This window comes from Bacillus sp. AFS018417 (assembly GCF_002560985.1).
GTDB classification, from domain to species: domain Bacteria; phylum Bacillota; class Bacilli; order Bacillales; family Bacillaceae_G; genus Bacillus_A; species Bacillus_A rhizoplanae.
Map to the genome: position 1 here is coordinate 1 of NZ_NTTM01000018.1, position 49908 is coordinate 49908.

The 49908-nt window shown below is 36.4% G+C and carries 45 protein-coding genes and 5 pseudogenes; 11 read left to right on the plus strand and 39 right to left on the minus strand.

The annotated features are described in order from the left end of the window. Positions 1-642 precede the first annotated feature (642 nt). From CN326_RS09400 to CN326_RS09420, 5 genes and pseudogenes are all read right to left on the minus strand, one after another. A pseudogene (locus tag CN326_RS09400) lies at positions 643-1184 on the minus strand (ABC transporter permease); the annotation flags it as partial. 21 nt (positions 1185-1205) lie between these two features. After that, complete coding sequence (locus tag CN326_RS09405; RefSeq protein ID WP_098308585.1) at positions 1206-2414, minus strand: cytochrome P450 family protein; 1209 nt, start codon at positions 2412-2414, stop codon at positions 1206-1208. Between the two features lie 122 nt (positions 2415-2536). Continuing rightward, positions 2537-3709, minus strand: a complete 1173-nt coding sequence (locus tag CN326_RS09410; protein WP_098308587.1) for a DUF418 domain-containing protein — start codon at positions 3707-3709, stop codon at positions 2537-2539. 782 nt (positions 3710-4491) lie between these two features. Then, positions 4492-4677: a DUF3970 family protein gene (locus CN326_RS09415; RefSeq protein WP_098308589.1), complete on the minus strand. Its 186-nt coding sequence runs from the start codon at positions 4675-4677 to the stop codon at positions 4492-4494. A gap of 72 nt (positions 4678-4749) precedes the next feature. Beyond that, positions 4750-5535, minus strand: coding sequence for a class I SAM-dependent methyltransferase (locus CN326_RS09420; RefSeq protein ID WP_098308591.1), 786 nt, complete (start codon positions 5533-5535; stop codon positions 4750-4752). A gap of 354 nt (positions 5536-5889) precedes the next feature. Between CN326_RS09420 and CN326_RS09425 the strand changes: the two genes are divergently transcribed. Further along, the gene (locus CN326_RS09425) at positions 5890-7092 is read left to right on the plus strand and encodes an MFS transporter (RefSeq protein WP_098308593.1); all 1203 of its coding nucleotides are present in this window, start codon (positions 5890-5892) and stop codon (positions 7090-7092) included. 32 nt (positions 7093-7124) lie between these two features. On the opposite strand, the gene pduL is transcribed toward CN326_RS09425, so the two are convergent. Next, positions 7125-7694, minus strand: a complete 570-nt coding sequence (gene pduL, locus CN326_RS09430; RefSeq protein WP_098308595.1) for a phosphate propanoyltransferase — start codon at positions 7692-7694, stop codon at positions 7125-7127. Between the two features lie 378 nt (positions 7695-8072). On the opposite strand from pduL, the gene CN326_RS09435 reads away from it, so the two are divergent. Together CN326_RS09435 and CN326_RS09440 are read left to right on the plus strand one after the other, a co-directional pair. Further along, positions 8073-9272, plus strand: coding sequence for an LL-diaminopimelate aminotransferase (locus CN326_RS09435; RefSeq protein ID WP_098308598.1), 1200 nt, complete (start codon positions 8073-8075; stop codon positions 9270-9272). Between the two features lie 145 nt (positions 9273-9417). Further along, positions 9418-9828, plus strand: coding sequence for a 3-hydroxyacyl-ACP dehydratase FabZ family protein (locus CN326_RS09440; RefSeq protein ID WP_098308600.1), 411 nt, complete (start codon positions 9418-9420; stop codon positions 9826-9828). Between the two features lie 204 nt (positions 9829-10032). On the opposite strand, the gene CN326_RS09445 is transcribed toward CN326_RS09440, so the two are convergent. The 3 genes from CN326_RS09445 to CN326_RS09455 are packed head-to-tail and all read right to left on the minus strand — an operon-like array spanning position 10033 to position 13933. Next, positions 10033-11238 (minus strand): Ger(x)C family spore germination protein, encoded by a 1206-nt coding sequence (locus CN326_RS09445; RefSeq protein WP_098308602.1) that lies wholly within the window; start codon positions 11236-11238, stop codon positions 10033-10035. Then, positions 11222-12325, minus strand: coding sequence for a spore germination protein (locus CN326_RS09450; protein ID WP_098308604.1), 1104 nt, complete (start codon positions 12323-12325; stop codon positions 11222-11224). Before CN326_RS09450 ends, CN326_RS09445 begins: the two co-directional genes overlap by 17 nt. 27 nt (positions 12326-12352) lie before the next feature. Continuing rightward, positions 12353-13933 (minus strand): spore germination protein, encoded by a 1581-nt coding sequence (locus CN326_RS09455; RefSeq protein WP_098308606.1) that lies wholly within the window; start codon positions 13931-13933, stop codon positions 12353-12355. A 639-nt stretch (positions 13934-14572) separates the two neighbouring features. On the opposite strand from CN326_RS09455, the gene CN326_RS09460 reads away from it, so the two are divergent. Next, positions 14573-14848, plus strand: coding sequence for a DUF2071 domain-containing protein (locus tag CN326_RS09460; protein WP_098308608.1), 276 nt, complete (start codon positions 14573-14575; stop codon positions 14846-14848). A gap of 124 nt (positions 14849-14972) precedes the next feature. On the opposite strand, the gene CN326_RS25040 is transcribed toward CN326_RS09460, so the two are convergent. The 3 genes from CN326_RS25040 to CN326_RS09475 all read right to left on the minus strand — a co-directional run bounded on the left by CN326_RS25040 (position 14973) and on the right by CN326_RS09475 (position 18768). Further along, a complete protein-coding gene (locus CN326_RS25040) occupies positions 14973-15101 on the minus strand; it encodes a hypothetical protein (RefSeq protein ID WP_255258115.1) in 129 nt (42 codons plus the stop codon). Between the two features lie 208 nt (positions 15102-15309). Then, entirely contained in the window at positions 15310-17658 is a 2349-nt protein-coding gene (helD, locus tag CN326_RS09470) for an RNA polymerase recycling motor HelD (protein WP_098308612.1), read from the minus strand. Between the two features lie 378 nt (positions 17659-18036). Then, the gene (locus tag CN326_RS09475) at positions 18037-18768 is read right to left on the minus strand and encodes a DUF6022 family protein (RefSeq protein WP_098308614.1); all 732 of its coding nucleotides are present in this window, start codon (positions 18766-18768) and stop codon (positions 18037-18039) included. A gap of 182 nt (positions 18769-18950) precedes the next feature. On the opposite strand from CN326_RS09475, the gene CN326_RS09480 reads away from it, so the two are divergent. Next, positions 18951-19418 carry a MarR family transcriptional regulator gene (locus tag CN326_RS09480; protein WP_176524569.1) on the plus strand — a complete coding sequence of 156 codons (468 nt, stop codon included), beginning with the start codon at positions 18951-18953 and terminating at the stop codon, positions 19416-19418. Positions 19419-19592: 174 nt separating this feature from the next. On the opposite strand, the gene CN326_RS09485 is transcribed toward CN326_RS09480, so the two are convergent. Further along, positions 19593-21677 (minus strand): hypothetical protein, encoded by a 2085-nt coding sequence (locus tag CN326_RS09485; protein WP_098308618.1) that lies wholly within the window; start codon positions 21675-21677, stop codon positions 19593-19595. A gap of 543 nt (positions 21678-22220) precedes the next feature. Between CN326_RS09485 and CN326_RS09490 the strand changes: the two genes are divergently transcribed. Next, the gene (locus tag CN326_RS09490) at positions 22221-22361 is read left to right on the plus strand and encodes a YrzI family small protein (protein ID WP_098308620.1); all 141 of its coding nucleotides are present in this window, start codon (positions 22221-22223) and stop codon (positions 22359-22361) included. A gap of 216 nt (positions 22362-22577) precedes the next feature. Beyond that, positions 22578-22754, plus strand: coding sequence for a tyrosine-protein phosphatase (locus tag CN326_RS25400; protein WP_141525014.1), 177 nt, complete (start codon positions 22578-22580; stop codon positions 22752-22754). 61 nt (positions 22755-22815) lie between these two features. On the opposite strand, the gene CN326_RS09495 is transcribed toward CN326_RS25400, so the two are convergent. Next, positions 22816-23898: an AI-2E family transporter gene (locus CN326_RS09495; RefSeq protein WP_098308622.1), complete on the minus strand. Its 1083-nt coding sequence runs from the start codon at positions 23896-23898 to the stop codon at positions 22816-22818. Between the two features lie 146 nt (positions 23899-24044). On the opposite strand from CN326_RS09495, the gene CN326_RS09500 reads away from it, so the two are divergent. Then, complete coding sequence (locus CN326_RS09500) at positions 24045-24854, plus strand: HNH endonuclease (protein WP_098308624.1); 810 nt, start codon at positions 24045-24047, stop codon at positions 24852-24854. Positions 24855-25102: 248 nt separating this feature from the next. On the opposite strand, the gene CN326_RS25045 is transcribed toward CN326_RS09500, so the two are convergent. Continuing rightward, a complete protein-coding gene (locus CN326_RS25045) occupies positions 25103-25195 on the minus strand; it encodes a putative holin-like toxin (protein ID WP_098308626.1) in 93 nt (30 codons plus the stop codon). A gap of 185 nt (positions 25196-25380) precedes the next feature. Here CN326_RS25045 and CN326_RS09510 point away from each other — a divergent pair, with 185 nt between their 5' ends. Then, positions 25381-26361: a phosphodiester glycosidase family protein gene (locus CN326_RS09510; RefSeq protein WP_098308628.1), complete on the plus strand. Its 981-nt coding sequence runs from the start codon at positions 25381-25383 to the stop codon at positions 26359-26361. A gap of 98 nt (positions 26362-26459) precedes the next feature. Here the strand turns inward: CN326_RS09510 and CN326_RS09515 are convergent, their stop codons facing one another. From CN326_RS09515 to CN326_RS09555, 9 genes and pseudogenes are all read right to left on the minus strand, one after another. After that, the gene (locus tag CN326_RS09515) at positions 26460-26933 is read right to left on the minus strand and encodes a tetratricopeptide repeat protein (protein WP_098308630.1); all 474 of its coding nucleotides are present in this window, start codon (positions 26931-26933) and stop codon (positions 26460-26462) included. Between the two features lie 76 nt (positions 26934-27009). After that, complete coding sequence (locus CN326_RS09520) at positions 27010-27717, minus strand: phosphopantothenoylcysteine decarboxylase domain-containing protein (RefSeq protein WP_176524572.1); 708 nt, start codon at positions 27715-27717, stop codon at positions 27010-27012. Between the two features lie 3 nt (positions 27718-27720). Then, a complete protein-coding gene (locus tag CN326_RS09525; RefSeq protein WP_098308633.1) occupies positions 27721-28545 on the minus strand; it encodes an AAC(3) family N-acetyltransferase in 825 nt (274 codons plus the stop codon). 190 nt (positions 28546-28735) lie between these two features. After that, positions 28736-28840 (minus strand): annotated as a pseudogene (locus tag CN326_RS09530) (multidrug resistance efflux transporter family protein); the annotation flags it as partial. A gap of 103 nt (positions 28841-28943) precedes the next feature. Beyond that, the gene (locus CN326_RS09535; RefSeq protein ID WP_098308667.1) at positions 28944-29384 is read right to left on the minus strand and encodes an exosporium protein C; all 441 of its coding nucleotides are present in this window, start codon (positions 29382-29384) and stop codon (positions 28944-28946) included. Positions 29385-29527: 143 nt separating this feature from the next. Continuing rightward, positions 29528-30028, minus strand: a complete 501-nt coding sequence (locus CN326_RS09540) for a GNAT family N-acetyltransferase (protein WP_098308635.1) — start codon at positions 30026-30028, stop codon at positions 29528-29530. Positions 30029-30123: 95 nt separating this feature from the next. After that, the gene (locus CN326_RS09545; protein ID WP_098308637.1) at positions 30124-30606 is read right to left on the minus strand and encodes a GNAT family N-acetyltransferase; all 483 of its coding nucleotides are present in this window, start codon (positions 30604-30606) and stop codon (positions 30124-30126) included. A gap of 131 nt (positions 30607-30737) precedes the next feature. Continuing rightward, positions 30738-31325 (minus strand): GNAT family N-acetyltransferase, encoded by a 588-nt coding sequence (locus CN326_RS09550; RefSeq protein ID WP_098308639.1) that lies wholly within the window; start codon positions 31323-31325, stop codon positions 30738-30740. A 14-nt stretch (positions 31326-31339) separates the two neighbouring features. Further along, positions 31340-32050, minus strand: coding sequence for a nucleotidyltransferase domain-containing protein (locus CN326_RS09555; RefSeq protein ID WP_098308669.1), 711 nt, complete (start codon positions 32048-32050; stop codon positions 31340-31342). A 676-nt stretch (positions 32051-32726) separates the two neighbouring features. On the opposite strand from CN326_RS09555, the gene CN326_RS09560 reads away from it, so the two are divergent. Both CN326_RS09560 and CN326_RS09565 read left to right on the plus strand, forming a co-directional pair. Further along, positions 32727-33482, plus strand: a complete 756-nt coding sequence (locus CN326_RS09560; protein ID WP_098308641.1) for a glycosyltransferase family 2 protein — start codon at positions 32727-32729, stop codon at positions 33480-33482. 191 nt (positions 33483-33673) lie between these two features. After that, a pseudogene (locus CN326_RS09565) lies at positions 33674-33965 on the plus strand (IS4 family transposase); the annotation flags it as partial. Between the two features lie 101 nt (positions 33966-34066). Here CN326_RS09565 and cuyA read toward each other — a convergent pair. The 15 genes and pseudogenes from cuyA to CN326_RS09635 form a co-directional block, all read right to left on the minus strand. Continuing rightward, positions 34067-35080 carry a D-cysteate sulfo-lyase gene (cuyA, locus tag CN326_RS09570; RefSeq protein WP_098308643.1) on the minus strand — a complete coding sequence of 338 codons (1014 nt, stop codon included), beginning with the start codon at positions 35078-35080 and terminating at the stop codon, positions 34067-34069. Positions 35081-35176: 96 nt separating this feature from the next. Next, positions 35177-35554 carry a RidA family protein gene (locus CN326_RS09575; RefSeq protein WP_098308671.1) on the minus strand — a complete coding sequence of 126 codons (378 nt, stop codon included), beginning with the start codon at positions 35552-35554 and terminating at the stop codon, positions 35177-35179. Between the two features lie 95 nt (positions 35555-35649). Beyond that, positions 35650-37131, minus strand: coding sequence for an amino acid permease (locus CN326_RS09580; protein WP_098308646.1), 1482 nt, complete (start codon positions 37129-37131; stop codon positions 35650-35652). A 230-nt stretch (positions 37132-37361) separates the two neighbouring features. Continuing rightward, on the minus strand, positions 37362-38807 hold the full coding sequence (locus CN326_RS09585; protein ID WP_098308648.1) for a sigma-54 interaction domain-containing protein: 1446 nt from the start codon (positions 38805-38807) through the stop codon (positions 37362-37364). A 63-nt stretch (positions 38808-38870) separates the two neighbouring features. After that, on the minus strand, positions 38871-40052 hold the full coding sequence (locus CN326_RS09590; RefSeq protein WP_098308651.1) for a MalY/PatB family protein: 1182 nt from the start codon (positions 40050-40052) through the stop codon (positions 38871-38873). Between the two features lie 234 nt (positions 40053-40286). After that, positions 40287-41717 carry an MBL fold metallo-hydrolase gene (locus CN326_RS09595; RefSeq protein WP_098308653.1) on the minus strand — a complete coding sequence of 477 codons (1431 nt, stop codon included), beginning with the start codon at positions 41715-41717 and terminating at the stop codon, positions 40287-40289. Between the two features lie 66 nt (positions 41718-41783). Beyond that, positions 41784-42983, minus strand: coding sequence for an FAD/NAD(P)-binding oxidoreductase (locus tag CN326_RS09600; RefSeq protein ID WP_098308655.1), 1200 nt, complete (start codon positions 42981-42983; stop codon positions 41784-41786). A 43-nt stretch (positions 42984-43026) separates the two neighbouring features. Beyond that, positions 43027-43809 carry a sulfite exporter TauE/SafE family protein gene (locus CN326_RS09605; RefSeq protein WP_098308657.1) on the minus strand — a complete coding sequence of 261 codons (783 nt, stop codon included), beginning with the start codon at positions 43807-43809 and terminating at the stop codon, positions 43027-43029. A gap of 282 nt (positions 43810-44091) precedes the next feature. Beyond that, entirely contained in the window at positions 44092-44316 is a 225-nt protein-coding gene (locus CN326_RS24580) for a hypothetical protein (RefSeq protein WP_176524574.1), read from the minus strand. Between the two features lie 104 nt (positions 44317-44420). Next, positions 44421-45008: a cysteine dioxygenase family protein gene (locus tag CN326_RS09615; protein WP_176524576.1), complete on the minus strand. Its 588-nt coding sequence runs from the start codon at positions 45006-45008 to the stop codon at positions 44421-44423. Positions 45009-45920: 912 nt separating this feature from the next. Continuing rightward, positions 45921-46262, minus strand: coding sequence for a thioredoxin family protein (locus tag CN326_RS09620; RefSeq protein ID WP_098308661.1), 342 nt, complete (start codon positions 46260-46262; stop codon positions 45921-45923). Positions 46263-46276: 14 nt separating this feature from the next. After that, positions 46277-47245, minus strand: a complete 969-nt coding sequence (gene trxB / locus CN326_RS09625; RefSeq protein ID WP_098308663.1) for a thioredoxin-disulfide reductase — start codon at positions 47243-47245, stop codon at positions 46277-46279. Between the two features lie 372 nt (positions 47246-47617). After that, a pseudogene (locus CN326_RS25050) lies at positions 47618-47886 on the minus strand (hypothetical protein); the annotation flags it as partial. A gap of 18 nt (positions 47887-47904) precedes the next feature. Continuing rightward, positions 47905-48126: pseudogene (locus CN326_RS25055) on the minus strand (TSUP family transporter); the annotation flags it as partial. A gap of 713 nt (positions 48127-48839) precedes the next feature. Then, positions 48840-49793, minus strand: coding sequence for a hypothetical protein (locus CN326_RS09635; RefSeq protein ID WP_255258116.1), 954 nt, complete (start codon positions 49791-49793; stop codon positions 48840-48842). Between the last annotated feature and the right edge of the window lie 115 nt (positions 49794-49908).

Sequence of the window (49908 nt, forward strand, 5' to 3'; positions counted from 1 at the left end):
TCATCTCATTTGCTATTTAATAAATGTTTATTTCGTATACGCTTTATAAACAAAACAATTGCTGTTTTATATTAAAAACTTCTTAGCGTGGGTTTTTTCCGAAATGCTGGCGGTACCCCATCGCCATCAACTTAAGAAATTGATTGTTCCCCAAAACGAAAAAAATGAGCCGAATTCTCATAAATAACTGTAAAAAGGTAAAATTCTCGTTATGGGGGTGTCTTAAAATCTTAGCTTGATGGGCATGGGGTAGCGTCAGGAAAATACGGATTTACAACGCTAAGCAAATTACAGCATAGAAAAAAATCGATTCCTTTTATGTTTAGGAACCGATTTTTTAATTTGGCTTATTAAGCTAACGCCCCCGTTAGCCAACCATGCAGCGAAAAATCGTCGTTGCACCACAGAGAATGAAAATATACTGAACTGTCTATACTGGTTCTTAATTCAATCAATCCAATCCATAGATCGATTAATTGTGGCTCTCTCCATTTTTTTAAACGATTGAGACGGGTCTTCTTAGGTATTGTCTTTTTTCAGAGTTACAGAAGTTTATTTTCATAGTAGTTTAAGTGGGAAAATTCACAATTTTCCCTCTCTGTAGCTGTACCTCTGCTAAATTTATATTTTCCATCACATTCTTCATACCCGCTTTTTATACGCCCTCATTGCAAAGATATAAGCCACTATCATAATCCCAATGCACCACGCAAGAGCAATCCATATATCATTACCCACTGGCTGACTTGACAACAACGCACGAATGGATTCCACTATCGAGGTTACCGGTTGGTTCTCTGCAAAGACGCGAACGACAGTCGGCATCGACTCGGTCGGCACAAACGCCGAGCTGATAAACGGCAGGAAGATAATCGGGTAGGAAAAGGCGCTTGCGCCATCCACCGATTTTGCGGAGAGTCCGGCAATCGCCGCGACCCAAGTTAATGCCAGCGTAAACAGCGCGAGTATGCCGACTACTGCAAGCCATGGCAGTAGCCCCGCCGACGAATGAAAACCCATAATTAATGCTACGAGAATAATGACGACAACCGATATGGCGTTGGATACCAGCGATGTCAGCCAAGCCCCCACAGTAAAGTGGAACGTGAAATCGGCATGGTGTGAAACCGCTCCAATATGCCCCGTTGCACATCGGTAAATAGGTGGAAAGCCGTGTAGGATACACAACAACATACCACCGAAGGTTAGAAAATCATTGGAATACTAGCTATGTAACGTACCACTCCATTATGGTTATAAATCAATTCATCTGGATCAATCGCCAATTTTAAATCTGGTAAGCGTCTAAGCAAAGTACCAAAGGCAACTTTTGCTTCCAATCTTGCAAGTGGCGCACCCAAACAGTGATGAATACCATTGCCGAAGGCAAGATGATCGTTTTCTCTTCTCGTAATATCGAATACTTCAGGATTGGAAAACTGTTTTGGATCAAGATTCGCAGTGCCAAGAGAGAATAGAACCATTTCACCTTTGCGGATGTTTTTCCCATGCATCGTTATATCTTCACTTGCAAAACGCCAGCTGATCATGAGCGGTCCAGCATAGCGAAGTAGCTCTTCGATAGCATTAGGTAGCAAAGAAGGATTACTACGCAACAAAGCTAATTGTTCTGGATGTTTCTGCAAAGCAACCATACCATTTCCAATCAAATTTGTTGTGGTCTCATGTCCAGCAGTAATGAGTAATTGGACGGTAGCGAGCAGTTCGGGTTCACTCAGTTTATCCTCTTGATCGTGTGCGTGTATCAGGGAGCTGATTACACCTTCCGTTGGATGTTTTCGTTTTTCTTCCAATGTTGCTCGGATGCATGAGTAATACTCTTTGATCCATGCATGATGGTCTTGATTAGGATCTGTCTTTATGCTCACCCACAAATCATAAATTTTCTCTTGATACAAAACAGGTATTCCTAACATCTCAGCAATAACCCGAAATGGAAGTGGAAAAGCAAAATCTGCAATAAGATCCATCTTCCCTTTTTTCTGTACTGCATCCAATAATTCATCTGTAATCTGTTGAATACGAGGTTCTAGATTCGCGATCATTTGAGGGGTAAAAGCTTTGGCTGTTAACCTGCGCAAACGAGTATGATCAGGTGGATCAGATTCCAGCATATTTGGGAAATTTATACTCCATTCCCACTTCTCAGATCGATCTTCTAAATCTGGTTGATCTTGTGTAGGCTGTAGCTTTCGCACATCTCGAATAAACCGAGGATCTTTGAGAATAGCTACTGTATCCTCATGGTGAATCGCAAGCCAGGCTGGTCCCATTCCATAATAATCATCTAGACGGATAAGCGGCTCTTGTTGTTCCGTTAGTTTTTTATAAAAGCCAACAACATCCTTCATATTTTCTGACGAACTAAAATCTTCTGTTGTAATCTTTTTCATTTGGTTTCCCTCTCTTTTTTGTTATTCATGCTTTAAAGCCCTTTGTCAAAAAGGTGTATTCGATGCATCGAATAGACTGAATATTGGCAACCGAAATATGACTCACCTCATGTTATGGGTAATCAGAATCGAGATATGTCCTGCTGCTTCCTTGTTTTTTCTCTTATTAGTAAGTTAGCTAGATGCTTGCGTGCTGTTTCCATCGGCCCCATGGTAAAGTAACCTAACCATAAAGTAGCAAAGAGTAACTGCAGCAAACAGATTAATATCCAAACAGAAATGACCGTAAACGAGTTGGGGTTTCCACCAAATCCCAAGCCCCAACCATAAAACAGAACTGAACACAAAATATTTTGTAATACATAGCAGCTCAAGGACATCTTACCTGCTCTTTCTAGAAAGCTCCATAATGAAAAGGAATGGAATTTTTCAACCAACAAGCTGATTGCCCCCATGTATCCAATCGATAGAACCGGAGCAAATACATACCTTACTGGAAAATCAAAATAACCTCCGGGAATAAACAGCAATAAGTTTAGAGGTAAACCAAGAGACAGTCCGATCTTCATCATCTTTTTGCGAATGTTCCGTCCATTATCATCGTTCGCAAAAGCTCCTTTCCTCATCAGCAGAACACCTGTTAAAAATAGAAAAATATTAAAGGGAATAACAAAGATTGCTTCTGTCCGCAAATCCCAAAAATGGTTAAGTCGATATTGAACCTGTTTCAACCAAGATCCACTTTGATAAAGCTTAGTGACTTCTTGAGGTACTGCAAATGACTCACTATTTACTTGATGTCCCAGTACACCTAAGCAAACAATTAATATAAAGAAGGCATGAATCACTGCAGCACTGATCATCGTTATTCGCATCGTTTTTTCTCCTACTTTGACGATAAGAGAGACAATAATCGCGGTCATTGCATAAGACATCAAAATGTCGTACTCCAGCACCAAGGTAAAGTGCAGAAATCCTTCGAGAAGTAGAATTAAGGAGATCCATATGTATATTCCTGGCCAAGGACGGTTCAACCGTTGCGATTGCTGGTATTTTAATTCCAACCCAACGCCAAACATGATGGCTAATAAGCCAAGCAATTTGCCATTAATTAAAGCTAAAAATAAAGTTCGTAAAAAGGCGTCACCTGATAACCACCACTTGTTATGAGTAAAGGTAAATATATAATTCAAATCCCCTAAATGTGCAAAAATCCAAATATTTGTTCCTAAGGTCCCTAAAATTGCTACTCCTCGTAAAATATCTAGACTTCGAATTCGTTTACTGCTTTTCATGTTTCACTCTCCGCTTTCTTAATTTTTTCATTATCAATCACACATTTACTTTATTTGTAAAAAATACCATATATACCATAATTTCATAAGAAGCAATTAAAGATTTTATTTGTATAACGTCTACATGTGAAGTTGGCATAACATGAGTTATCGGCAGTCAATGTAACTAGAAGCTTATAAAAAAGCCCTCCAGCTAAGCGGTCTGGAGGGGGTTTCTTGTTCACATAATCAAGCTTATAGGTGGTTCTTTGTAAGTTCAATCCGAGAAATCTCTAAACCACGTTTCTAGTTCTTCAGCATCATAATACCTATTACTATCCCGAACTGCTATTTTATTAATCAACACCCACCATTTTCCAGTTACAAGTTGATCCTCTCTGCCGATAACTATCATCAACAGGGTTACTAGGGGGGGCCAATTAGGGTCACGATTTAAGTGAATGTAGGTCCTGAATTGTCCTTATTGCCCGTATAAAAATCGTATATCTACTATTTAGTCTAATACTTTGTTTTAATAAAAATTTTCTTCATGAAAGAAAATTAGTCATCAGTCTAAATCTTTATTTTACTAAAGTAGAAAAATAGGAATAGGGAAATCTAATTAGACCAACGATGCTCCGTCTAAAACATTTTTATAACAGGTCAGTATTTACACTTGAACATGTTGCATTCATGCTCTCATGGGCTATTCATCAAGTTAATAAGCTATAAGTGTAGTTTTTCTCTTTCTCATGCGAAATAAAATAACCAATCCTAAATTGGCTTGGTTATTTTGTAGTCTATTATTTTATTTGTTCTTTTTGCTTATATGTTAAATACGCTAAAACACTCTTGCTATTTGTATACTTCGGATTATTTCCTTTCCGGGGTTCACGAGAATGTGTTTTTTCATATCCAGGTACCTCAGGCATATCTTTTAAAAATTGCATAACTTCAGCTTCTGTTCCTTCAATACGTACACGAATCATTATTGTTGCTCCTTACTATATATGTTTTACTCTACCAAGTATATCGACTACTACAAATCCCGCAAGTATGAATTATCTTTTTAAGGTAAATGATTTTCTAGCAACGAACAAAGTCATTTCTGTATAAAAAGACTGTATTTCATTCTTTTCTATTGTGATATGAAACCATTCTTGTATTTCTTTAGGAGCTTTTATCATATAGTGTGTTAATTCATCTCTTTCATTTTTAGGAACATTCATCATATCACACCACCATTCAAACTTAAATTCTTTATCAAAAGTGGTATATGATTGTACCTGTAAACCATTTCTTTCTAATAACGATATCCATTCTGTCTTTTTATAAGCACGTTGGTGACTTGGATCACGCTTTTTCTCTAAAAAGTTATAAAAAACATCGTATTCTTCAACTTCTGGAGCAACATTATCAATAAGAAGAAACAGACCATGTTTTTCTAATGTTCGATGTACTTCCGTAACGAATCGATCAATGTTGGTAAAATGATGTGCAGCAATGCGGCACGTAATGGTATCAAACGATTCATTTGGAAATGGTAATTTTTCTGCGTTCCCTTGTACAAATGAAACATTTGTATGTCCATTTGAATGAATAAATTGTTCTGCTTTCTCTAGCATGTTCTCCGTCAAATCAAATGCAACGACATCTTGAAATAAAGAAGCTAATGCATTTACAACGTGTCCTCCACCGGTCGCAATATCAAGAAGGCGACCATTCTTATTGTTTCTAACGTTTTCAATGAGAAATTGTAAATCCGTTCCCTTTGCATGAATTAGACTCGTTACATATTTCGTAGCATTTTGACCAAATTGGTTCACAACTAACTTTTCATTATTCATTTACATCAGCCCCTTTAATCCCCTTTTCCTTCATAAAGTTATATGAACAGTTTTAAAGTCCTGCAAAAACTAATTTTTATTTATCACATCTAGTCCTCCTATGTATACATTCATCATATTTATATACGCCTTTATCTCCTTATTTCCCTATTGATTTTATATATTAATAGTTAAATGAATCTATTTTAATCTGTCCATTTGTAACGGAAATAACTTATAAATCAAAAAAATTGAAATTCTTCTTTCAAACCCTTAATATATACCCTAACTCAAAATATACAGTTATAAGATGAAATGGAAAAAGGAGGTTTTATATACGAGTTTCACTACTATTAAAGACTGAGAGGTTATTCTATGTGGCGTAATAAAAACGTATGGATTGTTCTAACTGGTGAATTTATTGCTGGGGTAGGTTTATGGCTTGGAATTCTAGGTAACCTAGAATTCATGCAAAAGCATGTTCCATCTGATTTTATGAAATCCGTTATTATGTTTATTGGATTATTAGCCGGAGTCCTTGTTGGTCCCATGGCAGGAAGGTTTATTGACCAATATTCTAAGAAAAAAGTACTTCTATATGCAGGCTTTGGTCGTGTATTAAGTGTTATTTTTATGTTTTTCGCTATTCATTACGAGAGTATTTTATTTATGATTTTATTTATGATCGCCATTCAAATTTCTGCAGCCTTTTATTTCCCTGCACTACAATCTGTTATCCCACTTATTGTTCAGGAACATGAATTATTGCAAATGAATGGAATTCATATGAACATCGGAACAATCGCTCGTATTGTCGGTACCTCGCTGGGCGGAGTCCTTCTTGTTGTAATGAGTTTAAAATATATGTATGCTTTTTCAATGGCTGCTTACGCACTATTATTCTTTTTTACTTTTTTATTAAACTTTGAAGATACGAAAACAGATATAACGAATGAAAAGAAATCACAAAATACAAGTTTTATAGAAGTGTTTCACATTTTAAAAGAAGTCCCTATTGCATTTCGCGCTCTAATTTTAAGTATTATTCCGCTTTTATTTATCGGTGGCTTTAATTTAATGGTTATTAATATTAGTGAAATGCAGCATGATACAACAATTAAAGGATTTATTTATACAATTGAAGGTTTATCGTTTATGCTCGGTGCATTTGTAATTAAACGTTTATCAGAACACGTTTCATCATATAAGTTACTGTATATTTTTTCATTTTGTATTGCTTTCTCTCACTTATCTCTTTTTTTTAGTGATATAAAATGGATGACACTTGTATCTTTCGGTATGTTTGGATTTAGTGTTGGCTGCTTCTTTCCTGTTATGTCAACGATTTTCCAGACGAAAATTGATAAAAGTTACCATGGGCGTATATTTTCATTCCGTAATATGTTTGAGCGTGTAATGTTCCAAATTGTCTTACTCGGAACGGGTTTCTTCTTAGATACAATCGGATTGCAATATATGGTACTTATTTTCGGTGTCATTTCTCTACTTATTATTTTAGTTTCATTATCACAGCAAAAACAACCGAGTAAAAATACTTCTCAAACAACAAATATGTAGGAGCCATCTCATGTTAGAGATGGCTTTCATTATTATGAAAGTAGTTCACCAAAGTCACCTGTCTTAATATCACCACTGTTCGCTTCATCCGTATCAATATGCATATCTAATGCAAATGTATCTTTCACACGAACTAATACTTGATGAAAAATTAGCGCTCGATCTCCACCTACTTTAATACTCACATATTGCCCGTCTTTCACTCGAAAATGTTCCGCATCTTCTGATGTCATATGAACGTGCCGCTCAGCAACAATTACCCCTTTATCAATTTGAATTTTACCATTCGGGCCGATTACAGTAATACCAGGTGTTCCATCGATATTTCCTGATGAACGAATAGGAGCATTAATTCCAAGCTTCCGTGCATCTGTTTTTGAAATCTCCACTTGTGTAAATTTGCGAACTGGCCCAAGAATTCGTACTTTCGCAATTTCTGATTTCTCCGTTTTGATGGTAACTGTTTCTGCTGCGGCGAATTCTCCTGGCTGAGAAAGTTCTTTTGCTACTGTTAACTCATAGCCATTTCCAAAAATTTTTTCCAAGTCTTCCTTTGTCACATGAATATGCCGATTTGATACACCAATAGGAATTTGCTTCATGTTTATTTCTCCTTTTATAAATATACATTTTCTATTGTTTCCTGATTTGTGAAATTTAGTTATTAGGAGTAATAAATGTTATGAAAAAATTGTAATAGGTGTGTTTAATGATTTTTTTGAAGTAACCTTACTTTTTGAATTATATATCCAAATAAGGAATCTATATTCTAGTGTAAATTTTAGAGGGGGTTATATTATTTTTTTATTATTATTTATAAAAATAATACAGTGAATGAAATTTTGTTTTAATTGCTAGTTTTGTATTTTCGTAAAAAAATGTTAAAATGTAAATATGTGTGTTTTCAGAAAAGTAAAAGAATATGAATACTAAAAACAAAGTTTAATGAAAATAGTAGTATTTTTTAGGAGGGGTTATACATGAAGTACACGCTAGCAACAAGAATGAAAGCATTCCAATCCTCAATTTTTAGTGAATTAGCAGCCTATAAAAAAGAGAAAATTGCAGAAGGTCATGAAATTATTGATTTAAGTATCGGAAATCCAGATATGCCTCCGGCTGATATTGTACGAGAAGCACTAGTAAGTGCAACAAATGAAAAAAAGAATTATGGATATACATTGACAGGTACACAAGAATTTCACAATGCTGTGACAGAATATTATGAGATTAATCACCATGTCGCTTTAAATGCTGATAACGAAGTATTATTATTAATGGGATCACAAGACGGACTTGTTCATTTACCGATGGCTTTTGCTAATCCAGATGATATTATCCTTGTTCCAGATCCAGGTTATACGGCATATGCAACAGGACTTGCAATGGCAGGTGCAACTCCGTATTTTATGCCATTAAAAAAAGAAAATGCTTTTCTTCCTGATTTACATACGATTCCGAAAGAAGTTGCCGAAAAAGCAAAAATGATGATATTAAACTTTCCTGGTAATCCTGTACCGGCAATGGCAACAGAATCATTTTTTACTGATGTTATTGCTTTTGCAAAAGAATACAATATTATTGTCGTTCATGACTTTGCTTACTCTGAATTTTATTATGATGGACAAAAGCCTATTAGCTTCCTATCCGTTCCGGGTTCAAAAGATGTTGGTGTCGAAATCAACTCTCTATCTAAAAGTTATAGCTTAGCTGGTAGTCGTATTGGCTATATGATTGGAAATAAAGAGATTGTAGAAACACTTAAACAATTTAAATCAAACATCGATTACGGTGTCTTTCTTCCAATTCAAAAAGCCGCAACTGTTGCTTTACGAGAAGGTGCTTCATATTGCGCAGCAAACCGGACGATCTATCAAAAACGAAGAGATACATTTATTGATGGACTAGCTGAAGCAGGCTGGCATGTTGAAAAACCAGCTGGAAGTATGTTCATATGGGCAGAAATTCCAAAAGGTTGGATTTCTTTAGAATTTGCATACGCATTGATTGATCGTGCCAATGTCGTTGTCACACCTGGTCATGCATTTGGCCCGCATGGAGAAGGCTTTGTTCGCATTGCCCTTGTTCAAAATGAAGAAAAGTTAAAACAAGTAGTTAACAACATTAAAAATAGTGGTATTTTTTCTAGTGAGGGTGCAGCCGATTTAGTAAGAAATTAATTACCTTCCCCCTGCTCTCTTTTTCGAAGCAGGGGTTTATTTTTTATAAAAGGAATAAAGGAAATCATGCCATAGCTGATACAGTTACCCTCCTCTTATCTTGACTTAGAAACTACACTTATAATATATAATCAGGAGGTAACGTATGAACAAAGTTAACATTCAAAGTGTACTGCCGCACCGATATCCTTTTTTAATGGTTGATCATATCGTTGAAATGGAATCTGGCAAGTCGGTAAAAGGTTATAAAAATGTAAGTTGCAATGAATGGTTTATAACAGAATCACAAACGACAATGCCACACACGTTAATTATTGAAGCAATTGCACAACTCGGAGCATTTGTCAGCCTGGAAAATACTGTCGGGTTAGGATTTCTCTCATCACTAGAAGGAGTAGAATTTTTAGGATCCGCTCAGCCTGGTGATCGATTAGACCTATATTATGAAGTTATTCGAAATAAACGTGGATTTATTCTCGGAAAAGGTCATGCCGCTGTAAATGGAAAGACAATTGTCAACGTAGATAAATTGTTAGTGTATATGGAGTCTGTGTAACAATAGAGCTAAAATCCCAATTTATAAAAGTTAGAACAGTGATGTTTACATTCACTGTTCTTTTCTGTTTTTAAAAAGAGAAATAGTCTCCAAAAAGGTTGTTAATCCTAATGTTTACTAATGTTGATTTTAATTGATTTTTTGCAAAGCCTTACTTCTCTTAACATGAATAGATAAAAAACTATTGAGTAAGGAATCTCACTTTTAAGACCCTTCCGCGCCATAATCCTTAATAGTTAATTTTACGCTATATTTAATTGGAACCTCACTAAATGTTTTATCCCAATCTTTTTTAACCTTTTCCCACGTTTTAGGATACTCAATTTTTAATCTGTTTCCGAATCCAGCAACGTCGACCTGATATTCTTTTTGAATTTTTTTCAGTGTATGCTTCACTAGTCGATCTACTTCTTGCGTAGCGGCTTTTTCTGCCCTTTTTATAAACTGATTTTTAAAAGGTGTACCCGAAGCAACCCAGTTTTCAGATATCCGTCCCTCTGATTCCATGTTTACATCAAAAGAGATTTTGTTTCCTTTAACGTGAGGGGTAATCGTACTTTTCATAGATGCGACCTCATACATAATCAGCTGTCCTGTTTTTTTATCAACACCTTTCACCAAACCACCTTTCCCCTTTCCAGATATCCATGTTAAGCCTTCCAATTCCTTTTCACTCAAAAAGCCACGCAATTTTTTTGTTTTTCCTTTAATGATCGCAGCTCCCGAAAATTTCACTTCCCCATCTGACGAAACCACATTTTGCAACAGAAAACTGGATTCTGATTGCATCTTGCCTGGTAATTTAGCAAGCGGAACAGGAGGTAAAATCCTTGATGTTCTGTATTGATTATCTGCAATTCCAAATAAACGAAGCGCCGGAATTTCTCCTGGCTCATCTGTTTCTAGCGTCTTGCTGGCTCGCCCCTTGCTAATTAACATGAGGCAGCTCGGTCGAATCTCATTATCACGAAGATAAACATCAAGTAACTTTTTCAAACTAAACGTGCGTGCGAGATCAGCACTAATAACCATCACTTTCGTGTGGTGAAAAATTACAGGCCGATCTCTTCTTAATGAAACTTCACGAATCATTTGGTGGAGAGAATCTCCGGTTTCAGAAACATTCTTGTAAGATTTTTGTTGCGATGATCCAGCCTTCCCTCCTCCACTTGATGATTGCGGTTCAACGAATTGATAGGTCGATGTTATAATATTCTTCTTCGGATACCCCCCGCCTTGTTTTTGTAGTTTTTTCTCAACAGTCGACTCCTTTCCTTTATCAAATGCCAAACCTACCTCGAAACCCAACTCTTCAATTTCATGGCTGCTCCAGCACCCTGTAAGAGATAGAAGTAAAAGAACCAACGGTAAAATCAGGAGGAACCGTACATGATTAAGAATTTGTTTCATTCTTTCTCTTCCTCCATCTGAAGATTATGAGAAGAAGCAGTGGCAATGCACCGAATAAAAACAAAGCAGCATTACCAATCATATCCCCCAATTTAAATAGATCATTGGTATTTTTAGGAGTGATGGAAATGATGTAAACGATCGGAAGTAACCCATACATAAACGAATGAATATTCTTTTTAAAGAGTTGAGCCAGCCCCAAAGCAGCAGCATAATAGCAGATTGTATAGGTTGAAAAGATTTGCATAATCCATATTACAAGTAATAAAGATTCGAAACGTTCAAATATTAAGCCGGGAATTTCAAAACTTCGCATGAGATCAATCGTTGGCCATGTTCTCGTTATCACTCCATCGACGGATAATGCTCCGATAACCATCACAACTGTAATAACATAAAAAATTAAAGGAATGAGAGTTCCAACTAAAACAACCTTGCCAGCCTTGTTTGGCTCTTGCATGAACGCCAAAAGGAGCAACATAATTTCAAATCCTGAATATGCGAGAGTTGTTGTTTTTATCCCTTTTAGCACCGGCATAATTCCTAATCCTAATACCGGACGAAGATTATCTATCTCAAATATTCCAATACTCATAAAGGCAGTCAACAAAAAAAGGAAGACCGTAATTGGGAATATAATTTCAAACAGACGAGCCATTGGGTTTATGCCGCCTAACATCAAATAAAGACTCGTCCACATAAATGTCATGATAATAGCCCAGCCAGGAGTTCCTTCCAGTAAAAAAAAACTCGTTACTTCTTCTAGCACTCTGACTTCAAATGAAGAAAGGATAAAAAAGTAACCTATTATAAATAGACTCAATAACCCACCTACCCATTTTCCTACAATGTCTTGGCTGTATTGATAAAATGTTTTTTCGGGAAACTGCTGGCTTAATTTGACCATAATCAATCCTGCAATCATCGCAATTATCCCGCCTAAAATAACAGTTATCCAAACATCTGGTGTCTTCACTTTCTCCCCAGCTGTTCTAGGCAAGGTGAGAATGCCTGCTGCAAGTACATAATTAATAAGAATAACAGCTGCTTGTGACGTCTTAATTTGATCTTTAGGTTTAGTAATCATCACTGGTCACTTCCTTTTTAAAGTAAGCTATCCTTTTCGTATGGGGTCTTTCGGATTTAGCATCTTCGGACGACGTTTCATCATTTGAAATGGCATGCGAACCAAAAAGTCTTTCCAATCACTTAATCGATAAGGAACAGCCGGACTGACATAAGGTACGCCAAAACTCTTTAGTTTCACCATATGACTGCATAAGAAGAGGGAAAACAGAATGACCCCGTACAATCCAAACATGGCAGCGCAAAACATGGCTACAAAGCGAAGAATGCGCAGTGGAATCGCTGTACTATAAGGTGAGAGAGCAAATGAGGAAATGGCAGTTGCAGCTACTACGATTACCATCATGGGACTAACAATCCCTGCTTCTACCGAAGCCTGTCCAATGATTAGTCCGCCGACGATCCCCATCGCCGAGCCAATTGGTTTTGGTAAACGTAGTCCGGCTTCCCGTAAAATTTCGATAGCTACTTCCATAAGCAATGCTTCTATAATTGCAGGAAACGGCACACCTTCCCGTCCTCCTATGATGGAAACGGCTAGCTTGGTCGGAATCAATCCAGGGTGAAACGAGATAAAGGAAATATACAAGGCAGGTGTAAAAAGAGAAATGATTGCTGCTCCAAAGCGTAATAGGCGGATGAGCGTGCCAGGAATCCAACGTTCATAATAATCTTCGGGCGATTGCATCATCATACTAAATGTAACTGGAACGATCAAAGCAAAAGGTGTCCCGTCCAATAAAATCGCAACCCGACCTTCCATTAGTGCGGCGATAACGCGATCAGGACGCTCCGTACTCTGCGCTTGCGCAAAAGGACTGAAATAATTATCTTCGATGAGCTGCTCTACATAGCCTGATTCCAGTACATTATCAATATCAATTTTCTGAATTTTCCTCTTAACTTCTTCTACTAATGCCGAGTCAGCAATTTCTTTCATATAAACAACGGCTAGTTCTTTTTTTGCCCGCTTTCCTACTTGAAACTTTATTAATGATAGGCCTTCATTTTCACCATGACGTCGCAAAAGAGCGGTATTATCGCTTAAAATTTCTGTGAAACCTACTCGTGGACCTCTAACCGATACTTCTGATATCGGTTCTTCGATATTCCGCGTTCTCCCTTTTATTGTATCAAGAATTAATATACCTAATGATCCATCAATCAAAAGTGCCGTTGAACCTGTCAACACTTTTGACATTAAATCTTTTATATCATGAACTTCTTTTACTTCACTAATGGGAAGGATTTGTTCTTTAATAAACTCTTTCGAAACTGTACCTTTCATATAAGATGAATCCTGTTTGTATTCTTCATAAAAATCAAGCATCAATGATTTCATAATGTGTGTGTCGATGAGCTCTTTGTCCGACAGACCCTCCACAAAAATGATTGCCGCCTGAATACCTGTACGCCCAATGTTAAACTCCCGAAAGTGTACATCTGAGTTATAACTAATTTCTTTCTTTACAAGTTCCAAATCTGCGGTGAAATCGCCTGTAAAATGTTCTGTTGAGTCCTGAAAAGACCTAACTTCCTGCTTATCTTCATATGTATTGGTTGTTTTCTTCATTTGTTTGATCTTTGATTTCTGCTCACTCATTCCCATCACTCTTTCTCTTTGAAAACTTAATGTACATCCAGCAACCTAGTACCATGCTTTCTATAGTATTCAATCGTGTAAATTAAACAGTTCACAACTATAATCATTTCCTAAAAAAAGAAATTTATGTTATTACATATAATCAATTTTTCATTGGATAAAAGCTATTGCAATAGCGAAATCGAGTTCAAGATAGAAGAAACGTCTGTGGTTTTACGGAGATTGATAAACGCGTTCATTTAATCAATTGAGTTAAGCGTTTAAAAATATCTAATATTTGGAGTATCCGTTTGGATTAAAATCTTCGCAGGAGAATAGATTAGAAGAATAGATTAGAAGAATAGATTAGGAGAAGATATTGAAATTGGTATAAAGGTTGCTCTTATTTCTATTAATGGTGACAGAAATGAGGATGGTAACGCTCGCTTTAAGCACATCTAAAATCATATTCATCAAAATAAAAACTAGCGACACAGATAAAGTTCAACTAATTGGGCTTATGACAGCAGTTATTCTCATCTATCTTTTTTGTTTTCTTAGAATCTTATATCGGGATCTTACTTCTCGTTAATGTGGGGGTAAAAAATTGGGCCATTTCATTCTTAAAACTCAAACTAGGTATATATAAATAAAAGAGATCATTTTATGAATTTAATGAATGAAATCAATCACTGCCCTATTCTAGGTGAAACTTTACGGCCACATACTCCTTCTTCCTTACAAATTGACACCTTTAATGGATATGCTTGGTTAGGAATGGTTGTATTTGTTATGGAGGGAGTGTATGCTCGTAAATTTCCATATGTAGCATTGTTGTCTAAATTTCCAGAAATCAATGTATGTACATACGTTCAATACGATGATAAACCCGATGCTTTTTTACGTCTGTTGATATGGAAGGTTAGGCCTCATATACAATAGAGAGGACATGGTTCGATTTTCCATATCACTCCATACAAATTTATTTTTCAAAAAGAAGGACAAATTTTTCATTGCAAAAGTATTCACTACATCTGATATTTGCTCTTCAATATAACAATCCACTTCATTCCTCATCCTCTAACGAATGAATCCAACTAAAAATTTTTGAAATTACATACGGAATGAAAAATACGATAAAAGCTTGCCCGAAAACTTTCCACTCTGGAAGATAGGAAACAATCATTTTCCACATTTTAATCATCCTATATCAGCAGTTGACACCGCGACTTTTTACTCTAATCGGAATTTCTTACCTATTATTATGTCTTATGTGCGGAAATTTCATCCCCCAAAACACGCCATTTGTTATGAATGAAACACAATGTAACTGTTCCGCTGTCATAAAAAAATGTAAGCTAAACAGAGATCATGCTATAAATCATGACCTCTGTTTATGTGGTTTATTTATCCTGCGTATAAGTATTTGCCTCGACTGTTGATAAAAATGGGCTGATTTTATTTAAATAATAAATATATAACTCGTGCATAGCACGTGTACAAGCTGTATAGAAAAGTTTACGTTCACTTTTTCTTCTATATTGTTTATGTGAAGCATTATAAATAATAACCGCATCAAACTCTACACCTTTCGCTAAATAAGAAGGTACGATAAGTATCCCCGAACTAAACGAAGCTGTTTCTTTTTCAATAAGGTGAATTTGTATATATTGCTGCAGTATGTCATATGCTGCTTTACTTTCTTGAGCAGTTTTACAAATAACTGCTATCGTTTTGTGACCATTTTCTTTCAAATTTTTAATCCGACTTACAATTTTCTGATGCAGTTCCTCTTCGGTGTCTACTACTGTTATAACTGGTTTGCTTCCCTCACGTTGAAAAGGTTCAATAGAATCTCCCCCTGAAATAAGTTGCCGCGTAAATTCAATAATTTGTTTCGTCGAACGATAACTACGGGTAAGTTCAATGCGTTCACTTTTTTCTTCTCCATATAAAGCATATAGTTGCGAAAATCCATTTTCAGTCGCATGTGCATGTATTGTTTGATTAAAATCACCAAGTATCGTCATTTTACTATGTGGAAATAATTGCTTCAAAAAGGTAAATTGAAAATCTGAATAATCTTGAGCTTCATCAATAAATATATGCTCTACAGATGTACTTCTTTGTAAATCCTCCAGCTGATCTTTTATATATAAATAAGGTGTCGCATCCTCATATGCCATATAAAAGCGCTGTATACGTTCTGCCGTTTCTTCACATATTTCTTTCCAATTTGGTGGTAGGCTATTACTATCTGTAAATTGCTTTGCAAACAACGAATCTGTAAACAACTGTAAATAAATTGCAGGCGTATTAATGAATTGAAGTCTCTTCACACGTTTACGAAGTGGTTTAAAGCGGGCGTTCACAATCATTGCAGCTAACATTTGTTGTTCACGTTCAAAATCATCAAATGTATTATCACCATACTGTTTTTCTTGTTGAAGTTTCTTATGAACTTTAGCATACATTTCTTTATCTAACAGTTGTATTTCTTCTTCAACCCAAAGTTCTTTTCGTTCTAGCCGCTCTCTTTTCTTTAGTTCTTTTAATAACCACTCAGAAATTAACTTTATTCGATTCGGAATTCTCATAGAAACAGGAAAAGAATAAAATTTCTCTTTTATTGCTTCCTTCGACATTAATAAGTTTCCGCGAAATTTAACATCTTTAAAAATCATTCCATCTTGTCTCAAATACGTCACATAGTTATCTACAGCCTTCACGAAAAGTGCACTTGCTTTATATCGAATTCCTTGCATACGTACTGAGTATTCTCGTTCTTCTATCTCTGAAAGTACATATTCCATTTGTGTGAACGGATCTTCTACATCAAAACTCTTATCTATATGCTCCTCTAAATATTCTTGAAATGTTGTCTGTTTCATATTTTCTTCTCCTAATTCAGGAAGAACAGTCGAAATATAACTATTAAACATTGAATTAGGAGAAAAAAGAATAATTTGATCCGCATGTAATGTATTTCGATATCGATATAGTAAATAAGCCACACGCTGCAATGCAGCAGATGTTTTTCCGCTTCCTGCTGCTCCTTGCACAATAAGTAAACGACTCGTTTCGTTACGAATAATTAGATTTTGTTCTTTCTGAATCGTAGCAACGATACTTTTCATTTGTGTATTCGCATTCTTCCCTAACACTTCTTGTAATAATGCATCACCAATCGTTACTCCTGTATCAAACATACTCTCCATTTGACTGTTACGAATGATGAATTGTCTCTTTAAAGTGATTTCTCCTGTAATAATTTCATTTTGCACCTTATACACGGCCGCTCCCAACGAGTAATCATAATATAGACTGGATATAGGTGCTCTCCAATCATATACAAGAAATTGTTCTGTGCTTTCATCAAAAAAAGAATGCATCCCAAGATAAATCTGATCAGTACTTCTTTCACTTTCTTCTAAAAAATCAATTCTCCCAAAATACGGAGATTGCTCTAGTCGTTTTAGCATCTTAAGCTGCCTATCTGCATGATAATGACTGCGTTCTCTTTCAGATAACAACTCTACTTGTTGCTTTATACTCGCTGCAGTTTCAACAGCCTCTTCAGCATTATCGAAGTTAACTGTTACATCATTCCAAAAGTCTTTTCGAATATTGACTACCTCTTTTTTCCCGCTACTCACATATTGCTGAAGAACATCTATCTCCTCTTTAATTTTCTTTATTACTTCCTCTACTCGTTGCTGTTCTCTCTTCCATTCTTGCTCATACTGTTCCATATTGTCACTCCTTATCGAGAAAAATAATTTGACCAAAAGTTTGACAAACACAGTTGTTTTTTGATAAAATTATATTGGGTAATTATCGAAGTAAAACCAGTATTACCCTATGGTCATTTTTTCATTTTAACATATACATCTTTCTTAATTCAACGAAAATAGATAAAGTTATTAAACAATTGCGCTCTCTATGAGAGAACTAAATAAAACTCCAGACATTTTACACATTAAATAAATTACACCAAATAAAAAGTCGANNTCGACTTTTTATTTGGTGTATTCAACTACTTCTTATCCTTTGAGCTCTTTATGTTGCTTAAGAATAAAGTTGTTTAATTCTCATGGTATTACCCCTTAGAAAGTCGTTAACTACTGTGATTATCTTCCTGTCTTCTCTCTTCCGAAAACAGGACGTTTAAAGAATGCGATTAGACGTCCCTGATAGGGAACGACTGACGTTAGTTCCCAGTTATTGCGTCCCCAAAGAGAAAGAGCGTGATCAAACATTCCCTCGCTCATTTCGGGGTTATCGATTTCAAGATAATCCCCCAATCCGACCTCAACACTGTATTCCCAACCAGGGTCCTTTTGTTCGCCACTGTCAATTTTTTCGCTTAAAAATGTACCAGTAAATTCGTTATATTTGGTGATACGGGTGGAAGCGCGCGAAAATGCCTCGACAATCTCGCTTCTTTCCGTCTTCTCAAGTGCTATAATATCCGGTGAACGGGGTATACGAAACTGAGTATGATCGTGAAAGACACGGGTGACCAAGCTTCCCATCAGAGTACCGTCGGCTTTTTTGCAAACATGCCACATGCACCGTTCCCGTTCTTCCGGCGGCCCCCAATACTCTACGGAAGAAGCCAAATGGTCCGACTCCAAGACAAACCCTTCACGCTCAATTTCTTTGATCAAAGGTCCGAACAACTTACGTCCGAAGACACCGTAAGCAAATTCCCCTGACTTATCAAATGCATCCTGAAACTCCAATTGATTTTCCTGCAATACGGATTTCCAATTATTACGGGTATATTGGTTCATGTAATTTGCAAGCGTATGAATCGTAATCTCTTTTTCTTGCGTAAGAACTTCTTTCAGTGAATTCATAAAAAACACCTTTCAGTTTATTTTCCCACTCATATAAGACATTTCCGCGCCTAACGACTACAAATTATTTGCTTGCATTGAATTGGTATTGTTTTTATATAATATATTAAATAGGTTTCTTATCTCGTTTTATAAATATCTTATCTCGTGAGATAAAATATTATATGCGGAGGTTTATTAAAATGTCACTAGAAAATCTGTCGAGGGAACAATTATTTGAATTGTTTAATGAGGAATTACGAAACTTCAGCACGGAAACAATCATGTTCCATCAAAATATGGCTGAAAAACTGGGATTGAATTCAACGGATCACAAATGCCTGGATGTTATTTTACGGAACTATCCTATGACTGCCGGCAAGCTGGCCGAAATGACTGGATTTACGACGGGGACCGTTACTGGTGTAATTGACAGGCTTGAAAAAACTAATTATGTGTACAGAGATAAAGATTTGAACGACCGCAGACGTGTCATCATTCATGTAAATCTTGAAAAAGTGGAGAAAGAGATTCTTCCTCTCTTCACTTCTTTTAGCCAATCCATGAGAGAACTATTCAAAAAATATAATGACCAGGAGATTAAATTTCTTATTGATTTTGTAGTCCTCAGCCAAGCTATACTTCACGAAGAGTCAAAGAAATTGAGATAATATGGAAATTATTTAACTGGTAACCTTACAGATCAAGTAAGAGTAGGCATACCATGCCTTTGGAAAGACATGTGGGTAATCCAAAATAGCCAAAAACAGACTGTAGAGAAACTTTTCTCCACAGTCTGAAAAAATACCTTTTATGCCTTGTTCCCACTCATGCACATTTTACTTTCACTGAATTTCAATTACTCTGCTATTTCCGTTCTTTGCAATTTGCACTTTTGCATACAGCCCCTCCCCTTTTACAAGGGTAATAGGAACTTCACGTGTACTTCCTATCGTAACATACCCATAGTTCATATATCCTTTTATCCAGATACCTTTTTCTTTCGGGTAGTTATTAAGCTTTATTTTATCTATTCGATAACTCTCTCCCTGTCCTTTTTTCAATTTTATAAACATAGGTGTTTTTGTTTCTTTTTGTATTTCACGATTCAGCATCATTTCGTTTGCTTCCGCTTCTATTTTGAAAGAAAACCAGGCTTTTTTCACATTTCCTAATTCCTTAACTGGATTTTCTAATTCTAGTAACACGGTATTACCGTTATAATAGTTCCATTCTTGCTGTGTAACAGTACCTAATAAAATAAAAGTAGAAAGTATACCTACTAACCATATATATTTTTTCTTGTATGTTATGTTATATTTTACAATGTTCTCTTGTTTTTGCTGTTTTTTCGTTTGTAACAATACAACCCCTGCAAGAAATAACATCCAACTCAATCCATAGTTTCCAATATAATTTGTTTCATACATAATAAGATTCGTAAACAAATAAATAACGATACCAATCCGTTTAATTACAGAATCCTTTACATATAGCATGCCTAACACAAGAAGTAATGTATATCCACCATGTACGATTACAATAAACCAAGAATCTGCACCTTCGTATTTCTCTAACAAATAGAAAAATACATACATCATTCCAAACCCAACACTATTTCGTAATAAAAATTCATTTTTTCGTGCAATCGCAAAAATGAAAAATCCGATATGAATGAGTACGAGATAGCCCATACTTGTTGAAAAGTCCGCACCTCTCATACATTCACTAAGTATAATTCCTTCCAATAACCACCATAAACTATGTTGTTCTGCCTTATGTTTTGCGAACATCCAATACGCAAAAATACAACCAGCATACAACACTCCCCATATGTAATGATGATCTGTTACAAATGTTGTAATTCCCGCCATGATAGCGAAAACAAATAAAAAAACACGTAAAAATTTTGCTGTTATTTTTTTATATCCCCATATTCCAAGCACACTGAGCGTAGCGCTTACAATCATGATTACGCTGCTTTCTCTTAATGTTTCCCATAAAATAAAATAAAGACTTGCAAGGAAAAGAACACTTCCTATTGAGCTTACTAAAACATACAGCACATATTCTCCGATTTTTCGAGGATTTGTTTGTGTTTGATTCTTTTTTTCTTGCCAAGTAAAAAATTGTTGTGAAATTACGACAAACAAACCGACAAGTCCCATTAATATATAAGAGATATTCATAGTTAAATTTGTAAATAGATTGGTTATGTCTATCAATGCATATAATGACCACGCCGTTAAGATTGCACCAGCTGTTATTTTATATACATTTCCTTCTTTTATCTTTTTAAATATAATAAAGTACATGACCGTCATGAGGATTGCGCACACTACTTTGATCAAATAGTTAGGCTCTCCTCCTTCGTATAAATTTTCAAGGTACACCATCCATAATCCTAATAAACTAGTTGTGTAAAATAAATAACGCCCCGGCATTTTCAATTCAATTCGGTACCATATTAGCGAAGCGATAGTTATTATAATAGATTGCCATTTATCTGAAACAGCAAACCACGTTATTTCGTCTATCGTTGATAAAAAGAAAAGTAATGCTCCGCCTCCAAGCACATACCATTCTGCTTTTTTGTCGGTTACATAAAGATATAATGCTGGAAGTAACCAACTAACTGAGAGCCATACTTCTTCGTTTTCTACACCGTAAATATTTCGAAGCATCCAACATGACCACGCATAAGCGAGATATAAGGTTACACGCATGCCTCTTATAAACAACGTGTTCGCAAACATTAAATTTCTTATCGCGAAATACCACACTATTCCAATAACAGGTACCCCTATTACAGCTAAACTTTGATACAGCGTAGACCATGAGTAGCGCATAGTCATCGTTAAAATGATATAAGCACCAAGTAGCGACCATACTCCAAGTATTTTAAAAACGTCATCTTTCCAACCTTTCATCCCCATCCCTCCTTCTACAAGTGTATTCTTTTATACATATTTTTTACTTACAATTTATATTTTTCCAATTATTCACTTTTGTCTTAGGCAAGAAAAGGTTACTATTATTAAAATGTTAAAAGTAGTTGTTCCATCCCTCCTCACACTAATAGTTCGTTATACACCACAACATCTCCCTTAGAAATTGTGCAATTTCATTAAAATTCAAAACTTTTACCCTATTTTTACATTTTAAGGTTTACAAAAGTTACCTAATTGTATATACTTACTTAAGTAAGAAAAAATTTCCAAAGGAGGTCGAATGAAATGATGAAAATAAGTGTTTATGTTGCATCTGTCTCACAATCAAATATATATTCGACCACCCATATGGAGAATTGAAAATCGCCTTTATTATGATTTAAATAATTCTGCCACAGGAGGTCGAATGCCTTCCTGTGGCTTTTTCACGCCTTGCCGCAGGAGCACTTTGTCTTCCTGTGGCTTTTTTGTGCGATTTTCGCCTTCTTACAAATTTATACACTTGAGAGGAGTAAACAGTATATGACATTTCATGTATTCTTTTTAACGATTACGATTCAAAAAACCCGTCTATCTAAAGAAGAACTTGAACATGAACAATGTGTTCAAAAGATCATGGACGAAGTAAAAGATCGTCAAATTTCGTTTTATAACCACCTTTAATTTTTTAATAACAAATAACGATGAAAGGAGATGTTTGTAATGATTTTGTCAAAGCAGCGAATTATGGTTTGGATTGTGGAGATAGACTCTGCATAACAAATCATAATCTTGTGTGAGGATGTTAAATAAACGAAGATAAGTATTTAAAAGAATTTCATTATAGGTAACTGGAGATATATTCATGAAAGCTATGAAAAAAGTCAAAAAAATTATTAGATGGATGAATCTTTTCAAATCTCACCCGAACGTTTAAAACCAATGTTAGAGGTACGGTGTGAATATTTAGATGAGATTTACAATGAAATTATAGAAAAATACGGCACTATTAAAAATTATCTTTGTCAAGTTTGTAACATACAGAAAAATAGTTTGCAAAATCTACTACTGGAATAAAATCATACTATTGGTAATAAAACATGAAAAGACCAGCTACAATACGTAACTGGTCTTTTTTCTACTTCTTATTTTTTTTCAATTGAAATAGCCTTACTACATTTAAAACGACTGTTTTCGTCACAGCATATGTTGGTACAGCTAAAATCATCCCGATAATTCCTGCAAAATTTCCGACACCAAGAATCAACACGATAACCGTTAACGGATGAATGTTTAATTTTTCGCTCATGATTCGCGGTGATAGAATATTACTTTCAAATTGCTGAACAATCGTTACGATAACAATAACCCATAACGCTTGCATCGGTGATACAAATAGTCCAACAATAACCGCAGGTGCCGCCCCAATAAACGGACCTAAGTTTGGAATGATATTCGTAACTGCTGCCACAACTCCTAAAACAAAAGCATATGGCATTCCGATAATTAAATAACCGACAAATGTGAAAGCCCCAACAAATAAACAAACCATCGATTGACCTTGAATGTATGCAGCAAGGGTTTCATTCATTTCTTTTAAAACATGACGCCCTTCTTCATGATACGCCTCTGGTAAAAAACGAACTGCTGCTCCAGGAAATTTATGTCCATCTTTAAACATATAAAACAAAATAAATGGAACTGTGAAAATAATTAATGCAAGGTTTGTAATAATACCAAATAATACAGTCGCACTCGATGTAAGCGTATTTGGTATCTCTTTCAAATAATGAAGAGCATTCTTTTCTATCACATCTAGTGAAACATAATCTTGTGTTGTAATCCATTGAAATAACCTATGATGTGATAAATCTGTTATGTATTCTGTCGCCTCCTTAATATAAATCGGCATATTTGTTACTAAATCCATAAGCTGCTGAGAAAGAGTTGGAACCACAACACCAATCCCCACAGCTATTAATGCAATAATGAACACATACAGTAGCAAAATTGCTAAATTACGCGGCACCTTTTTGTTCTCTAAAAAAACAAGAACTGGATTAAACATAAAATAAAGAAATAAAGCAATTAAAATAGGGAAAAACAATGTGGAGATAAAAATGCCGATTGGCTGAAATAAAAACGAAATTTTTGTACAGATAAAAATTATCGTTACAACCATCAGCACTTCTAATGTCCAAAAATGAGCTTTCGATTTCAAAAAAAAGCCTCCTTTTAAATTTCTCCTCTCATTGTAACAAATCAAAACAAAATTTTACATGCTATTTCTTCGTTCTTTATTCCAAAACATAAATAAATACACTACAATAAAGACATATAAAAATTTACAACTAAAAGGTGATAGGTATGACGGTATGTAGTATATGTAGAGAAAAAGAAAAACAATGTATAGAACAATATGTTATTCCAGAAATGTTATGTGGATATTACTATATCGATACAGTGTGTGAAACATGTCATGAAAGAATAGTAACAAATGTAGATCGTCCATTAATTAGCCATAAATTAATACAGTATAAAATTGATCAACTTAAACATCAAATTGATTCCCCTCTTCTAGATATATATGATGAAGAATATACAAATGATGAAACTGATACCGACGAATTTCAATTTTCAAATTCCCTTATTATGAAACTATGTCAAAGACATGATATCTCACTTCATGATGAAATATGGAAAGAAGAACGAGTAAAAAAAGTTTCCGGTTCCATTCAACGCGAATTACTGCTTGATAATCGCAAATATAAAATGAGTTTATTGAAAATGGCTTATTTATTTGCTGTACATACAATAGATGGCTATTTTCATGATCCAGATGCAGTTGCCATTTCTAATATTTTATTCAATGTAGATTTTATAGAATTAAAAGATAGAAATATTGTACGAGATTTAAGCAAAAGTTCATTGTGGAACACATTAAATACCGATTGCCAAAATCATTATTTTATCTTATTAAGTGACAAAGATGGATTATTCTGTTTTATTCGCTTCTTTGATGTGTTCGATGTCGTTGTTCACCTTTCTCAAAAAACATATGACCTTCCGTCGCCAATTGTTGGTGTAAATGATACAATCAATCAAGAGTTTTACAAAAAGAGTTTAAAAGAATATATGAATGGATTATTTAAAACAACAAGCGGAATTCAATCTTAAAAAACAAGCGATATGATTACAAAAATAAGAACATACGGTCTCCTTTCTTACATAAACAGGATTATGCTATAATAATAATGAAAAGAGCGATACAATCACATAAATAAATCAAATTAGCATATGAATAGAAAAAGACTAGTGTGCGGCAACACACTAGTCCCATATAACTCATCAGAGTGGATTATTCATTATCCTATTTGTTTCTTATGAATTGAACAACCCACCTTCTATTGGCGTAGAGTGGGTTGTTATTTTTTGAGCTTGTCAATTAATAACACAACAAACGTCAACAATGCAATGAGAAAGAGACCACCTTGCAAAAGTAACGAAAGTTCGCTCAAATTATCACCTCCCTTCATTAGAGAAGTGATAATGGAACAACCACCCTGACCATGAGTTACCCTTTTATTTTATCATATTTTTCTAATTTTTACGACGAAAACCGGTAAGCTTTATACTTACCGGTTTTTTAATTGTGTTGAAAAATAACAAATGTGACATACTATGAAAAAAAGAAGGTATTCATATGCAAATACGGATAAAAAAGGGAATAAAACGAATAAGTCTCGTACTCCTCATTGTCCTGGCAGGAGGAGTGATTTGGTTGTACGGTACAAGCGCTGGCCATAAACTTCGCGAAATGATCGGAGGATCTATACTGTCATCACAACACCCGCAATTCGCAAGATTACTTTTGTCAAAAAATGAAATTCAGCAATTGAACACTGCTATTTATGCACCGTCCACCCAAAAATCAAAACTTCCCAATTTTTCGTTGTCGCGTAAAAAACACCCTTTATCTGTAACTGTTGAAACGCTCGAAGATCCACATTTCACAGCAAAAATAATGAAGGTTAACGATCCGACTACCATTCATTTAGTAAGTTCCAAATATCATAACCAGGGACAACCATTATCTGAGCTCATTGAACAAAATGGAGCTATTGGAGGTATCAACGCAGGTGGATTTAAAGATCCAGGAGGTGTTGGGCGCGGCGGAGAAGTCATAGGGATTGCAATTTCTGATGGCGTTATTCGTTCGGAGCCTGGATTTAGTCGAGATGCACGTAATGTTGTTTGTGGATTCACAAACAAAGGACAATTCATTACAGGAACATACTCCATTAATGAGTTAAAACATATGAACGTAACACAAGCTGTCACATTCGGACCGCAACTAGTTGTGGACGGAAAAGATATGGTGACGGATCAAGTTGAAGAAGCATACGGCTGGGCACCTCGAACAGGAATCGGACAAGATTCACAAGGGAATGTAATAATGATTGTAACAGACGGAAGATTTTATTGGAACAAGAATCATCGTGGTGCTTCTATGAGAGATATGGTATCCCTGTTCAAAAAATATGGATGTATAGATGCATTTGCCTTAGACGGTGGAGGTTCTTCAACGATGATTTATAAAGGAGAATTACAGCTTAAACCCGCAACTGAAACTTCCGTGGGAATGCGATATCTTCCAAATGCATTTGTAATCATTCCGAAATAAACAGCACTCTTAAAGGACGCTGTTTATTCAGTATTCTTAACTACCGACTGAATGTTGCACCTTTCGGCCGGTAGTTATTTACTTGTAATTCTACCATTTTATTTAAAGGTTTCATTTAACCGCTCTTTATAAAATGTAATTGCTTTTGCATATGTTTTTACATTTTCTGTTTTCACCACCACATCTAGCAGGAGTTTCATCGCCTCTTCGTGAGATTGTATATTATACTTTGCCATCGATAAAAACACTTTCATGGCATCATCATCTGGATAACGTTCTATTCCCGACTCTAATGTAGCAATCGCTTGATCATATTCCCCAATACACCGATATGTACTTCCTAAACCGATATATGCACCTCGCAAACTTTCTCCTTCTAGTCCTAGTTCAATAGCTCTCTCGTAATATGGAACTGCTTCCGTTTCCATTCCCATCGCATCATGCGTCCATGCACATTGATACAAAACTTCCGGATTTTGCGTAAAGTTTATTAAACTCAACAATATCTCTCTGGACTGAACAAACTTCTTCTCATTGCGCAGTTGGATTGCTTTTTTTAATAAATTTTCCATCCTCTCGTCCTCTCATTTCGATCAATATACGCTATAGCATTTTTTCATAACATATACATATGTTCCCACTTATCCATCAATAATGAATGAGTGCTTCTTCTTTTTCAGAATGCATCAGTGCAATTTTATGAATAAGACTTCTTGCTGTATCTGTTTTATCGTTACACACTTGCACTTCACCATCTTTGGAAATAATGTAGTGATTCGTTTCATAGGTATATAGCGCATCCGAAGCATTCGCAACCATGAAATCTGCTTGTGAACCTTTCATTCGAGCTTGTGCTCTATTTACTAATTCTTGTTGATTTACACCGCTTTCTAATTTAAATCCAGCTAATACAACATTTGGATCCCATTGTTTAATTTGTGCTAATACCTTTGGAGCTTTCTTAAAATGAATAACCGGCGGCATATCGCTTGATAACTTACCTATTTCATTCATTACATTTCCGTCTCGATCGACAATTTTATCAACAATCCAGTCTGAGCCAGCCGCTGCCATAATCACAATATCTATTTTTTCACTTGTAATTATTTGTTTCATTTTATCTTGTAAATCAACAATCCCTTCAAAAGAATAGGATGAAAGATTATCATTCACTTCAGGTTTTTCTGCAAAATAGCCGTGTAAATATATAACCGAAGCCCCTGCTTTCAAAGCTTCTTCTGCAAGAACTCTTCCCATTCTTCCTGTCGATAAATTCGTATGTCCTCGTACCTCATCCCACTTTTCTAAACAGCCGCCACTTGTAATTAGTACCTTTTTTCCCTTCATGTTCTCCATCCTTTACTTATATATTTTCTTCTTTTTCTTTTGCTCTAAAAACCACTCTGTTCCAAAATCGACGACTTTTCGTTGTCTCATTAATTTACATGATGCATTTCCAATCGTTCCATATGTAACCGCTCCTGTTTCATCAAATGCCTTTCCTAGCGGCTTAAAGTCATCAGAATCATATTCGAATTCCTCATACTCTTTCCATATACGAACTCCATTTTCAATAATCGGTGCCCCAATTTGTACTTTATCTCGATATTGCGCATGAACTTCAGATAAATGAAGTGATGTATTTGAATCATGATCCACCCCAATTAGCAATATATATCCATCTAAATCATACATTTTTTGCAAAGGTGACTGTTCTCCAAAACTAGGAGAAAGCTTGTGATTTTCGGTAATTTGTTCGGCATTCTTTCCCCACGCTGCAAAACTATGTAAAGGATGATTACTTCTCTTTGTATTTGGATAAGTACGAAAACATTCCACTACTTTCCCCATACTTCGCGTTGGCGTTGTCTCTGGATGAAACGGGGGTACATTGTCACGAATAATTTCCCACCAACTTTCTGGAACAGGTGGTCTTTGCCAATTTTTCGGATCAGATAAATCACTCGTTTGCGTTGGCATAATAATTGTTCCCTCTTCTGTAACAACTTCCATTAAAGCTTCTACTACAGCCAAAGCCCCTCCGCTTACCCAGCCAATTGAGCTAAGAGATGAATGTACAATAACTGTCATTCCTTCTGTAACACCTAACTTTCGCAAATCATTTGCAATTGTATGAATCGTATTTGGTATTTTTGTTCTTGCAATTATGTCGTTTATATTCATAAAAAATCCTCCATGCTATATAGGAAATATAATTTCTTGTATATCCCATTTCCATATTATCATATTTTTCTTAATATTTAACAAAAACTAAAAGAACACCTCAAAATACAAAGAGAGTATGAATGGTTGTTTTCATACATAACCTCTCTTTTATACAATATAAAAAAGATGACCATTTAAGATCATCTTCTCAAACTGTTATTTTTTCCTCTTTTTTCTCCATAAACGTCACATAACTATGTAAAATCAGCCCAACTATAACAAGGCTCATTCCAATCCAAGACATAGTCGACGGAAATGAGGACTGATAATAATAATTTTATTATAATCCTGCTTTCATTAGCAAAAGGAAGGGAGAAGCCCCCCTACACAATATCCCAATTTATATTCATTATATATTATTCATCACGATCATGGTCGTTTGCTATAGCTAAAGCACTAAAAGACAGTGGTCCGACAACAGCTGCTGTTGTATTATTAGTAATATTCTCAGCAGTTACACGATACATATGAGAACCAGGTTTTAGATTCTTGTCTATAGCTTGAAATGTTACGGTATAAAATTGTTCTGAGTCATTAGATTCTATCCCTTGTTGAGACACAAAGATTTCTTGATCATCACGAAAAATTCTAAACACAACTTGAGCGATACCAGTAATCCCTTTTATACCAACAGTGAAAATCAGTTCCACATGATTTTCGCGCACATGTTTTCGCGGAATATGAACACGTAGTTCTGCTAATTTAACTTTTTTTGGAGATTGTGGAATATTAAAAGCTTTTGTTTCATCTATCTTACGAAGCAGCTCTGTTGCTTGGTAATCAATAATTCGAACTATCCTAGTCACCTCCTCTACCTCTATTTTAAAATATGTGATAGAGATAGAGTTTGCTTGGATATCTATTATTCTTTCAATTTTTTAATATTATAAAAACATTAGCTAAGCCAATTGAATCTACTTCACTTTTTTATGTATATTTCTTATAAAAATAACACCATATATTCTTCATCCCGATATATTTCACCAATTTTCAATGCCTTTTTTTCTACACCATACGTTTCAAATCCAATTGAATGATATAATTTTTTAGCCCCAATATTGTCAGAAACAACCGATAAACCAATTTGTTCTATATTTAGAGTCTTTGCCTTTTTCACGATTTCGCGTATTAGATTACGTGCATACCCTCTTCCTCTGCTTTGAGAACTTACATACATCCCTACGATGTGTCCTTTATGGCGGAGTGCTGCTCTTGATTCTGTTAATAGTGTTACAATTCCCACTAGGTTATTCTCCTCATCAAAGGTCCCGAACGTATAGTTACCTTCTGCTCGTAAATTTTGTGCCGCTTGCTTGATTGGTTCTTTCTTTTGAATGGCTTCTTCATATGTAGTAACGTATGCCTCTGAGTTTTTCTGCAATGCTTCTAAACGTAAATTCCAATACTTTTCCGCATCAGTTTCAGTTAAGATTCTAATCATTATGCTATTTCCCTTCTTTTATGCAAAATTAGATATTTTCCTTTTATGTCATTAAAAATTTAAAGTTTACATAATATTATTATATGTATTTTGTATTATAACTCTAATCCATAGCTTTCTATAACAACTCCCATGTTTAACTTTCTTATCATGAATTTCTCTGGTTCTGTAATTTTCTCAAATCCATACTGCTCGTATAACGTATGAGCATCTTGTGTAACTAACATAAAGCGGGTGCCTTTCAGCTTTGGATGTTTTACAATTACCTCTATTAACCACTTGCTTAATCCTTTTCCTCTATATGCAGGTAAAATAAAGACATCTGCTAACCAAGAAAAGCGAACAAAATCTGTGATGACTCTTGCAAAACCTACTTGTTGATTCGTTTCGCTATCATATACACCATAACAAAGCGGCGAGTTTCTAATCGCTTCTACAACTAATTCTTTATGCATTCCTTTTGCCCAATAGGAATCATTACTGAGAAAACTATGAATTATATCAATCTGCAACAAATCTTTATTTGTTGAAATAAAATAACCATTATTTTTCTCTACATTTAAAGTAGTTCCCTTCATTTCAAGTTCCTCCTTATTCTACAAAGATAAAGGTAAATGTTTCTGAATAGAGTCTAGAAATTCTGGTGTATGTTTCAATGTAATAGAATACGAATATTGTTTAAAATGTAATGTTTCTGGCCATGTATTTATTACTTCAATAGATACTTTATTATTTTTGATAGTATATAACTGTTATCACTCCGTAGCATTTCCATAAACTCCTCTTTCAGCATACTAAAACGATAACGATCAACAAATTCTCCTCGTCTCAGTCGATCTTTTCTCATTAATCCTTCACATACAAATCCAGCTCTTTCATAACTTTTCATTGCTTTCGTATTGTCTGCATCTACTCGCAGCCAAATTTTTTCTAATTTGAATTGTTCAAAGCCAACTTGCAGCATTTGATATAATGCTGCTATCCCATATCCTTGTCCCCAATATCGCTTATCTCCAATCGCAATTCCTAGTTCTGCATTTTTATTTGCTTTATCAAAATTTTTTAAGTCTACCCAGCCAATATGCACACCTTCCTCAGAACAAATCGCTCTTTGTTCATACCCATTTGTTCGATTGATACACATTTCAATCCATCTTCTTGTATCTTCACATGTGAATGGTGGATATTGATCTGGAACTACTAAATATCTCGTTACCTCTTTATCTAATGACCATTGATAGCGGTCTTCTATATCATCTAATGTTAATTCCCTTAATTGAATATTTGGTAAATTCATTGTGTAATTGCTCCTCACTTTTCAACCTTCCCAATACAAAAACCATCAAAGAGCCTTCCTCCGTACATGTCTAAAATACCATTCACAAATACAATCACTTGCTCTTTCTCGCCTGTTTTATAAAATTGTTCAAACACTGCTACAAACTCTTCGGCAAACTGTTCATCATATTTCTTCAATGTCTTCATAAACCACTTCGATTGTCCCATCCAACAATTATTCATTCGTAAAATAAACTCATGAAGGAGAGTCGCAAGATGACTTACGATAAACAATTCATCTTCTCGTTTTGCTGCACCAATAAGGTCGTCTAACACATCTGTAATAAAATAACGTTTCTGCTGTATCATTTCTTTTGTCCAAGGTTTTGGCCCCTTTTCCAATAGGTACTGCGCTTCTTTTTTTATAGCTGGTATGATGCCCTTTGTATCTTTTAACACAATTCCTTCCACAACAAGCTGTGGCAAAGAAGGACGACCACGTTTACAATCACTCGCAAAAAAATCTTTATAAGATGTAAAGTTGTGCACAAACACCTCAATAGGCCACCCGTGAGCTATGAAAGATTCACGATATGCAGACGGAAGCTTGCCATCAAAAATAATAATATCTAGATCCGAAGTTTTCGTTCCCTCTCCCCTTGCAATGCTTCCTCCTAAAAGAGCCGCATCACATGTTGGAAATTGAGATGCTAGAACTTGTTTAGCTGCCTCCATTGGCCCCATTTTCATATATATCCCTCATATTTCGTTTTTATTTTTTGGCTCTCTCTGGCTTTTATCTAACACTTACGATATATTCGACGTCTATTTCTTTTTTCCTATTTTTTATAAAAAAATATGGTATGTGAAATTATAAAAAATATGTACCCAAAATGTTACTCCTCTTAATCATTGTTTAGGCAGTAAAATTCCTCTTGGTACAGCCAACCATTAATAAAAGAATGACAAATTTCCCACTGATTGCAACTAAATCTTCATTTTGAAATTATCACATTTGTATAGGTACATCTTAAGTTACCTCGGACAAACTCTTAATGATCCTATACAGCTTGCTGTCTACTAAAACTATATTTTATTAGACTACGGTGGCATGCACTTTTCCCTCTCTTTAACCGCTCAGTTTAGCTGAAGGTTTTCATTTTAGTTGTAGAAAGATTTATGATATGTTAGTATACCTATTTCTGAAATTTAATTTACATATTTTTTATGGTACGTGAAATTATATATGTTTGATTTATAAAATATGGATGAATTAACAATACAAGGTTTTTATTAGAGATTAAAAGACAATGTAAACTTTTTATTAATAGTTTACTTTCATTTTCGATAATACAACTCTATAAATGTTAATATATGTTATATATAGTAAAGATTCACTTTATAAAAAGGGGTGAGTATTATGACTGAAACAAACGAATCTTCCGGAGTCGATTTAAAAAAAGATGTGAAGTTTTCTATTATAATCCCTGCACACAATGAAGAAAAGTACATTAGAAAATGTTTGGATTCAATTGCAAAAGCATCAGAGGCATATAAAGATCAAACTGAAGTCATAGTTGTTTTAAATCGTTGCACAGATAAAACAGAGGAACTAGCAAAGTCGTATAACTGTATTACATTAAAAAATAACGATAAAAACTTATCCAAGATCCGAAATGCAGGGGCCGAAATAGCTAGCGGAGAAATAATCATCACTATAGATGCTGATAGCCAAATGACAGAGTCTATGTTGTCTAATACAGACAAATATTTAGCTTCAGGTAAATACATTGGCGGCGGAGTAACTGGAAAGTTTGAAAGAATATCTTTAGGAATATTCGTTTCCGCAATATTAATAATAATCCCCTTATTTTTTAAGTATGGAGCTATATCTGTAGGGATTTTTTGGTGCTATAGAAAAGACTTTATGGCAATCAACGGATTTAATGAAAACATGCTTATGGCAGAAGATGCAGATTTCGCTAAACGGTTAAAAGAATGGGGAAAACAAAATAATAAGAAATTCGGTACAATTAAAAATGGAATGATAACTTCATGCAGAAGATTTGATAAATATGGAGACTGGGCTTTACTTAAAAATCCAAAAATAATCCTAGCCTATCTAAAAGGAAATGATAAAAAATACGCAGATAAAACATATTATGATAACCAATAAAGATAACTGTGAAGATTCCTAAACAAATCATCATCAAATGAACTAGTGAAACAAAATAAATAAAATGTAAACTTTTGTATAGAAGTTTACACTCATTCCCTTGATTTTATTGAAATTATCGCAACTTACTTATTTTTTTCAAAGACAACTAGAAAAGTATGTATTCAAAACGTGATAAATAAAAAAATCATATTAGCATTCTTCTTTGTTCCTCTACTATGTACAAAATACATCAACTACTCCTCATTAAGAAGAAACAAGAGCAAAGTGAATACAAAACAGTCCATATCATCAAAGATTACTACCTACTTATATATCAATCTCTACAATAAAAACACCCAAGAACTATCAAAGACCTTTCTTTGTTTGTTCAATCTCTTGCATAAAAATGGACGAAAGTCTCATCGTTACGAGAAGAAAACAGTCTTTGATATCTTGGGGGTCATATATAACTATTCCGTATTTCGTAATAATGTAGCTTAAATAAAAAGATCGAAACCCGATAGGATTTATTTGTATGCAAATTTTTAAATAGTTTATATTAATTATTTAGAAAGCGAAAAAAAATCTAGTTGAATTTATTCTTAATTAAGCTTAGCTGAATGGGCAAAGAGCGAAGTATTGGCGTATAACGCTGAGGCACCGCCAGAGTGCACAAATAGGATGTTATCGTCCGGCTTAAAGATGCCTGTTTGTATTAAATCAATGAGTCCCGCTGCTGCTTTACCTGTATATACCGGATCCAGCAAAATCCCTTCTGTTCTTGCCATGAGCTTGACAGCTTCCACCATTTCAGGCGTAGGCAAAGCATAACCTGGTCCTACATACTCATCAAAACACGTAACAGCCTCACGAGGGATTGAATTTGGTATGCCAATGTGTGCTGAAGTTTCTTTAACAAGCTGAAAAACTTTCTCTTCTTGTTCCTCTTTTCCTCTGCTTACATTTATTCCGATTACCGGTATTTTACTTTGATTTCCATAAAAGCCAGTCACCAAACCTGCATGCATTCCCCCGCTACCGCTTACACAAACGACAGCATTCATATTAACTCCTTGATCAAAGGACTGTGTCAAAATCTCCTGAGCGCAGGCAACATATCCCGTTGCACCAATGACATTCGATCCCCCAACCGGAATTATATAAGGTTTATATCCCTCTTCCGTTACCTCTTTAGCTACTTTCTCCATTTCTTTCATCAAGTCCGTCCCATTAGGCACAACCTTAACCTTTTCAGCTCCCAGTAAATGATACAGAAAATAGTTACCATTAAAATCTGGCTCAGAATTTGTTAAAAGCCCCTCTTCCAATACAAGTATACACTTCATTTTCTCTTTAACGGCAGCGGCCAGTGTTAAACGGCAATGATTTGATTGAATGCCTCCACATGTAATTAATGTATCCGCACCTTTTTCCAATGCATCGGCAACAAGGAACTCTAGTTTTCTTGTTTTATTTCCACCAGCCGTCAGCCCAAGTGAATCATCTCGTTTCATATAAACGGAAGGGCCCCCAAGCACTTCAGAAAAATGATGTAATTTCTCAATGGGTGTATATGTTGGTGTATATCGCCGTCTAGGAAATTGGGCTAAATTCATATTAAATCTCCTCCTGTATTCTCTGTTTAAGACTAGCCATATATAAATTAAAGAAAAGAGAATATCAATCTGACGTTCTCTTTTCAATTACCATCATTAAATCATAGCAACCGCTTCGATTTCAATTAAAGCATCTTTAGGTAAACGAGCAACTTCAATCGCGCTTCTAGCCGGATAATTCTCGAAAAAAAATTCTCCATATACTTGATTCATCGCAGCAAAATGATTCATATCACTTAAAAAAACCGTTGTTTTTATTACCTGCTGTAAGTTTGCTCCCGCCGCTTCTATAACTTGCTTGAGATTCTCCAATGACATCCTTGTTTGCTCCTCGATCGTATCAGGCATTTCTCCGGTTTCAGGATGAATTGGTAGCTGCCCTGAAGTATACACTACATTTCCTGCTTTAATACCTTGTGAATAAGGACCGATAGCCTTGGGAGCTTCTTTGGTTACGATTGATTCTTTTATCATATTAACCACCTCTTTTTTTAATATAATCTCATTTAAACGAAATTTTGTTTCATGTTCCTCTGAAAATAAGCGCTGTACATTACACATAGCTTTCCCTATGATTCTTTACGTTCAAAATCACATTCCATAAGAGGAACCACTTTTGTTTTCTTAATGATTTTATAACCAAGCCAGAGAAGCAAGAAAATAGGAAGACCAATATACGTCGCCAGAATTTCTGCCCAGCTAATTTGATGTCCGGAAAAAAGATTCTGTCCCAAAATAAAAACTACAAAAAATAATAGCGTAATAACTGGACCCAGCGGATACCATTTGGCTTTGAACGGCAATTCATTTAAATCTCTTCCTTGTGCCACATATGCCTTACGAAAACGGTAATGACTGACGGCAATACCGAACCATTTGATAAATCCGGTAAGAGCAGAAGCATTTACTAGCCAAATAAAAACCGAACCATTCCCAAAAAGGGAAGCCAAAAAGGAGACAAGTCCTAAAATCGCCGTCGTGCATAGAGCCCACATGGGAATTCCCTTCCGGTTAAGCTGCGCAAAGATGCGTGGTGCCTTTCCTTCTTTCGCCAACGCCCATAGCATACGTGAAGACGCATACATTGCTGAATTCGCTGCTGATAAAACAGACGTAAGGAGCACGGCATTCATGACGGAAGCAGCAAATGCCAACCCAGCTCTTTGAAGAACGAGTGTGAATGGGCTGATAGAAACATTTTGAACGCCCGATTTAAGTAGGTTCGGATCTGTATAAGGGATAATCAAGCCGATAACAAAAATCGTCAACACATAAAAGATGAGGATTCGCCAAAAGATTGAACGAATCGCTTTTGGTACGTTTTTCGATGGATTATCAGTTTCACCAGCGGCCGTCGCAATCACTTCGGTTCCCTGAAATGCAAAACCGGCAACGAGCACTACACTAAAGATAGATATAAGCCCGCCATGGAAAGGAGCATCTCCTTGTGTAAAGTTACTGAGCCCAACCGCATGTCCTCCCATAATCCCAAAAATCATGGCAACCCCAATAACGAGAAACACGATGATCGAGATGACCTTAATACTGGCAAACCAGTATTCACTTTCCCCAAATGCCTTGACTGATAAAACATTTAAGATTAGCAACAACCCCAGAAATAGTGCGCTCCACAAAAGAGAAGATACGTTTGGAAACCAATACTTCATAATAAGGGTAGAGGCCACCAAATCCGCAGGAACCGTAATTGCGGTTGTATACCAATAGTTCCAACCTAACGCAAAGCCTAACGCAGGATCAACATACTTTGAGGCATAGATGTCAAAGGCCCCTGGGACCGGTAAGAAGGCCGATAGCTCTCCCAAACTATTCATGACAAAATAAACCATGATTCCGACCAGAATGAATGCAGCAAGCGCTCCTCCCGGCCCTGCAGTGCTAATCGTTGATCCGCTGGATACAAACAATCCCGTTCCAATAGCGCCGCCAATAGCCATCATCGTTAAATGTCTAGATTTCAGCTTCCGTTGTAATGATCCGTCTGAATTTCGCTTTTCAAGGACGTTACTTAACTCTGCTTCTAATTTCCCCATAGCATGACCCCCTATTTACTCATATTTCAAATACAATTTGTATGCTGGCGTATCTGGCTGTTTATCTCTCTTGTTCAATTTTTAGAAATTTCAGTTATTTAAAAAGATGTCTCTCCTTCTTTTGTCCTCACCCCTCTCTAAAAATACCGGCGAGAAAATGATATAAGCACTCTCTCTCTTGAATTTCAATTAACTTTTAATCAAGAAAAATAGTTATCTTATTAATGAAGTTAACATAATTTATATTTTTCCAACTTGCGATAAAGAGTAGACAGGCTAATCTGTAGTTCCCGAGCAATTTGTTCTTTATCATTTCGATATTTTTCAGCTAGGAAGTAGCTCTGGATCACGTCTTTTTCATATTCTGAAATCATTTGTTCTAAACTCAATCCCCTACTCTCGACTGAGAGATGATCCTTTTGAAATACATAGTCAGGTAAATCATGGAAGCCGATAATATCTGATTCGGCCATATTGACCATATATTCTACAGCGTTTTCTAGCTGCCGTATATTCCCCGGCCAGTCATAGTGTATAAGCCATTGCTCCAGCATGGGATCAAGTCTCAGTGGATACCTTTGCATGATCTTGCAATGTTTATGAATGAAATGTTCGAGATACAAGGCGATATCATCACACCGCTCTCGCAAAGGTTTAGTATGGAGGGGGATGACATTGAGACGATAGTACAAATCCTCGCGAAAGGTTCCGTTCTGCACCATTTCTTCCAGGTTTCGGTGAGTGGCCGCAATCACCCGTACATTAATCCCGATTGCTTTTTTTCCACCGATTCTTTCAATCTCTCTTTCCTGTAAAACCCGTAATAATTTTGGTTGCATAAAAAGGGGCATATCCCCAATTTCATCAAGAAAAATGGTTCCATTGTGCGCTAATTCGAATTTCCCTATTTTCCCATTCCGTCTTGAGCCGGTAAATGATCCCCCCTCATAACCAAACAACTCACTTTCCAACAAACTTTCAGGTATGGCGGCGCAATTGACAGCTACAAATGAATGCATTCGGCGCTTACTTTCAAAATGTATCGCTTTGGCTAATAATTCCTTCCCCGTACCACTATCTCCCCTAATCAGGACAGTAGATGGGCTGTTTATAATCCGTCTTGCTTTTTTAATCACATCTTGAAGCCCAGAATCTTTACCAAGAATGTTTTCAAAAGAAATGGCTTTCGGAGGGGTCGGGATATCCTCTTGAATTTTGCAACCCGTTTCTTTATTAAGGTCCAGCATTGCTAATTTATTGACTAACAATATACTGACATTGCTTAAAAACTGTATCAGCTTCTCTGCTTCTATAAGCATTTTTTCCTTTTGTTCATGGGAAAAACCAATCATGCCGATGACGCCAACTGTTTTTTCTTGCTTTACAATAGGAAAACCGATGGTAGCGAGTTCTTTGCATTGATTCACGAATTTACAACTCATGCATTGCGACTCATCTTTTTTTACATCATAGATCACTCCAGGCTCTCCTGTTTCTAATATCATTCTGAAAAAGGAGCCTTCCGGAGCCGCTTTGCCAATGAGCTCTTTATAATAGCCAGTCCCGCTAATGCGAACGCCCTTTTCATCAAGCACAGTTATATCCAAACCAAGGATTTCTGCCGTGTTCTCAGCGTAGTCTTGAATAAATTGCTGTATGCCAATAAAGCCTGCCATATTATCCTCCTTTGCTATAGCGTTATATGGAATAATAAAACCATTTTATCATGAAATAACTTACTAAGCCTTGCACAAAGAAGCGACAGCTTTTTCTATTTCACCCAGCGCATTTTTTAACATCGAACGCGAGCAAGCAATATTGAGCCTCATAAATCCTTCACCTTCCATACCGAAGATGTATCCTTCATTCATTGCAACTCGTGCTCTACGTAACATAAATTCATCCAATTCTTTAACTGAAAAACACAATTCCCGGCAATCCAGCCATACAAGGTATGTGCCTTCTGGCTGGATGACGTTGATTTGCGGAATATTGTTGCTGAAGTAACTCAGAGTGTACTCCAAATTCCCCTGCAAATATTCAAGGAGTTGATCCAGCCATTCTTCTCCATAGCGGTAAGCAGCCTCTAACGCAACAACGCCAAATATGTTTGGCGAACCAATGGATAATGTATGAAGTTCTTGATCGTACCTATCGCGCAGTTGCTGATTTGGAATAATAATACTTGCCGTCTGCACACCCATCAGGTTAAAAGTTTTGCTTGGCGCAATGCAGGTAAGGGAGTGATTCGCAAACTCTTCTGCAATAGACGCAAAAGGAATGTGAGTATGTGGTTTATAAACAAAATCAAAATGAATTTCATCTGCTACAACAAGAATGCTATGCTTCATACAAAGCTGTCCCAATCTCGTCAATTCTTCTTTGCTCCATACCCTTCCGATTGGGTTATGAGGACTACATAGAATCAACATTTTTACCGTTGAATCTATCTTTGCCTCTAAATCTTCAAAATCCATGGAATAACGCCCATTTTCAAACATAAGCGGGTTGTTTACAATTTCACGGCCGTTCGCTTCGATTACACGGGCAAAATGATGATATACAGGCGGTTGGATAATAATTTTGTCCCCTGGTTTCGTAAAAGACTGAATCGCCAACGATAAGGCCGGAATCACGCCTGGGCTGTGGGTAATCCATTCTTTTTCAACGGACCATCGATGTCTTCTTTCTAACCAGCCAGCAATGGATTCCATATACGAGTCTGATCTAAGTGCGTAGCCATATACACCGTGCTCCACCCGCTGTTTTAACGCTTCGATAACAGGCTGCGGAGACTGGAAATCCATATCGGCCACCCACATCGGAATAACATCCTTTACACCAAATTTATTTTCAAGACTATCCCATTTCTCGCAGTCAGTGCCCAAGCGACAGATTTCTTGGTCAAAGTTATATTTCATCAAGTATCTCTCCTTCTCATGTTTGCTTATGCATCCTACCTCTTTACGTAATTTATATAAGCAATTATCATGCCAACTTATTCCCCTTATAAAATCGCCTTATTTTTATAGAATTTCTTGATTGAATTCCGAATACTGCGATGCTAATTTTGAAAACCCTTTCATTTCAAGTGTTAACAAATTTGCAATCATGGTAAATATTTTCGCATGTATGATAAAATCCAAAGATTGCATTTAAGCATCTCTAGTGGATAGCATCTTCTTCTGTTTCATCCATTCCTCATAACCGCCCACAAGGCTTTGTACTTCTTTAAAACCATGAACTTGCAGAAGGCTTGCAGCGATAGCAGATCTTCCGCCAGTTTTGCAATAAACTAAAATTGGTTTATCATGCGGAATGTTGTGTGCCTGTTCCTGCAGATGACCGAGCATCACATGCTTCGCTTGCGGAATATGGCCTTCCTCCCACTCGCCCATGCTTCGGACATCAAGTATATATATGCGTTCTGTATGAAGAACGCCAGCTATCTTGTCCATTGTCACTTCTTCATACTTCATCACACGCGAATCAGCCTCGTCTGCCTGCTCAATGACATATGGTTCCATCGTTGCAACAATTCGATCCAATCCAATGGACTGGAGATCATTCACAATATCTCCCACATCAGCATTGCTTGCTAAAAGATATATAGGCTGATTATAATCCAACAGCCATCCCGCCCAAGTTACAAATGATTTATTATAAGGGATATTAATCACGCCCCGTATATGCTTAGCGGCAAATTCACTGGCTGGACGCGTATCAATGACAATGCCCTGTTTCGTCCATTCTTGTACAATATCTATCGAAACCTTCATACGAAACGGTACCGCTATTCTTTGGATTTGCTGCGTTCCCTCTTTATTCAACCGCTTCATCATTGAAAAATAAGGGGGCGCCTCCGGCTGTCCAACCAACAGCGCTTCTATAAAGCGATCCTCATTTTCATATTGCAAGGCCCAATTTGTCTGTTTTTCATAGCCGATGGTTGACGACGGGATTGCTCCTAACGCTTTTCCACAGGCACTGCCCGCTCCATGTCCTGGCCATACTTGCAGATAGTCAGGAAGATTTTTAAACTGCTGTAGAGACCGATACATCATGCGTGCCATTTTTTCTGAGGAACCGTGTACCCCTGCGGCTTTTTCTAATAAATCAGGACGCCCCACGTCACCGACAAACACAAAATCTCCCGTAAATATACCAATCGGCTCCTTGGTAGATGCACTGCCATCTGTTACGAGCAGTGATATATGTTCAGGAGTGTGTCCTGGTGTATGCATCACCCCAAAATTGATATTTCCAATGGCAAACACATCTCCATTTCTCAAAAAACAGTGTTTATACCCAGATGCATACTCGTATCTCCAGTTCGCTCCTCCTTCATCAGACAAATACAATGTGGCTCCAAGCCTTGAAGCTAGCTCCTGCGAACCAGACAAAAAGTCCGCGTGGATGTGTGTTTCCGTTACACCCACAATCCGCACGCCATGAGCTCTTGCCGTTTTTATGTAAGGTTCTATATTACGTGACGGATCAACAATGATCGCTTCGCCGGTATCCTGACACCCCACAAGGTATGAAGCTTGAGCTAGTTTCTCATCATAAAAGTATTTGAGTAGCATAAGTCATCCTCCTTTTAAGTGCTAGCCTACTTTGATTTTGTTTTGTTATGACCATCAGAAACATGATCACATGATACCTTTAAGCATCCCCCTCCAATACATAACGGGAAGGAAGTTTCTCTTCAACACATACATACTGAACCTCTCGCGTGACTGATTAATAGGGAAGGTTTCTTGCGGCTGTAAATCATAATTGAATTCAGCCAGTATAAGCCGTCCATATCCGGTAACAAGCGGACAAGATGTATAGCCGTCATATTTATGAACCATTGGTTTCGCATGCATACGATGAAGTAAATTTTGCACAAGCACGGGCGCTTGTTTACGAATCGCAGCCCCCGTTTTCGACGTAGGCAGGTTGGTGCAGTCCCCAATGCCAAATACATTGTCAAAGCATTGATGTTGCAGCGTATATTGGTCTACATTCAGCCAACCATTACTTGCCGCAAGCGGGCTGTTCTTGATAAAATCAGGGGCGCTCATCGGTGGTACCACATGAATCATGTCATATTGCATATTTACAAGCTCTTTTGTGTTCAAATTTTCGAATGTCGCTCGTTTTTTTTCACCATCAATTTCAATGAGATGGTGCATAAACCATGTCTCGATTTCTTTTCGTTCAATTATTTTGTTTAATGCTTGTTCATATTTTTTCACATTGAATATGGATGGGTTGCCTGAAACAAAAATAACTGAAGATTGTGGGCGCACTCCTGATTTTCTGAAATAATCTTCCGCCAAATACATGATTTTTTGAGGGGCTCCACCACATTTCACCGGAGTGTTCGGATTGGTAAAGATAGAAGTTCCCCCTTTGAAGGTGCGAATTGCTTCCCATGTGCTATCAACATAATCATAGGAATAATTACTACATACCCCATTCTTTCCAATACTTTCTTTTAACCCTTTGATTTTATGCCAGTCAATTTGAATCCCGGCCGCAACAACTAGATACTCATAGTGCAGTTTCTTTCCAGATGCTGTTATAACAGCATTTTCATCTGGCTGAAATGTGGTAACCGCATCCTGCACCCACACCGCTCCGCTCGGAATAACGGACGCTTCCTCCCTTTGCGTGACAGTTTTATCAACTTCGCCAGCTCCGACAAGCGTCCATAACGGCTGATAATAATGTTTCGTCGCCGGATCAATGATAGCAATATTTCCACTCAGGAGGCGTGATTCACGCAGAAAACGGGCTGCAACCGTAATTCCGGCACTCCCACCGCCCACAATCAAAATCTTGTAATGTGTCTTATTCTTCACATTTTCTATTCGAATCACCTCATCTCAATTTTAGTAAAACAGCTCATAAATCTAAGACTTCGGCATTAATAATCAGCATGTAGATGGCGACCAACATAACCACACCGGAAAATACATAATTGAGTATGCGCTGCTGTTTACTTAAGCGCGCCGCCAGCCAGGCACCCACCAGCCCGCCGCCAACTCCACCTCCAACAAACGCGAACATAATCCACCAGTTTACAAGCCCGGATAAGCTGTAGCTTACCGCTGTTGTAAGTCCAAATGTACCGACCGACACCAGGGAAGATCCAATTGCAGAAATCATCGGCATTTTCGCTGCAAAGATCAAACCGGGAACAATCAAAAATCCACCGCCAATCCCGAAAAAACCGGATAACAGTCCCACCAGAATAGCCATGATGATCAGCTGTGGCATTTTCACTTGATTTTTAAGATCGTCTGCTTGACTCCTCGTTTTCTTTGGCATAGCCATTTTTACAGCCATAACAATCATCAGAATGGCAAAAAGAAACAACAACTGTTTACCAGGTATCAGCTTTCCGATAGTTGATCCCGCATAGGCACCAAGAGCACCAGAGACGGCAAAAACAATCGCCTCTTTCCACTGCACGTGGCCGGCCCGTGCATGTGGAATAAGATTTGCATAGGCATTTATGGCAACGGCTGACGCTGTCGTGCCAATTACCACATGAGGATCATTCATACCAACAACGTAAAGCAAAAGAGGAACAGCAAGAATTGATCCACCTCCGCCGAGCAAACCAAGTACGAATCCGACAATAGTTCCTGACACAATGGAGAGGAGCACTTGAATCGTTGTCATTCTTTTCTGAGACTCTCACCAACAAAGCAGAGTAGTTGACGATTCATCTCCTCCCTCCTTTCTCTATTTACTCATCATTTATATAAAGCAAAAACCATGCCAACTAAATTCCCCTGTAAAACCGCTTGATTTGCACACTGCACTCTTTTTAAATTCCCAATTTTGCTATCATTCATATTAAAAAAGCCTTTATCATCAAGCTTAAAGCCTCCCTAGAACTAGGAACTATTTTTGCATCTGTGATAAAGTGAAACTTTCATCAGTGGGGTTTTTTATCCCCCATCAATCTCCCTCGCTTCTCTCTGAATCTTGAGGTGGGGGTCTTACTGCCCGCAAATAGCGGGATAACTCCTCTGGAATCCGCTTTCCGATCAGATCTTGATAGTAACGGATTTCACTAATCCTTGTTCCATGCTCATCCAGTAATGTCACATCCAAGCCTAATACTTCTGCTAAATCCTTGGCACATGAGTCAACGAACTTCTGGATATGGGTTAAACTCGCCATTTTCCACTCCTGTTTCGTAGCAAAAATTCTTTCAAGGTATTATTTATATTACAAGAGAAGTTATTTAAAGAGATTAATTTCCATTTATTAAATACTTTATAGACTTAGATTGGCTTAGGAGTATACCCTACATAGTGATCGCGGGCTGAAAAAATGCCTTCTTTTTGTAAAGATTCAAATACCCGAAACTTGCGGAGTTGTTTTCCATAAACATGGATGGTTATCGCCGTTTGATCGCCCTCAGTTTCAAGGATGTGACAATCCGCTGGGGGCAGGAGTTTGCCAGTCATTTGCTGATTTACAATCAATGTATCAGTTTGTTTAAGTTTTACTAAATTTTCTGAAACCTCCTCCACTCGAAGATAGTTCGTCACCTTGATCTGTCCAGTCACAACCCCTTCGGCTCCCCACGTGCCATCGTGATCATGGAGTGAAGTTTTCTGCCCCGGCTTCCAGACAAATGCCATGATCTCAAAACGATTCTGCGGATCGCAGTATAGGGAATAGCGGGCATAACCTTCCGAGCTGGGCTTGCGCTTTTCTGGAGGGAGCCAGGATGTGGTACGAAGCAGCTCACCGAGTAAACGTTCTGCCTCTTCCACCCGAACGGCATCACTCTCAGTTCTCTCGATTACCCATGTCATATCTCGAATAAAATCGATCAGTGTATATTCCTTCGTTTGATTTGTCATGATACATGGTCCTCCTATGATGGATAATTTCTTTAATGTTTTTACTTTCATATAACTATTTATCAAAAAGCATGCCACCGATAAAAAAACACAGGAATGCTCACTATATTCCACCCTTTTACCTGATATTATTGAAATCTTGAGATAAATCTTTTCCATAACCACTATCGATACCTTGGTTAATTCTTTAATATGAGAAATCTTTATCTCAGGTTTAAAAAATAATTCCGCTAATATCAAGAAAGAAAAATGACATTATACAAGGGTCTCTATTACAATATAGATTCAATTCTTTACATGACTGATAGATAAGTTCAAAAAACTGGTCCAGATCAGTTACTTTAGTAGAGCTATCTTTATTGCCACAGCCATTATGATAATGGAAAAGAGGAAAAAAATTGTTTGCTTGTGTATAAGTTTTCCAATATTAGAACCAATAAAGCACCGATTGAACAATTAGGAATAGGAAAAAATATTGTGGGTTTCTAACAGATATGACCTGTTATTGCATGCGGGATTATAGTTAAATAAAAATTGTATTTCTTCACATATTTCATAAGTTCCATTTTTTATTTCTCCTTGAAGCAAAAAAGTTATATCATTCTTCTCTACTAAATGTACAAAGGATAGAGGTGATTCTATCCCTAAAGGCTGTATAGTGCCTATGCAAAAAACAAGTTGATAGAATTGGTGATTTTGAATATGTCGCCAATAAATATTGAGTGACTACTCAATATTTATTGGCTTCAGATTAATGCGGGTGATACAGATTGTTGTAACCATGATTATCGTTAAATATAAATGTCAAAGTAGAGCGGCTCTATTAGAGTTTCAGTTTTGGATGTGTTTGGAAGCAGTGCCGAAATCTTTTTAGATAGGCGTCCTCCCAATTAAATACTAGTAAATGATTATCTATACTAATTTTCCACTTGCCTCTACGATTTGATTGAAAAACTGTTCAACCTCTTCCTGGCTTTTTCCGAGTTTACTTACAAAGCGATTAAGTTCCTTCCCTTCTTGAAAAGCAATAAAGCTTGGGATTCCGTACACATCTAGCTTCTCTAATAGTTCCGGAAAATGATCTCGATTTACTGCGATCATATCTATTTTTTCTTTATACGCTTCTTCCACAATTGGCATGAATAAATCGGTATGCTGACAGTCTGGGCACCATTCAACATAAAATTTGGCAACAACTGGTTTTGCTGATAAAATCGCCTCATCAAACTCTTGTCTTGTTTTGATCTCTTTCATAATTACATTCCTCCCTATATTTTGTTCTCAATGTTATACTGATTGTCTTCACTACTTGATCGCTCTCTTGCATCAAGATATCTTTCGCAATCCAGAGCAGCCATACAACCACTTCCTGCAGCAGTAATTGCTTGGCGGTATTTATGATCTTGAATATCCCCGCATGCAAATACACCGGGAATATTTGTTTCTGTTGTACCAGGATTCACGATGATATATCCCATATCGTCCGTTTTGATTTGATTGCCTAAAAAAGACGTGTTCGGTTTATGCCCGATTGCTATGAAAATACCATCAGATTCCAGAATTTCATTTTTTCCGGTTTCGCTGTTTTTTACTTTCAAGCCAGTAACGTGTCGTTCTCCTGCAATAACTTCTTCAGGAATGTAATTTAAACTCCAAGTAATTTTCGGATTATTTTTGGCGCGATCTTGCATAATTTTGGAAGCGCGAAGCTCCTTTCTGCGGTGAACAACACGAACCTCCGAAGCAAACTTCGTTAAAAAATTTGCTTCTTCCATAGCTGAATCTCCGCCGCCTACAACGATAATTTTCTTTCCCCTAAAGAAAAATCCATCACACGTTGCACAGGTGCTTACCCCACGCCCAATATTTTCCCTTTCTCCTGGAATATCCAAAAGTTTCGCAGAAGCACCCGTTGCAATGATTAAAGATTGCGTTTTAAGCTCCCCTATTCCTTCCACCGTTAAGGTAAAAGGGTTATTAGAAAAGTCGACTTTTCTAACCCATCCCCTTTTAAACTTTGCTCCAAAACACTCAGCTTGCTTACGCATGTTCTGCATTAACTCTCGCCCCATAATCCCTTCAGGAAAACCAGGGAAATTCTCAACACCTGTCGTCAAAGTCAATTGCCCCCCTGGTTCAGGTCCTTCAATGACTAAAGGACTTATGTTAGCACGTGCTAGATAGATTGCTGCGGTCAACCCAGCAGGGCCAGTCCCTAGAATAACGGTTTTATACATCACTTACCTCCTCGTTATACTAATCTCTTATTCATGAATATTTATAAGCAATTCCCATGCCAATTTTTAATATTCTGTAAAATCACTATTTTCATAACCGTTATATAGGTTAATCAGTCCCATTTCCTATCATGATTGAGAAAAATCTTTTCAAGATTAAGAAAAAACATCTTAAGACAATTTCATCAAAATTTGAATTTAAGTTATTTGAAATTCCCTTCCAAAACATGTATCATTTCATTTTTTCTTAAACAGCGACCACCAATGTTAAACAGCAATGGTTTGATTGGCTCCGCATGTAATGAGTTATTCTATCTATTTTGTTTGTATATCGGTAACAAGAACTCCATTTTGGTGCTTTATTTCCTTTAATTAAGGACTTACTGCCTGTCCTATATTAAATATAAAATGAGCGATTATGACTGCTAATAAACCGATTAAGTATTGAATGAAAATCAAAGGGAGAATCCATTTCGCTCACTTTATCCAAGGCATTCCCGCAATTGCCAATCCGGCCATCAGTGTACCACCTGTCGGAAAAATTATATTTCCAAGACCATCCGCAAATGAAAAGGATAATACTACTGTTTGGCGTGTAATGGCACTAAATCTGCAAGCAGTGCCATAATAGGCGCACTCATGGCACCGGGTACGGCAAAAATGATTGCCACTTTCCAGCCAGCTCGTACGTGTGGAATAAGATTTGCATAGGCATTTATGGTAACGGCTGACACTGTCGTGCCAATTACCACATGCGGATCTTTCATCCCAACAACGTAAAGCAAAAGAGGAACAACAAGAATTGATTCACCTCCGCCGAGCAAACCAAGTACGAATCCGACAATGATTCCTGAAACAATAGAGAGGAACACTTGAATCATTGTTATTCTTTCCTGAGACTCTCACCACCAAAGGAGAGTAGTCGGTGATTTATTTCCTTCCTCCTTTCTCTATTTACTCATCATTTATATAAAGCAAAAACCATGCCAACTAATTTCTCCTGTAAAACCGCTTGGTTTGCACACTTCATTATTTGGAAATTCCTAATTTTGCTATCGTTCATATTGAAAAAGCCCTTATCATCAAGCTTAAGGTCTTCCTAGGACTAGGAACTATTTTTGCATCTATGATAAACACATCAAGATATTTCTATAAAGTGATTCTCTAACATATTAGTTAACAAGAATTTTTCTTAGGTTTCATATAACTGAACATTGTTAATGCGCTACCTCTAATAGGTGTAGCGCCATTATTTCGCAGATTTTGTACGCAAATGCTCCCCCTTGTTACATAAAGAAGCTGTAGTATGAGTACCAAAGACAGACGTTTATAGTACTTTATATGTTTCTACCAAAATAGAATGAAATATAGTTAAAAGGTACAGTTTATATTTTAGTATGAGTAAAAAGAGAGGATGTTCGTCTCTATATTGAGCGAACAATCCTCTCTTCATGAAAAAGTAATTAACGTACGAAATTCGAGCAATTGAGCCTCTCCCCCTCCGATACATTAATTCATTTCCGTTTTTCAACATCTCCTATATTTAGGCCGTCGTTAATAGTATGATATTTTTTCAAAATCACTAAATTCTTATTTATAAACATTTTTCAGGATCAATTTCAATAAACTCCCATTGTCCTTGAGTATTCTTTTTATATTGTGCTGTCAAAATATCTGTATGATTTGTTAGCTGAAAAAAAACAAATCGATATTTATTCCCATCAGTTCCAATGACATCAATTTGTTTCGTATAACCTTCTTGCTTTGTCGGAAGTCTTTCTTTTACAAGTTTACACCAATTCCCGTATTCGGCATCAACAACCGCTTCAGCATTATGTTGCCAAAGATGATAAGCTGCGCATAAAAAGTCTTCACCGTACAATGTTATATCAGCAATTTTGCAAGAATTTTTTTCCTTTTCAATATAAATATAACCATAATAATAAGCAAAATATGTTACCCCTTTAGCTGAACCTTCAATTGTTTCAATTTCAATAAAATAACGTTTTTTATTCGGATAGTTTTTATCTTTATGTAAGCTTGCTAGTTTTATCAAATTAATATGTCCGATTCCTTCGAATGAATGAAAATATCTGTTATAAGAAATTCTTTCTTGATATTTACTTGTAAAAAAATTATAAGCAATTGGATACGGTATTTTTGACATTCCAACAGTTCCGCATCCTCCACTTTTATCTTTTGTAAGATTTTCAGCTTCTCGTAAAACACTGAAATAATTAATAATTGTATTTTCTGGTGAATTCATAAGCAACGGAGAAAGAACGATTTGATCGTATTTTTTGTTAAAGAAAATATCAAAAAATTGATAATTAAACCGATTGTTAAGAACAGCAAAACATGATGGACGAAAGTATTTTTCGATATTTTCATCTCTTTGCATTCTTTCATCACTTTGCTCGTTTCCTTCTCTACATTTTTGTTTTTGAAGGATCCCCCCCATAACCATTGCACATTTATTTAAGTTTTGGTCTTTTACAAATCGTCGAAAAAAAGGAAATTTATTACCCTTTATATTTAATAACTTCATAATCCCCCTCCATTCCAACCTTTTGTAGATTCTAAAAAATAATATATGATTTTACTATCCCATTATTGAACTACCCTCACCTAAAATCCTAACGAATTTTTGAGGAAGGGGATTC

Bases quoted from the DNA above. Each gene is read 5' to 3' on its own strand.
- CN326_RS09405 (WP_098308585.1), bottom strand. From the start codon at position 2,414: ATGAAAAAGATTACAACAGAAGATTTTAGTTCGTCAGAAAATATGAAG.
- CN326_RS09410 (WP_098308587.1), bottom strand. From the start codon at position 3,709: ATGAAAAGCAGTAAACGAATTCGAAGTCTAGATATTTTACGAGGAGTA.
- CN326_RS09415 (WP_098308589.1), bottom strand. From the start codon at position 4,677: ATGATTCGTGTACGTATTGAAGGAACAGAAGCTGAAGTTATGCAATTT.
- CN326_RS09420 (WP_098308591.1), bottom strand. From the start codon at position 5,535: ATGAATAATGAAAAGTTAGTTGTGAACCAATTTGGTCAAAATGCTACG.
- CN326_RS09425 (WP_098308593.1), top strand. From the start codon at position 5,890: ATGTGGCGTAATAAAAACGTATGGATTGTTCTAACTGGTGAATTTATT.
- pduL (WP_098308595.1), bottom strand. From the start codon at position 7,694: ATGAAGCAAATTCCTATTGGTGTATCAAATCGGCATATTCATGTGACA.
- CN326_RS09435 (WP_098308598.1), top strand. From the start codon at position 8,073: ATGAAGTACACGCTAGCAACAAGAATGAAAGCATTCCAATCCTCAATT.
- CN326_RS09440 (WP_098308600.1), top strand. From the start codon at position 9,418: ATGAACAAAGTTAACATTCAAAGTGTACTGCCGCACCGATATCCTTTT.
- CN326_RS09445 (WP_098308602.1), bottom strand. From the start codon at position 11,238: ATGAAACAAATTCTTAATCATGTACGGTTCCTCCTGATTTTACCGTTG.
- CN326_RS09450 (WP_098308604.1), bottom strand. From the start codon at position 12,325: ATGATTACTAAACCTAAAGATCAAATTAAGACGTCACAAGCAGCTGTT.
- CN326_RS09455 (WP_098308606.1), bottom strand. From the start codon at position 13,933: ATGGGAATGAGTGAGCAGAAATCAAAGATCAAACAAATGAAGAAAACA.
- CN326_RS09460 (WP_098308608.1), top strand. From the start codon at position 14,573: ATGAATTTAATGAATGAAATCAATCACTGCCCTATTCTAGGTGAAACT.
- CN326_RS25040 (WP_255258115.1), bottom strand. From the start codon at position 15,101: ATGTGGAAAATGATTGTTTCCTATCTTCCAGAGTGGAAAGTTTTCGGG.
- helD (WP_098308612.1), bottom strand. From the start codon at position 17,658: ATGGAACAGTATGAGCAAGAATGGAAGAGAGAACAGCAACGAGTAGAG.
- CN326_RS09475 (WP_098308614.1), bottom strand. From the start codon at position 18,768: ATGAATTCACTGAAAGAAGTTCTTACGCAAGAAAAAGAGATTACGATT.
- CN326_RS09480 (WP_176524569.1), top strand. From the start codon at position 18,951: ATGTCACTAGAAAATCTGTCGAGGGAACAATTATTTGAATTGTTTAAT.
- CN326_RS09485 (WP_098308618.1), bottom strand. From the start codon at position 21,677: ATGAAAGGTTGGAAAGATGACGTTTTTAAAATACTTGGAGTATGGTCG.
- CN326_RS09490 (WP_098308620.1), top strand. From the start codon at position 22,221: ATGACATTTCATGTATTCTTTTTAACGATTACGATTCAAAAAACCCGT.
- CN326_RS25400 (WP_141525014.1), top strand. From the start codon at position 22,578: ATGGATGAATCTTTTCAAATCTCACCCGAACGTTTAAAACCAATGTTA.
- CN326_RS09500 (WP_098308624.1), top strand. From the start codon at position 24,045: ATGACGGTATGTAGTATATGTAGAGAAAAAGAAAAACAATGTATAGAA.
- CN326_RS09510 (WP_098308628.1), top strand. From the start codon at position 25,381: ATGCAAATACGGATAAAAAAGGGAATAAAACGAATAAGTCTCGTACTC.
- CN326_RS09515 (WP_098308630.1), bottom strand. From the start codon at position 26,933: ATGGAAAATTTATTAAAAAAAGCAATCCAACTGCGCAATGAGAAGAAG.
- CN326_RS09520 (WP_176524572.1), bottom strand. From the start codon at position 27,717: ATGGAGAACATGAAGGGAAAAAAGGTACTAATTACAAGTGGCGGCTGT.
- CN326_RS09525 (WP_098308633.1), bottom strand. From the start codon at position 28,545: ATGAATATAAACGACATAATTGCAAGAACAAAAATACCAAATACGATT.
- CN326_RS09540 (WP_098308635.1), bottom strand. From the start codon at position 30,028: ATGATTAGAATCTTAACTGAAACTGATGCGGAAAAGTATTGGAATTTA.
- CN326_RS09545 (WP_098308637.1), bottom strand. From the start codon at position 30,606: ATGAAGGGAACTACTTTAAATGTAGAGAAAAATAATGGTTATTTTATT.
- CN326_RS09550 (WP_098308639.1), bottom strand. From the start codon at position 31,325: ATGAATTTACCAAATATTCAATTAAGGGAATTAACATTAGATGATATA.
- CN326_RS09555 (WP_098308669.1), bottom strand. From the start codon at position 32,050: ATGGGGCCAATGGAGGCAGCTAAACAAGTTCTAGCATCTCAATTTCCA.
- CN326_RS09560 (WP_098308641.1), top strand. From the start codon at position 32,727: ATGACTGAAACAAACGAATCTTCCGGAGTCGATTTAAAAAAAGATGTG.
- cuyA (WP_098308643.1), bottom strand. From the start codon at position 35,080: ATGAATTTAGCCCAATTTCCTAGACGGCGATATACACCAACATATACA.
- CN326_RS09575 (WP_098308671.1), bottom strand. From the start codon at position 35,554: ATGATAAAAGAATCAATCGTAACCAAAGAAGCTCCCAAGGCTATCGGT.
- CN326_RS09580 (WP_098308646.1), bottom strand. From the start codon at position 37,131: ATGGGGAAATTAGAAGCAGAGTTAAGTAACGTCCTTGAAAAGCGAAAT.
- CN326_RS09585 (WP_098308648.1), bottom strand. From the start codon at position 38,807: ATGGCAGGCTTTATTGGCATACAGCAATTTATTCAAGACTACGCTGAG.
- CN326_RS09590 (WP_098308651.1), bottom strand. From the start codon at position 40,052: ATGAAATATAACTTTGACCAAGAAATCTGTCGCTTGGGCACTGACTGC.
- CN326_RS09595 (WP_098308653.1), bottom strand. From the start codon at position 41,717: ATGCTACTCAAATACTTTTATGATGAGAAACTAGCTCAAGCTTCATAC.
- CN326_RS09605 (WP_098308657.1), bottom strand. From the start codon at position 43,809: ATGACAACGATTCAAGTGCTCCTCTCCATTGTGTCAGGAACTATTGTC.
- CN326_RS24580 (WP_176524574.1), bottom strand. From the start codon at position 44,316: ATGGCGAGTTTAACCCATATCCAGAAGTTCGTTGACTCATGTGCCAAG.
- CN326_RS09615 (WP_176524576.1), bottom strand. From the start codon at position 45,008: ATGACAAATCAAACGAAGGAATATACACTGATCGATTTTATTCGAGAT.
- CN326_RS09620 (WP_098308661.1), bottom strand. From the start codon at position 46,262: ATGAAAGAGATCAAAACAAGACAAGAGTTTGATGAGGCGATTTTATCA.
- trxB (WP_098308663.1), bottom strand. From the start codon at position 47,245: ATGTATAAAACCGTTATTCTAGGGACTGGCCCTGCTGGGTTGACCGCA.
- CN326_RS09635 (WP_255258116.1), bottom strand. From the start codon at position 49,793: ATGAAGTTATTAAATATAAAGGGTAATAAATTTCCTTTTTTTCGACGA.